Origin of the sequence: uncultured Algoriphagus sp. (assembly GCF_963974835.1) — a bacterium.
Taxonomy (GTDB): Bacteria; Bacteroidota; Bacteroidia; order Cytophagales; family Cyclobacteriaceae; genus Algoriphagus.
Genome location: NZ_CAXBET010000001.1, coordinates 286,735 through 344,405, shown reverse-complemented (window position 1 = coordinate 344,405; position 57,671 = coordinate 286,735). Strand labels below are relative to the sequence as shown.

Sequence of the window (57,671 nt, the reverse complement as noted above, 5' to 3'; positions counted from 1 at the left end):
CAGCCTGAATGTGCAGCATGAGAAAGATTTCTTTGCGATCAAGGGGCAATTTGAACTGGCAGAAGAAAAGAAGTTGGAAGTGAGATGCACGGTAGAATTGGGGAAGAAGAAGCAGATCTATCAAAATGGAAAGGCACTTGCCAAAACCTCCGAGCATGTTGGGCTGATTCCTTTAGTCTTAATAGCTCCCGACGATACGGAACTGATCAAAGGGGGAAGCGATGGGCGAAGAAAGTTTTTTGATGGATTGATTTCACAGCTTGATCATGCGTACCTCGATCAATTGATTCGATACCATCACTTTTTGAAACAGCGAAATGCATTGCTGAAGAAGTTCGCCGAAACTGGCAGACGTGATCTGACACTTTTGGATAATTACGATTCTGAGTTAATTGAACTGAGTAGTGTTCTTGCCGCTAGAAGAAATGAGCTGCTGGCTGAAATGGCTCCCTTATTACAGAGTCACTATTCAGAGATTTCTCAAGGACAGGAGCTGGTAAGCGTTATTTATGAAACTGAGGCGTTGCGACCCGACTTTGAAGAGTATTTCAAAAGCCTTCGGAAAAAGGATCTCATCACCAAAAATAGTAATGCAGGAATTCACAAAGATGATTTTGGCTTTATGATTGGTGAGCACCCTATTCGGAAGATCGGAAGTCAAGGACAGCAGAAATCATACATCATAGCCCTGAAGCTTGCTCAATTCCAGATTTTCGAAAAAGAGAAAGGAGAAAAGCCAATTTTATTATTGGATGACATCTTTGACAAACTTGATGATCTGCGGATTGCTCAAATGATGCAGCTAATATCTCAGCATACCTTTGGACAGATATTTTTGACGGATGCGCGGCCAGAAAGGTCAAAGAAGATTCTTTCAGAATTGGATTCTGAGGTCTCTTTCTTTTCTTTAAAAGAAGGACTTATTTCTATCGAGGCATAAAAAAAGGAGCCGAAGCTCCCGTAACTTATTTCCATAGCTCAGCTGGATATTCTCCAGCATCATGTAGTTTCTTTAGTGAATCGATCACCACAGGTTTATCTTCTGTATAGGTGACGCCAAACCAAGTCTTTCCACCTTCCAAGATATCAAAGGCTGCTTCATCAGCTTGTATTAGATTGTTGGCGACAGTAGGGATGTAGAATTCTGACTTGAGGTTATCTACGTTTGCTGCTAGAAACTCATTCCACATCTTCTCAATATCCATAAAAACATCCTGATGAAATCCCCAAAAGTTCATACTAACAGGAGTACCTTCAGCGATTTCTAAAATTTCTCCCTCTCCCTTACTTACTATTTTATCTCCTTCTCTTGCGATAGAAGTTCTTTCTACCATACCCGTGAGATGTCCCTTTTCATTCGTTTCACAAACTCCTCGACTTACAGTTCCATTTTCGGATAATACATTTTGAACGGCATAACCCACCATGGCATGGAGATCAGGTTTCACTTCTGTAGTGAGAAATTTACCGATGGCATTAAAAGCCTCTTTTCCATAAAAATCATCCGCGTTGATCACCGCAAAAGGTTCTTTGATTGCGTCTTTCGCACAGAGTACAGCGTGAGCTGTTCCAAAAGGCTTCTTTCTATCTTCTCGTTTTAACTCATTTGGTACAAAGCTATCAAGTGATTGTATCACAAAGTCAACTTCTATTTTACCGGAAAACTTAGGAAGAAATTTCTCTTTGGCTACTTCAAGAATTGCTTCCCGCACAATGAAGACAACTTTTCCGAAACCCGCATTGATGGCATCAAAAATAGAATATTCAAGAATAGTCTCTCCGTTAGGTCCAAATCCATCGATTTGCTTATTCCCGCCGTAGCGACTTCCCATTCCTGCAGCAAGTATTAATAAGGTAGGTTTCTGGTTCATATATAGGTTCTTAAAAACGTAGGCAAAATTAAGTTTTTATGTTAGCGACACAAGAGAATCCTGACCTTTCACAAATTGTCCCCAGTTTATAATTCAACCAGATTTCATTTGATTAAAGGTGAATATCTAGAAATAGACTTATCAATAATCTCTTTCCGCAACAATCCTTAATAAATAGTGATCATGCAGGGTAAATTTTTATCCCGAATATCAATAATTTTAATTTTCTGTTTAGTTTTATGCAATAATCTCAAAAAATCACTAGACCCATTAAATAAATGAAAAAAATTGAAGCGATTATCAGGACTTCCCGCTTTGACCAGATCCACACGTGTGTGGCTGCTCTTGGAGTGAAGTTTCTCACCTTCTACGAGGTGAAAGGGATGGGCTTGGAGCATGCCAGGCTAGAAATGTACCGAGGAGTTCCTTATGAGCCCGCCTACATTCCTAGAACCAAAATAGAAATTGTCACGGTAGAGGAATTGGTGGAGCCTGTGATAAACTGCATTCTCACAGAAGGCAAAACAGGACAGGTTGGAGATGGTAAAATCTTCGTCTACGATGTGCTTGAGGCTTATAGGATCAGAAACAGCGATACTGGAGAGCACGCCCTTTAATCTAACTCACTTAATTCACCGAACCTATTTTATCTAATGCAAGACTTATTTACCGTCAATAATTTATGGATGATGATCGCCACTACCATGGTGTTTCTCATGCATTTGGGCTTTGCCAGCTTGGAAGCTGGTCTGACTCGCTCAAAAAACACTGTCAATATCCTATTTAAAAACACCATTATTCCTGCAATTGGACTTTTGACATATGCCTTTGTTGGCTTTAACCTGATGTACCCAGGTGCAGAATATGCAGGCGCTTTCTTTGGATTTGCTGGTTTTGGCCTTACCCTTCCGGAAGGATGGGATACCAGTAACTATAATGCTGGCTACACCTATTTTACAGATTTCATTTTCCAAGCCATGTTTGCAGCTACCGCAGCTACCATTGTGTCTGGAGCTGTAGCTGAAAGAGTGAAACTTGGACCATTTATCTTTTTTTCCTTTCTATATGTAGGTATTTGCTATCCTATCGTAGGTATGTGGAAATGGGGTGGAGGCTTCCTTAATACACTGGAAACACCTTTTTATGATTTTGCCGGATCTACTATCGTACATTCTGTCGGTGGATGGGGAGCACTAATTGGAGCTGCTCTGCTAGGACCTAGAATAGGAAAATATACTTCTAGAGGTATGACTGCTATTCCAGGGCATAATATCCCCTTGGCTACCTTGGGAGTATTCCTATTATGGTTTGGTTGGTTTGGTTTCAATGGTGGATCAGTATTGAGTGCGGATCCGGGATTGGTATCAAAAGTTTTCGTAACAACTTCCCTTGCTGCTGCTGCAGGAGCTTTTGGAGCACTGATTGTTTCCTATATAATGTTTAAAACCTACGATATCACGATGGTATTGAATGGTATTTTGGCTGGTCTAGTGGGGATCACTGCTGGTGCTGATCAAATGGGTGTAAATTCTTCCATTATCATCGGATTGATTGGTGGCGGATTGATTGTGTTTGCAGTGGTGTTTTTTGACAAAATCAAAGTGGATGACCCTGTGGGAGCAATTTCTGTTCACCTCGTAGGAGGAATTTGGGGTACATTGGCCGTTGGGATATTTGGAGATTTGGCTAGTGTAAGTCAGTTTATCTCCCAGTTGATCGGTGTTGCTGCAGTAGGTATATTCTGTGTACTATTTGCAGGAATAATATTCTTTGTCATGAAGAAAACGGTGGGTATTCGCGTGGATGAAGCGGAAGAGACGGAAGGATTGGATATCAACGAACATAGCATGAGAGCCTATCCGGACTTTGCTACCAAAGATTAATTAAAGAAACCGACTACCATAGATGAAAAAAGCCCCGTTCCAGAATTTTGGTCGGGGCTTTGGTTTTTTAAAAGGAGGGTTCAAAATATCTATTTAAAATTACGTCATGCATTTTACCAAACATGAGGTAACACCAATCTTTGAATTCCTGAATCTCTGTCGGGGAAATTAACCGTAATCCTTTTCTAAGCTCACGTTCAAACAAATACTTGGAAAAGCTGACCTTTTGTAAGATAGTCTTCACATATTCGATCATAGTCTAAAGAGTTTAGGGTTTTAACTGATTTTAAGTTTCAATACGGAGGCATTTCTCTATATGTTGCGTTATTTTAGAAATCAAAGAATAGAATATTCCCTATTTTCGCAACCATGATTAAAACGCTTGCCCGATTCCTTTTCGTATGCTGCCTTTTCCTATTTACAGGAACGGCTATTGCTCAGGATGTTCAGATTGAGCTAGGACCTTCTGAGATCGGTTTGAATGAAACTTTCACTATCAAAGTAACGCTCAGTAACGAAAAAATCAAATCGTACGATCAATTTCCGGAAATCCCTAGTTTTCAAAAACAAGGAATCTCACAGTCCTCTTCAATGAATCTCATCAATGGACAGATGAGCAGCTCAAACAGTATTATCCAATATTATAAGCCAAGTAGAAAGGGGGATTTTACCTTACCATCTTTCGAGCTTTCAATCAATGGTCAGGCCTATTCTTCCAACGGTAAAAAAATTACTGTTGGAGATGCTGCAAATTCATCTGGTGGGCGTGGATCCGCAACAGATCCATTTGCCGATTTTTTCGGTCGGTCGGCCGTGGAAGATCCTGAGTATGTAGAGATGGAGGATGATGCTTTTTTCTCGGTGACTGTGGATAAAGAAGAAATTTATCAGGGAGAAGGGGTTAATATAAGTTTGGCATTTTACATGTCAGAAGCTAATCAGGCACCATTTAATTTTCATGAGCCGGGAAGGCAACTGGACGATATTCTAAAGAAAATAAAACCTTCTAATGCATGGGAAGAAAACTTCAATATTAGCAATATTGATCCTGAGCAGGTTACTATTAATGGGAAGAGATGGACAAAATTTAAAGTATACGAAGCTACTTTCTTCCCCTTTTCCGAAGGAGAAATTACGATCCCAAGAATACCCTGGGAGATGATAAAATATAAAATCGCTAAAAACCCTACCTTTTTTGGAGCAAATAGACAGGAGGATTTTAAGACTTTCTACTCCAATCCAAAAACAATTAAAGTGAAGCCATTACCTCCACATCCATTGAAGAATGAGGTAAGCGTGGGGCAATTTCAGGTAAGAGAGAATATCACAAATATTGAGGTGGAGACAGGTCAAGGTTTTGATTATAATTTCGGCATAAGCGGTGTAGGAAATATTAATGCTGTGTCAGCTCCGAAGCGATTACCTGTTGCTAACCTCAATACCTATGATCCTAACGTGCGTCAGCAGATTAACAGAGGGTATGGAAGAGTTTCTGGAATAAAGGAATTCAATTATTACATCACAATTAACGAGGCTGGTGAGGTAGATCTTGGGAAAAATTTCGAATGGGTTTATTTTGACCCGGAGCGTGCTGTCTATGATACATTAAGACCTCAGGCAAAAGTAACAGTGGTCGGTGAAAGTAAAGTAAACCAAGCAATTTCCAGTCAGCGCTTGGGAGGACTCTACGATCGTATTTCATCTGAAGACAACAGGTTTTTAAACGAGAAATATAAATACTATTTTACGGTCTCAATCAACGTATTGCTGCTAATTGCAGTGACATTACTGGCTGTATTGATAATCAGAAAGAGATAATGGGCAATTCATTTGGGAAGCTATTCAAGATCACCACTTTTGGTGAATCACACGGGGTAGCTTTGGGGGTAATCATCGAAGGGTGCCCAGCAGGACTGAAAATAGACGAAGCTAAACTTATTGCTGAGATGCAAAGAAGGAAGCCTGGTCAGTCCAAAATTACAACACAACGCAAAGAGGAGGACGAATTTGAGATCAAATCCGGGATTTTTGAAGGGGTTACTACTGGAACTCCTATTGGGATCGTGATCAATAATTCAGATCAAAAAAGTAAGGATTACTCTCATATATCAGATAAATTCCGTCCTTCCCACGCTGACTTCACCTACTTCGAGAAGTACGGATTGAGAGACTATAGAGGTGGAGGGAGAAGCTCTGCCAGAGAAACTGCCGCTCGTGTCGTAGCTGGAGCTATTGCAAAACAACTTTTGGAAACAAAAGGAGTTACTATCCAGGCTTATGTATCTCAGGTGGGTGATTTGAAGTTGGCAAAAAGCCATAGCGAGCTTGACTTAGCAAAAGCGGAGGAGAATATCGTGAGATGCCCAGATCCTGTAGTTGCTGAAGAAATGATTGAATTGATTGATTCGGTACGTAAAGATCGTGATACCATCGGCGGAGTGGTGAGTTGCGTGATCAAAAATACCCCTGTGGGAATTGGGGAACCTGTATTTGACAGACTCCATGCTGAACTGGGTAAAGCCATGCTGAGTATAAATGCTGTGAAAGGCTTTGAATACGGATCTGGCTTCGAGGGAGTGAAAATGCGTGGATCAGCTCATAATGATAAGTTCGTGCAGGATGGAGATAAAGTCAGGACACTCACCAACCATTCTGGTGGTATTCAAGGTGGAATTTCCAACGGAGAAGATATCTATTTCAATGTGGCATTTAAGCCAGTTGCTACCATAATGACAGATCAGGATTCGGTCAACGAAGCCGGTGAAGCAGTGGTAGTATCCGGAAAGGGCCGTCATGATCCTTGCGTAGTGCCTAGAGCTGTACCGATTGTGGAAGCAATGGCTGCTTTGGTCATAGCTGATTATATATTGTTAGCAAAAACCAATAAACTGCAAGACTTCTAAACCATATCATATGCTAAAAAAGATACCCTTACATACCCAAATTATCATCGGACTTGTTCTGGGGTTGATTTTTGGCCTAGTAGTCATTAAGACTTCCATTCCCAATTCTTTTACTATAGATTACATTAAACCATTTGGAACCATTTTTATCAATGGTCTAAAAATGATAGCGGTACCCTTGGTGTTAGCTTCGTTGATCGTTGGTGTTTCTAATCTTGGAGATGTTTCCAAACTGAGTAGAATTGGTGGAAAGACAATAGCAACGTATTTAATTACTACTGTTCTTGCTGTGACAATTGGCCTTGTGCTGGTAAATGTTTTTAAGCCAGGAAAAAGCCTACCTCCTGAGACGAGAGAGAACCTGATGAGTTTGTATGAGGGCGATGCTGGATCTAGGGTGGGTCAAGCAGCAGAATTGCAAAAACAAAGTCCTCTGCAACCTTTGGTTGACATAGTGCCGGATAACGTTTTCAGAGCGACCACGGATAACGCTGCTATGCTTCAGGTGGTTTTCTTTGCCATTTTAGTGGGAATAGCATTGTTGCAAATTCAAAAAAGTAAAGCAGCTCCGGTTATTGCATTTTTCGATGGGTTGAATGATGTGATCATCCAGATTGTGAACTACATCATGATGATTGCTCCTTTCGGCGTGTTTGCGCTGATGGCTTCCTTGATTGTGGAGATCGCAGGAGAAAATCCTGATTCAGCGGTACAATTACTAATGGCATTATTGAAATATAGCTTAGTAGTATTGGCGGGACTTTTCGCGATGATTTTAATTGTGTATCCATTGATTTTAATGGCATTCACAAAAGTGAAATACAAGGCTTTCTTCAGAGCTATCAGACCAGCTCAATTATTGGCTTTTTCCACAAGTTCAAGTTCTGCTACCCTTCCTGTCACCATGAAACAAGTGGAGGAGGAGTTAGGAGTCTCTGAAGAGATTTCCAGTTTTGTCCTACCATTGGGTGCTACGGTAAATATGGATGGAACCAGCCTTTACCAAGGTGTGGCTGCGGTATTTATCGCTCAGGCATTGGGCATGGAATTGAGCTTGACGCAGCAATTGATGATTGTATTAACCGCCACCCTGGCTTCTATAGGCTCTGCTGGAGTACCTGGCGCAGGATTGATTATGTTGATCATTGTACTGGAATCAATTGGAGTTCCAGCCGCTGGTATCGCACTGATTATTGCTCCCGACCGTATTTTGGATATGTTCCGAACAGTAGTTAACGTTACTGGGGATGCGACAGTTTGTACAATTGTAGCGAGTACAGAAGGTGAATTGCCAGATGGATTGATTAGAAAATCAAACCCATTGACTCCAAACGAATAGAAATCGATTTTTGGTTTTATACAAGAAATTGTTTGTTCAAACCAGAGAAGAATCATCAGCTAGCTAGGTTTGCACATTCCAAAGAACACATTTTAATAAAGCAGAAAAGGCTAGCCAATTTCTCGGCTAGCCTTTTCGTTTTTTGAGACAGATTCTTTTTTGTGGAGGGATTGTAGCAAAGTTGAGCTGCACATTCAGAATCCCAACTCCAATTGCTCAACGCGTGGTTTTTTTCCTTCAAAAGGAAATTCAGCAACTACATCATATTTTTTATATCCGTCTTTGCTGAAGGGTCTTTTTAGTAGAACCATTCCTTCTACTTTACAGAAAGCTTCAAACTCTTCGTTCCCATACTCACTCCAAGCCTGTTCAAATTGTTCGGGCTTCATATCTCTAGCTATAGTCAGATGAGCGGGACTTGGGAACTTTGCATCATTCTTCAGCAGGTAGTTAGTTGAATTCTTTAGTCCTTTTGAAATTTCGGAAAAGTATTCCCTGTTAAAAACATTCACAAATATGGTTTTTGGATCAAACTTGCCAAGTCCATCAAATTGAGCCAAGAATGGATGTACAGTTTTCGCAAAGCGGTCTATAGTGGAAATTATTTGAGTTTCTCGATCACCGTTGTGTAGCCAATTGCTCATTGTAATGTGTGGGATTAGACCGGCCGCTTTTTCACATCCATAGCGGTTTGCAAAAATTCTTTTCAGATTCATCACCATAAGTTTTATTTCCTCACTTGGTGAAATGATTAATAGGTATTCGAAAATATTCATGGCTTTCTATGTTTTTGTTATCTAGCTAATTTACAATGAAATGAGTGAATTGTAAAGCATTGGAGGTACCTCTTTCTTATCCTTCAGTCCCACTGTCCACATGCCATGTACATCCACGGCGAAGGTGCCGAATTCCTCTACCACTTTGCCGCGTATTTTATAAAAGCCTTTGCCTTGAAAAGGAAAGCGTTTCAATGAAGGCGGGAAATGTACCGTATCCAGCCAGTCGCCCTTGGGGTCGAGAAAAGTCCCAAAAGCCATGTGCTCCCGGTGTATCGTGCGCACGTCCTTGGTTACGACGAGTCGACCGAGGACTTCCACATTTTTCCCTAATAACTGAGGAAGCTGTTCTGCCAGCACTGTTCCTTTGCCATTGTGAGCACAAAGACGGAACATGTCCGTCAATGCAAAACCCAGCACATTAATCTCATCCAGCGCATCTTCCAGTGGGTAATCAGGAAAATCCGGTAGGGGAAAGTCCATGGGAGGTTCCTTGAAAAGCGCAGGAGAATCAGGAATAGACGTGAGATGTTTTTGGGCGAAATTGGCTTTCCAAAGCAGTTTCTTTTTCCCTAAACCTGTAAACTCAAACGCACCCACACTGATCAGAATATTCAGTTGCTCCGGTCCGGCATGCGTGCGCTCGATGAAATCCTCCAAACTCAGATAATCTCCATTGGTCTGCCTTTCTTCCAAGATCAAATCGCACAGCTTCTTTTCCAATTGCTGTACATGGATCAAGCCTACGAAGACCTCCTCTCGAATGATGTTGGTCAGGTACTCACTGCGGTTTACGCAGGGTGGGTTGACCTTTGCTCCAGTGCGCTTGAGTTCGTGGAAATAGAATTCGGTGCTGTAAAATCCTCCAAAGTTATTGATCACTGCGACCATAAATTCCATAGGGAAATAGGTCTTCAGGTAAAGACTCTGGTAGCTTTCCACTGCAAAAGATGCTGAGTGTGCCTTGGAAAAGGAATAGCCTCCGAAGGACTCCATCTGCCTCCAAACTTCCGCTGCCACGGTGTCATCATGCCCAAGTTCCTTGCAGTTTGCAAAGTACTTTTCCCGGATCTCATTGAAGCGATTGTGCGATCTGTACTTTCCCGACATGGCCCGACGCAGAATATCCGCCTCGCCCATATCCAGTCCTGCGAAGTGATGGGCAACCTTGATTACATCTTCCTGATACACCATCACGCCGAAGGTTTCCTCCAGCAATTCCTTCATTTTAGGATGCAGGTAGATGATTTTTTCGGGATCGTGAAATCGCTCTATGTATTGCTTCATCATCCCCGACTGCGACACGCCTGGTCGGATAATAGAGCTCGCGGCCACAAGTGTGAGGTAATCGTCACATTTGAGTTTGGTGAGGAGCTGGCGCATGGCCGGACTCTCGATGTAAAAGCAGCCGATGGTATCTGCTTTCCGGATTTGCTCAGCCACTTTCGGATCGCTCATAAATTCTTCTACTCGATGGATATCGATGTCGATTCCCCGGTTTTGCTTCACCAGTCGAATAGCTTCCTTGATATGTCCCAATCCGCGCTGACTGAGGATGTCAAGTTTGAACAGGCCGATTTTCTCTGCCAAAAACATGTCGATCTGCGCCGTACAAAAACCCTTCGGAGGCAGTTCATTCACGGTGTATTGATAGATAGGCTTCTCGGAAATCAGCATCCCGCCTGGGTGAATGGAAAGATGATTCGGGAAATTCTCCAGCAGCTGTCCGTATTTCAGAATCGTACGCTGGATTTTATCCTCATTCATCGGCTGATCCTTGCCTCGGACGAGTTGGTCGATTTCTTCTTTGGGCAGGCCAAAAACCTTCCCCAGCTCACGGATCACGGCTCTGCGCTGAAAAGTACTGTACATTCCCAGCAGGGAAACATGATCTTTGCCGTAGCGCTTGAAAATGTAATCGATGACTTCATCCCGATCTTTCCAAGAGAAATCTATGTCAAAATCCGGTGGGGAAGTCCGGTGTGGATTTAGGAATCGCTCGAAATATAGATCAAGTTTGATCGGATCCACATCGGTGATTTTCAGACAATAAGCGATGATGGAATTGGCGCCACTTCCTCGCCCTACGTAGTAAAAACCACGGTTTTGTGCATAGCGGATTACGTCCCAAACGATCAGGAAATAGGCGTTGAAATTTAGATCATTGATGATTTTCAGCTCTTTGATTACCCGTGCTTTGGCTACAGGATTATTGCCATAGCGATAGTGAAAGCCTTCCATGGCGAGCTTTTGCAATAAAATACGGTCGTCTTCTCCGCTGGCACTGTAGTGCTTTTTGTTTTTGTCGGTGCTCAGCTCTGTTTTGATTTCACAGGAATCGATCAGCTGTAGCGTGTTGCTGATCATGCCGGGAAAATTCCGAAAAGCACTCATCAGCGCTGCTTCCGAGACAAACATTTCATCCGGGGAGGCAAAGTCCTTTTCTCCCAGTTTACTGATCAGCGTATTTTTGCCGATGGCTCGAAGCAAACGATGAATATTGAAAGCCGTTTTGTCTTGAAAAGTCACCGGATGTCGGATGATATATTTCTTGGGAAAGGCTTCCACTTCCTGCTTTTTCAGGCGATTCAGCTCGCTCGCCAATACGCCGATGAATTCATGTTCTTTTAGATTTTGCGCAGCAAAGCTTCCAAAGGGATAAATAATCAGCACTTCTGAAAAGCAGTCAGGTTGCTCAGGGAAAGCTAATTCCTGCTGTAAATGATGAGACAAAAACCGATTGATCTCAAGCAGTCCCGCATCATTTTTAGCCAATAAGGTATAGCAGAAAACATCGGCGTTTCGGATTTCTGTTCCGACGATGGGTTTGATGTTTTTTACTCTACAGAAATCCACGAAATCCCAGCTGTCCGCCGTGCTATTGATATTGGTGAGGCCAAGAGAGGAAAGGCCGCGCTCGGCTGCGGCATCCACGAGCTTTTCGGTGCTGAAGGTACCGTATCGGTAGCTGAACCAGGTTTTACAAGTAATAAACATTTTAGGCGCGGGTTAGGGTGATGGCTCGGGTAAGGCTTTTTTCGCCGTAGCGGTTTTTGATCCAGTCGATGGCTTGGTACAGGTTTACCCCTTCTTCGGTGTCTTGGAAAAGGTCGATCTGCTGATTTCCCTGTACGAGATGACTGACTTTTACACCGACCAGCCGCACGAGCATTCTCCGGTCATAGAGCTTGGCAAAGAGTTCCTTGGCTCTTTCCAGCAGCACCTCATCCGAACTGGTGTAAGAGATAATGCATTGACGGCTGACCGTGTCGAAATTTGCATAGCGGAGCTTCACCGTGATGCAACCGCAAAGCTTTCGTTTTTGGCGAAGCTCAAAGCCAACTTTCTCCGTCATTCGCACGAGCTGGCTATTGAGAAAAGCCATGTCGATGGTGTCCGACTCAAAGGTATTTTCCGTGCCAATGCTCTTTTGCTCGGTGTATGGAATGACCGGCGATTCGTCAATTCCATTGGCTTTTCGGGATAGGTCGATTCCCCATTTTCCCAAGAGATTTTGCATCATTCGGGGTGGGATTTCGCTAAGTAAGCGGATATTTTCTACACCCATTCGCTCCAATAAGGTGGAGGTTTTTTCACCTATCCCCGGCATTCTTCGAATTGGAAGTGGTGCGAGATAAGGTTTCTCTTTGCCAAAAGGAATAGTCGTCTGTCCGTTCGGTTTGGCGTCATGGGTGGCAACTTTGGATACGAGTTTGTTCACTGCCAAAGCGCAGGAAATCGGTAAGCCAGACTCCTTGACGATCTTTTCGCGTAGTTCTTTGGTGAATTTTTCGCAGCCAAAAAAGCGATCCATCCCCGTCATATCTATATAAAATTCATCGATGGAAGCTTTTTCCATCAGAGGAACCTGCTCCTGAATGACTTCCGTGACCAAGCGCGACTGCTGGCTGTAGCTGTCGTAATCACCTTTAACATAAAATGCCGAGGGACAAAGTCTCCGCGCCAATTTCATCGGCATGGCAGAATGCACCCCAAACTTTCTAGCCTCATAACTACAGGAAGCCACCACGCCACGGTCGGAACTGCCGCCGATGATGACGGGTTTTCCCTTTAGCGCTTCGTTTTTCAACCGCTCCACAGACACAAAAAACGTGTCCAGATCCAAATGCACGATATGCCTTTCCATTTCTCAGATTACTTGCTATATTTGATAGTATTAGTATCAATTTATTGTCATTAATTGTATCGAATAAAAATGGAAAGTCAAAGCTTTTTTTGGGCGGGCAATCTGAAATTTCTTAGAAAGCGACGCAAATTGAGTCAGGACATGCTGGCTGAAAATCTTGGCATGACTCGAGCCAAACTGAATGCGCATGAAAATGGACATAGCAAGTCACCGGCAATCGAGGATTTGCTGCTATGTGCGGATTATTTCAGGATGAGCGTGGATACGCTGCTTCGGGTGGATTTGTCCAAACTGAGTGAATTGAAAATCCGTGATCTGGAAGCTGGAAATGATGTGTTTTTGAGCGGTTCAAAAGTTCGGATTCTCGCCACCACAGTGAATTCAAGTAATGAGGATAACATAGAGCTTGTGCCGATTAAAGCCAAAGCTGGCTATTTGGGAGGTTTTGGAGATCCGGAGTATTTGAGCACACTGCCAGTTTTCAATTTGCCAAATCTTTCAAAGGACAAAAAATACCGCATGTTCCAAACCGAGGGCGATAGCATGCTGCCGATCGCGGATGGAGCTTATGTGATAGGTTCCTATTTATCCGAGTGGCGGCTAGCCAAAGAAACTCCCTGCGTGGTGGTGACGGCAAGTGAGGGAGTCAGTTTTAAGATGTTAAGTTTTCAGGCGGAGGAGAGAAGCTTTTTGCTTCGTTCTCTAAATCCAATTTACACGCCTTATAAGGTTCCAGCTGAGGAAATCCGTGAGATCTGGAAATTTGAATATTATATGAGTGATGAGTTTCCGCAGGAGCCGCTGACGTTGCAACAAGTCGGGATTGAAATTTCGGAGATTAATAGGAAGTTGGGATTGATGCAGGCAGGTAACCTTTGAGGTTTTTTCGAACCTCGAAGGCTTTGGGGAAAAATATCCCGCAAAGGCGCAGGGGTGTAAATTTTATTGATACTGGTAAGTTAGATTGGATTAAAAGAATCTTACGCTTTTGGAGAATGTTATCTTTTGAGATAACTTTGTGAGAATGGTAAGGAAGATAATTTTTTATGAAAACTACTTTATTGAGTTTTACCAAAACCAGAATGAAAAGGTTAAGAGTAAGATTCAATATGTTTTTGAACTGATTAAGCAAGTGGAAAGGGTGCCTGAAAAGTTTCTCAAACATCTTGAAGGAACTGATGGGCTATTTGAAGTTAGAGTGGAATACCAATCAAACATTTACAGGATTTTCTGTTGCTTTGATGAAGGAAGATTAGTCGTCCTTTTTAACGGTTTTCAAAAGAAGACTCAAAAGACCCCAAAGAATGAAATAGAGAAAGCAGAAAGGTTAATGAATGAATATTTTCAATCAAAGAAATAAGATCATGAGGGATTATAGCAAAGTAAAAACATTCGATGAACTGATTGAACTGGAGCACGGTAAAGTCGGAAGTGAGAGCAGAAGCAAGTATGAAGAAAATGCCCAGATGTTCATTATTAGCGAAATGCTGAAAGATGCTAGAAAGGAAGCAAACCTAACCCAGGAGCAATTGGCAGAAAAGGCAGGGACAAAGAAGAGTTATATTTCTAAACTTGAAAATGGAAAAGGGAATATCCAGTTATCAACTTTGATCCGGATTTTCGAACAAGGTTTGAATAAGAGAATAGGGTTAACCTTCCTATAAAGGTGTGAAGAAAATAACCCACTCTAATATTATCTTGGATACAGGGGGTGGTTCGGAGTAAATATGAAAATCAGCGTCCTTCAGTAGTAAACTGGAGGGAATGTCTCCGACTGTCTGCCGTTTTCAACCTCAGGGAGATATGAGAAATCATGGCTTGTTAAAGCGTTCTTATTCGCTCGTCATCGGTATAAGTTAGGAACTACATATCCCGCAGCCTAAGCATTCTCATTTTAAACAGTGACTTTGGGTAGACAGGTTATTCATTTTAATTTTCCCTAGTTTTGGCAGGCTATCCAGAACCAAATTAACATATGTTCGGATTAAAACTTGTAGATATTTTGGTTCTGTGAGGTTTGTTCGCTTGGATTAGTCGTTATTATATCACCAATACCACCCCTAATATTTAATTTTTACTTTGCTGTTTTGACTAAACCACTTTCCTCTCAATCACTCCTTATCACCGGGATTATTTTGGTTTCGATCAATTTGCGCACCTCGATAGCATCGGTTGGTCCACTGATTCCGTTTATCCGGGAGGACTTGGGCTTATCCAATGGCTTGGCGGGATTTCTCACCACGCTTCCTCTGTTGACGTTTGCGACATTTTCACTTTTTGCCCCAGGGATAGGAAAGAGACTTGGGATGGGAAGAGCAGTCTTTTTGGGAGTTGCTATTCTTACTGCCGGAGTGATCCTGCGTGTGTTGGGAGGAATTGAGTTAATGCTCTTTGGCACAGCGCTGACTGGGATCGGGATAGTGATTGCCAATGTGCTGCTGATTCCTCTGATCAAAGTCAGATTGCCGGAGAAGTTAGGCTTGATGACAGCTTTGTTGGCTACGATGATGTCGCTTTTTGCGGGAATCGCTGTAGGCATGAGTGTGCCGATTGCGGTGGACTGGAATTTCGGGTGGCGGGGATCTTTGGCATTTTGGGCGATATTCATGGTACTCGCAATGATCCTATGGATTCCACAGCTTCAACGTCCCAAGGCAAGTCTTCACGAAGTCACTGATCCTGCAAAAAATGTATGGAGATCTAAGCTGGCTTGGCAGATTACGATTTTTATGGGTTGCCAATCTGTGATGTACTTTACCATGGTGACCTGGTTGCCGGATATGTTGATTTCCCGGGGTTGGACTCCTGCTCAGGCAGGTTTTGTGTCTTCGATGATGCAGGTGATTTCTCTACTTGGATCTTATTTCGCTCCGAATTTCCTGATCAAACTCAGGGAGCAAAGTGGAGTTGTATTGACTGTTGGGGTAGCCTATGTGCTAGGATATGCGGGTCTGTTTATAGAAAACGAGTTGGTGACTTATGCTTCACTGGGAATCGTAGGAATTTGTATGGGATCGAGTTTGAGCATCGCTTATACGTTGATTGCTTTGCGTACCGCTGAGGATCAGACCACTGCCAAACTTTCAGCAATGGTGCAGTCTTCTGGGTATTATTTGGCAGCGTTGGGACCTTTTCTTTTTGGGGTGTCGCTGGATCTTTTTGACAACTGGAATGTGCTGATTTTCTTTTTGTTATTCTTTGCTCTTGCATTTACCATTTTTGGTATGTCGGCAGGGAGAGATCGTAAAATCTAATCCAAATATTATTTCGTCCTTGATGGAATAGGGTGTAATTTTGCGCTCAAATTAAGACCCTGTTTGCTATGCAAGAATTCCTTCAATCCCTAGGCGTGTCAGAACAATTGTTTGATTACCTGATCATGCCTTTGCTTATCTTCTGTGCAAGAGTAGGTGATGTCTCTATCAACACCCTGAGAATCATGTTTATGATGAATGGGAAAAAGAATATTGCGCCATTTTTGGGTTTTTTTGAGGCTCTGATCTGGCTTTTGGCGATTGGTCAGATTTTTCAAAACATAGATAATCCGCTGTCTTATCTGGCTTATGCGGGTGGATTTGGTACTGGAACGTACGTGGGGATGTATTTTGAGGAAAAATTGGCACTGGGAAGAGTACTTGTGAGAGTGATCACGCCGAAGCCGCTTCCGCAATTGATAGAGTACATGAAAGAGCGTGATTTTCGCTTTACCAATGTGGGTGGCGAAGGTCGCTTTGGAAAGGTTAACCTACTTTTTACTGTAATGAAACGTGATTCTTTGAAGGAGTTTGTGGACAAAGTGCAGAGCATAGATGAGAAAGCATTCTATACTATCGAGAGCGTGAAGCGGGTATCTGAGGATGATTTAAATGTGATGGATGACAAGCCACGATTTAATATGAGTTTCTTCAGCAAAGCCCGTACTTAATGGCCAATTCCTGGTTTCAGTTTCAGCAGTTTCGTGTCAATCAGGATCGCTGTGCAATGAAAATAAGCACCGATGCTTTGATGCTTGGAGCTTTGGCAGAAGCCGAATCGCCAGTAGAAATATTGGACGTAGGAACTGGCACCGGAGTGATTGCCTTGATGCTTGCGCAGCGATTTCCAGAGGCAAAAATCCAGGCTGTAGAGATAGATTCTCAGGCGGCATCTCAGGCTTTGGAGAATTTTCAGATGAATACTTTTTCGGATCGTATGCAGCTTTGGGAAGGAAGATTTCAGGACTTTGAGCCTAATCAGAAATACGATCTGATTGTCAGCAACCCGCCTTATTTCCCAGATCATCTCAAATCGTCCGATGCACAGCGAAATATGGCTTTGCATACAGATGAGCTTTCCTTTGAGGATTTATTGCGAAAAGTAGCAGAACTTCTTGCTGAAGATGGGCGATTCTGGGTTATTCTTCCTCCACGACAAATGCAGGATTTTCAGAAGGAAGCAGAGGTGAAAGTATTATTTCCTGCAAGGAAATTCACACTCCAAGACAAGCCCGGAAAGCGAATACAACGGGAAATTTGTGCTTTTTCCAGAAGTCAGAATGAGTTTGAGATATCAGCCATTTTCATCAAAAATGAAGATGAAACTCCACATGAAACTTATGCTAGCTTAGTTTCAGAATTCCTGCTTAGCTTCAAGGCTTAACCTCCCGAACTTCTTCCCGGAAGCGAATTCCATGACTTTTCAGCTCAGCCAAAATCGGATTATAAATTTCCGGAAGTACTGGGACGTGGAGGCCTGTTAAGTTGATTTTTCCATCCAAAAATAAATCAACAGCAATCGCCAGTGGAAGTCCCACTGTCTTTGCCATAGCGGTGTAGGTTGCATCTTCTCCAATGCACACCAGACTTGATCTGATCTCTTTGGTGCCTTCCCCAGTTTTGATTTCGAAAAGGTGCTGCATCACAATCATGTCCTTGTCTTCCGGGTAAAGCTTCCAATTCTTTTCGAGAATAGCCTGCAAAATAGCTGCCGGAGAACCGCTTATCTTTGGTAGCAAATCATTCCCGAAAAAGCCTAGCCACTGAATTTTTTCCCAGGTAGGAAAATCAAAATCAGGGATCAGATTGCCTAACTTTTCTTCCACCGAAAGCGCTGGATCGTAAGGCAGAAATGAATTTAGGAACTGTCTCAGCGTAGTATCTTCCGGCAAATTCATCTGAAAACTATCATCACACATTCCCAATTGCACGAATACATTCCAGGCTTTGCAGTAGCCATCTCTTCGTAATGTCCCTCTGAGCATGGTTCCTATATTTTCCAATTCATAGACCTTTCTGTAGCTGAGTGAATCCCTGTTTGGGTAGCCATCAAAATCCCCTAATCCCGCAAACTGAATAGTTTCGAGCCGGTTGAAAAGCTGATGGTAAGGAACAAACTTCAAATCGCCTTTTTCTATGTATCGTGAAGTGCCCTGACCTGCCAGCACCACATTCCGTGGATTCCAAGTGAACTTGTATTTCCAAGGATTATCCTCAGACTCCGGCGCAAGAAGTCCACCGCAATAGGATTTGAAAGAGATGATTTCATCGCCTTTTGATTTCACATAGTCAATGATCTGCATGGCTGACATGTGGTCAATTCCTGGGTCAAGGCCACATTCGTTGAGGAAAAATAATCCCTTTGCCTCGATTTCTGATTTCAATTCACGCATTTCTTCCGACTCGTACGAAGCCGAGAAGAAGTGTTTTCCAAATTCCAGACAGTCTTTTGCCACTTTAGGATGCATAAAAGCGGGAAGCATGGAAATCACCAGATCTGCTTCTTTGATCAAAGACTGCCGAGCATGCGAATCTTCAATATCTAGCTGACTGGCCTCTGTATTTGGCTGATTTTTAAGCTTTTCCTGAGCAGAAGCTAGGTGGAGATCTGCCAAAATCAACTTGCGGTCTTTGGCTTGGCAGCTTTTGGCTAAGAAATCGATCAGAAAAATGGCGGATTTTCCACCTCCTAAAATCAGAATGGTATGCATTGCATGTGGGGTTATTGGGGCTAAAATGGAGAATATATTTTAGGGTAAAAAATTGTGGAGAGAATATAAAAAGGAACATTTCCCTACCTTAATCGTTAGGAAAACTCCAATTTAGTCAACGATGAGCAAGAAAATAAAAATAGAAGCTGAGTTTGAAGAACTTGCCTGGGATGAACTGACTATCGAAGAGCAACAGCTGATGATGCGGGCGAGAAAAGTGTCTGAAAAGGCTTATGCGCCTTATTCTGATTTTCATGTAGGTGCGGCAGTTCGGCTGGAGTCTGGAGAAATACTTCAATCCAGCAATCAGGAAAATGTGAGTTTCCCTGTAGGAGTTTGTGCCGAGCGATTAGTGCTTGGGTATGCTGGAGCCAATTTCCCTGATCTGGCAGTGAAGGAAATCGCCATTGTAGCGAGAAGAAAAGGCGACGAGATTTGGGCTGGAGTGTCCCCTTGTGGGCTTTGCCGGCAGACTATCAATGAAATGGAAATGCGATTTAATCGGCCAATCTCCATTTTAATCCAGAATCCTGATGGAAGTGTACTTCGCTTTCCCGGAATTCAGACGCTTTTGCCTTTTAAGTTTGACGATTTGAAAGCGTAGTATTTTGAAGAAAAGTATCAATTTTCAGTATCAAGCACAGTACTCGGTCACGCATGAACCTTCTTTCGAAGAGAAGGAAATCTGGCTGGTGCTGCACGGCTATGGGCAATTAGCAGAATTTTTTATCCGAAAATTCCAAGGTTTCGATTCTTCAGACCGGCTTTTTGTTGCACCTGAAGCCACCAATTATGGATATCTCTCTGGCTTTGCCGGAAGAGTTGGAGCAAATTGGATGACAAGGCATGAGCGGGAAATAGCCATTCAAAACAACCATAATTACCTTGACCTTTTGATGGAGAACTTGCTTTCGCAGTATAAAGAAACTCCCAAAATAAACGTGCTGGGATTCTCCCAAGGGGCTGCTACCGCTACGCGCTGGGCAAGCAGATGGGCAGGTAATTTAGAGCAATTAGTGCTGTGGGCTGGGGGATTTGCTGAGGATATGATTTTGGAGGATGCCCATGAGAAATTTTCCAAGACTAGACTGACTATGGTTCTTGGGGATCAGGATGAATTTATCACCTCCGAAAGCATTGATAAACAGCAGGATTTGATTAAAAGTCTGGGTAAAGAAGTGAAAAAGCTGACTTTTTCCGGAGGTCACGAGATTGATATTGAAATGCTTTCAATAATTCTTGATTCAAGTGATTAAATCACACTATATTGGCGCTTCAATTGCTTAATTAATAATAGAATTTGATCAGAATTCGACTTTAACTATTTTTCTGAAAATTTTGTAAACCATCAATGCTTTCGCTTACTGAAAAGGAGATAGACCATATCTCAACACAATTACTTAAAGGAATGATCTGTTTCTATCAGATCGACAAGAAAAGAATTCATCAGATGCCTGATGACGAGGATTATTACAATTATGATCTGACTGAGGCAGAAGAGGATGTACTGGATGAGATTGAGGAAAACCCGGACAATTATGCCGAATTTACCCAGATGGAGCCAGCTCAGGAGCATCAGATGATGCAGGATTTCATTGACCGCCGAGTGAAGGAAAAGAATCTTGCGGATGATCTGGTGAGCTCACTGACCAAACCAAAGGCAAATACCGCTTTCAAGTTTTTGATCGATGATTCCAAGTACAAATCCGAATGGATAGAATTCCGAAAGGAAAAATACCACGACTGGATCAAAGAGCAAGTTGATAGTTTCAACTACACCGAAGATTAAGACATTCATAGCCGTTCAATTTTTGACGGCTATTTTTTTATTTCTCCCCTGAGTGAGATTTCACCAATATTTCATATTTTAATTGGATGCAAAAGCCCCCTGATTTTTTAATACGAAATACCCTTGAGCCAGGAGACCTTGGACAGGTGGCGGCATTACACGGTAAAGTCTATTCAGAAGAGCATGATCTAGGGCTAGGTTTCGAAGCTTATGTCATGGAAAGCTTGCTTGAATTCTATCGCGCCTACAATCTAAAAAGGGATAAAGTCTGGGTAGTTGAAAGTGAAGGCAGATTAGTCGGCTTTATATTACTGATGCACCGCCCTGCAAATAGAGCTCAGTTGAGGTATTTTATACTGGCAAAAGAATTCCGTGGTTTTGGAATCGGAAGTAGATTAATAAAAGAATGGATGGAATTCTATCATGACCGAAACTATGATGCTGCCTATTTGTACACTACTGCAGGACTGGATGCGGCGGCTAGCCTGTATGAGCGAATGGGTTTCCGTAAAATTAGTGAAATGAAATCAAGGGATTATGGTTTGCCCTTGCTGGAGCAATATTATGAGTTAGTCAATCATCCCAAAAAGTAAAGAATCAAAAGTGGTATGAAATACCTTGACATCTTACCACTTTTAATTCTTACCGAATACTCTTAATCACATGCAGCGTATCTGCTATTTTATTTTCCAAGAGATCGTATTGCTGATTTTTAATCCAGTCTTTTTTGAAAAGCTGAGACCCAATACCTACACAATACACACCTGCATCAAACCATTCTTTTAAGTTTTCTTCAGTCGGTTCTACTCCTCCAGTTGGCATAATGTGTAGCTCAGGATACACTGACTTGGCAGCAGCTACAAATGCTGATCCTACCACATTTCCAGGAAATGCTTTTACTAAGGTGGCCCCAAGCTTTTTCGCCTGAAAGATCTCAGACATGGTAGCACATCCAGGAATCCAAAGGACATCTTTTGAATTGCAGAAAACCGCCAATTCTGGGATTAAAGCGGGAGAAACGATAAAATCTGCACCAGCTTCAATAAATGCATTTGCATCTTCGGTAGTAAAAATGGTACCAATCCCCATGACCATATCCGGATATTTGCCTGCATATCTATAAAGTGCCTTGAACACCTCCAGCGAGTTAGTTGCCCGATTGGTGAATTCAAAAACCCGAATCCCTGCTTTATAGGAAGCGTCAAGAACGCCTTTTGCTACTTCAATATCCACATGGTTGAATACAGGAATCATCCCTGTTTCGCTCATGGCTTTTAACATGTCACTGTTTGAAAATCTCATATTTACTTTTATCGTAAAAGTTTACCTACATTTTTTCCTTCCACCAGCTGATTCACCTCATCCACAGAGACGAAATTAGCATCTCCTGGGATAGAGTGCTTCAGTACTGATGCAGCTACCGCAAAGTCTAAAGCATTCTGATCATCTGAGCTAAGCAAACCATAAATCAGCCCCGCCATATAAGCATCACCGCCTCCAATTCTATCCACGATATGTGTCATTTCATAGGTTTTGGATTCTAGCATGCCTTCTCCATTCCAAAGAATTCCGCTTAGATTATTTTCTGATGCACTGATGGAGTCACGATGGGTAGTCGATACATATTTTAGTGAAGGGCACATGGTCTTTGCTTTTTCACAGGCTTGCAAATAGTCCGTTTCAGTGATCCCCATGCAGTTTTCGAAGTCTGTAAGACCTGCTATAATCAAGTGTGATGGTTTGATCAATTCCGGCATAATATCCATCGGGCCTTTGCCATATTGCCAAAGATTACGGCGATAATTGATGTCGGCACTGATTTTCACCCCAAGTTTTGCAGCTGCTTCCACGGCAGCTTTGCAAAGATCCGCCGCAGACTGGGATATTGCAGGAGTTATTCCAGTCCAGTGAAACCAATCAGCTCCTTCAAATATTTTTTCCCAATCAAAATCGGTCACATTCACTTTTGCAAAAGCAGAATCAAATCGGTCGTAAATGATTTTGGAAGAGCGTTGCATGGCACCATTTTCTACAAAGTAAACACCCATTCTGCCTTCGTTGTATCGGATAAAAGAAGTGTCCACTCCCGAAAATCTTAGGGTATTTACCGCTGCTTTTCCAATATCATGATCCGGAAATGAAGTGACGTGAGCAGCTGATAATCCCCAGTATGCTAGAGAAACAGCAACGTTTGCTTCGGCTCCGCCATAATTCACCTCATAGGATTGAGAGTTGATGAAACGTTCGTGTCCAGGGGTAGACAGACGGAGCATGATTTCTCCAAGAGTGATAATTCTTTTGGCCATCTATATTCTGGGTTTTTAAGGTTTATTGAAAAATAAGGAATGACAAATATAATTTCTTTTGACCTGAATGCTTAGACAATAATAGACGCCATTTGTTTGTTTACCAATAAATCCAGTCCAATTTTTTGCCAAAAACGAAATAAATCTGGGTGAATTTTGCAGAGAACTCAAAGGAGTACTTTCATTTCTTTACGATTTAACCGTGCCCCTTCAGAATATTTTTTTAATTTTGCCCCAATTTGGACTTAAGCAAAACTTTCTCTTCAATCTCCCTCTCTAATGCCTAAAGATAGCAGTATCAAGCACGTTCTCATCATTGGTTCAGGTCCTATCGTAATTGGTCAAGCTTGCGAATTTGATTATGCAGGCTCCCAAGCGTCCAGATCTCTTCGTGAAGAAGGTATCACTGTGACGCTGATCAATTCCAATCCTGCAACGATCATGACTGATCCGGTCACGGCCGATAATGTGTATTTGCTTCCTTTGGAAAAGAAATCCATCGTACAAATCCTCAAAGACCATCCAGATATTGATGCTGTCCTTCCTACCATGGGCGGACAGACCGCACTGAATCTCGCTATAGACTGCGAAAAAGGTGGTGTCTGGGCTAAGTATAATGTAAAAATGATCGGGGTAGATATCGACGCGATCGATACTGCCGAAAACCGTGAGAAATTTAAGGCACTGATGGAAAAAATCGGTGTTGGCGTATGTAAAGGTGCTACAGCTACTTCTTTTCTACAGGGGAAAGAAATCGCACAGGAAATTGGTTTCCCATTAATCATCAGAGCTTCTTATACACTAGGCGGGGCAGGTGGTGCTTTTGTGGAAACTGCAGAAGAATTTGAAAAAGCGCTTTCTACTGGACTTCAAGCCTCTCCGGTACATGAAGTATTGATCGAGCAGAGTATTCTTGGATGGAAGGAATACGAACTTGAAGTGATGCGTGACAATATCGGTAACATGATCGTGATCTGTTCTATTGAGAACTTCGATCCAATGGGTGTACATACCGGCGATTCTATCACTGTGGCACCGGCAATGACTTTACCTGATACCACGTATCAGCGGATGAGAAATTACGCGATCACGATGATGAATAGTATTGGGAATTTCGCTGGAGGCTGTAATGTGCAGTTCTCAGTAAGCCCTGATAATTCTGAAATCATCGGTATCGAAATTAACCCACGAGTTTCCCGTTCTTCGGCTTTGGCATCAAAAGCGACTGGATATCCAATTGCAAAAGTAGCAGCCAAACTAGCAATAGGATATAATCTGGATGAGTTGAAAAACTCAATTACCGGCACAACTTCCGCATTTTTTGAGCCTTCCATAGATTATGTAATCGTAAAAGTACCTCGTTGGAACTTTGATAAATTCAAAGGTGCCGACAGAAAACTAGGTCTTTCGATGAAGTCTGTAGGTGAAGTAATGGGAATCGGAAGAAACTTCCAGGAAGCCCTACAGAAAGCATGTCAGTCACTAGAGATCAAGAGAAATGGTCTAGGTGCTGATGGCAAAGAACTTCGTAACCAAGACGAAATTCTTTATTCCCTCACTAATCCTAGTTGGAATAGACTTTTCCATATCTATGACGCTTTCAAACTTGGAATCTCTTTTAGAACTATACAGGATTTGACAAAAATTGATAAGTGGTTCCTAAAGCAAATCGAAGAATTGATCCACTTAGAAAGAGAGATAGAAAAATTCAAAATAGGTACTATTCCTGTGGAGTTGATGGATTTGGCTAAGCGAAAAGGCTACGCTGATCGTCAAATCGCACACTTGCTTGATTGCTTGGAAAGCGAAGTTTTTGACAAGCGCTACACAGAAATGGGTATCAAGCGGGTCTACAAATTAGTAGATACCTGCTCTGCCGAATTTGAAGCGAAGACTCCATATTATTATTCTTCTTTCGGTTCTGAGAATGAGTCAGTAAAATCCGACCGCAGAAAAGTAGTGGTTCTTGGATCCGGTCCAAACCGGGTTGGTCAAGGAATCGAATTTGATTATTCCTGTGTTCACGGGGTTTTAGCTGCGAAAGAATGCGGTTTTGAGACCATTATGATTAACTGTAATCCAGAGACAGTATCCACTGATTTTGATATTGCAGATAAACTATATTTCGAGCCAGTCTTCTGGGAGCATATCTACGAGATCATCCTACACGAGCAGCCTGAAGGTGTGATCGTTCAGTTAGGTGGTCAGACAGCCTTAAAGCTTGCAGAGAAACTTGATAAATATGGCATTAAGATCATCGGTACAAGCTTTGAAGCGTTGGATCTGGCAGAGGATAGAGGTCGTTTCTCGTCTCTTTTGAAAGATTTGGATGTTCCTTATCCTGAGTTTGGTACGATTCACAATACTGACGAGGCGCTTGAGCTTTGTAAGACGATTGGTTTTCCTCTTTTGGTTCGTCCAAGTTACGTACTTGGTGGCCAAGGGATGAAAATTGTGATTAACGAGAAAGAGCTGGAGCAACATGTAGTGGATGTCTTAAGAGACATTCCTAATAATGAAATATTGCTCGATCACTTCTTGGAAGGAGCTATTGAAGCAGAAGCTGATGCGATCTGCGATGGTGAAAATGTTTATATCATCGGAATCATGCAGCACATCGAGCCTGCAGGAATCCACTCTGGTGATTCATATGCGGTACTTCCTCCTTACAACTTGGGAGATTTGGTGATCCGTCAGATCGAGACTTACACGGAGAAAATTGCTCTTGCACTTAGAACTGTAGGTTTGATCAACATACAGTTTGCGATCAAAAATGATAAAGTTTACATTATCGAAGCGAACCCAAGAGCTTCCCGTACGGTGCCGTTTATTTGCAAAGCTTACAGAGAACCTTATGTAAACTATGCCGTAAAGGTCATGTTAGGAGAGAAAAAAGTGACTGACTTTGAATTCAAACCTTACAAAAAGGGTTATGCTATCAAGGAACCAGTTTTCTCTTTCCATAAATTCCCGAAAGTAAATAAAGAATTGGGTCCTGAAATGAAATCTACCGGTGAAGCGATTTACTTTATTGATGACCTGATGGATGATTATTTCTTGAAAATCTATGCTGAGAGAAATCTCTATTTGAGTAGATAATTAAAGCTGAATTCTTAATTCTAAAAGCTGAATAGGGAAACATTAAATTGAATAAAGAACAAAATATTAACCTATTGTGTGGAAATTTCTTGTAATAGTGCTCGGAGTTGGTTGGCTACTCGGCCAACTAATCCGATATTTTCTTCGAAGTAAATTGGCGAAATTTGCGCAGCATGTGAATCAAGTAGCTAAAGAGGCAGAACGGGAACAAAGAAAAAGTACTCAGACTTCCAAGGATGGGATTCATGTGGATGTTATTCCGAAAAAATATGCGGAAAAAAGGCAAAAAGATATCAGGGGCGGAGAATACGTCGATTATGAAGAAGTGAAGGAGTAATCCTTCACTTTTTTGTTTTTAGATTTTTAGTATAAGAAGATTTTTAAAAAGGCACAGGTGGCGTTTTTAATCCGACTTTGCCAAAATACACCAAAATATCTTAAAGCCACTTTGGGTCTTAGTCCCAATTAAAAAGTCTTCTCCGCCGTCCTTCAAACCGAGTTTTTTCTTAAGCACTTCTGATCCACTTGCATAATTACGGGTGATCACATTCACTTTTCCCGAAGGAAATAGCTTTTTGATTTCAGCTTTTTTGGGCTGCACTTCCTGAATTACTTTAAATACTCTAGCTGGAATTTCGGAAGGAGCCTTCGATGAAGTGTACAAATGACTATTTGGATCAAGTTTGCTCAATCCAAATCGCTCTCCGAAAGTCTTAAATGCCCCAGCCTTTAAAATTCCTGAAAATGGCTCAATCAGGTAGTTCTCCGCGTCTCCAAATACGGAATTGATGCTTTCTTCTTTACTTGGTTCAAATGAAAAACTTGTTTCTTTAGCTCCTAAATCAATTGATTCTATTGTAAAAGCAGATTCTACGCCTTCCTTACTCCAGTGTAAAAGCAATTCTTTCACTTCATTCTTTACACAGATCACCTGAACCTTTTGTATTTCTGGAATCTCTGAGATTGCTTGTGAAATATCAAGCATAGGAGATACTTTCAGGAGGATAGCATCCGCTTTACTTTTCATCATTTCCCAGGAACTGACTACATCTGGCTCGCAATCCTGAAGTTTATATAGCTTCTGGTTGCCTTTTCCTCTGCGAGCTGGATCAGCGTATATCAAATCAAACTGCTTTTCTGCCTGAGCTAAAAATCCTAAGCCATCACCCTTAACAATTTCGAATTTTCTTGGGGCTAACACTTCGAGGTTGTGTGCAGCTATCTCAGCTAATTCTACTTGCTGTTCGCAGTAAATGGCTTTCTCGAAGTTTTTTCCCAGAAAAAAACTATCTACTCCGAAGCCTCCAGTGAGGTCAATCATGAGTTTTCCTACTCGGTTTCTAGCTTTGAATTCGGCAGTTAGCTCAGATGAGCTTTGCTCCAAAGAAATGGAAGCAGGAAAAATCACCTGAGGATTTGTAGCCCATGAAGGAAGTTTCTTGGCTGCTTTTTGTCGCGCAGAGATCTGTTGCACTGCAGCTTTTAAATCGAAATCAGTTTTGCCCTGATATCTAAAAAGTAAAAGTGCAGGATCTTCCGTAAGATGATCCTGCACAAATTGTTGGAAGTCTGCCCGATGATATTGGGTCAAATCCATTAAATCAGGCCGTTTGCGAGCGCGTATTCTGCGATTTGAACGGCGTTGGTTGCAGCTCCTTTTCTAAGGTTGTCAGCTACAATCCACATATTTAGAGTATTAGCCTGAGACTCATCTCTTCTCAAGCGGCCTACGAATACCTCGTCCTTTTTATGCGCTGTGATCGGCATTGGATAGATGAAGTTTGCTGGATCGTCCTGTACGATTACGCCAGGAGCTGCAGCTAGCAATTCACGAACTTCCGCCAAATCAAAGTCTTCTTTGAATTCCACGTTTACTGCTTCAGAGTGGCCACCCATAGTTGGGATTCTCACAGTAGTTGCAGTCACTTGGATTGTGTCGTCGCTGAATATTTTCTTAGTTTCCTTGATCATTTTCATTTCTTCCTTCGTGTAGCCATTTTCTTGGAACACATCGATGTGAGGAAGAACATTCATGTCAATTTTGTGAGGATAGACCATGTCTGCCTTTTCTCCTGCACGCTCTGCCATCATCTGATCAACCGCTGCTTTGCCCGTGCCGGTCACCGACTGGTAAGTAGACACTACGATTCTTTTGATGCCGTAGCGGTTACGCAAAGGCTCCAGAGCTAATACCATTTGAATGGTAGAGCAGTTAGGATTTGCGATGATCTTATCTTCTTTGGTCAATTCCTTTGCATTGATCTCAGGAACAATCAGTTTTTTGGTTGGATCCATTCTCCAAGCTGAAGAATTATCGATGACAATAGTACCTACCTCAGCGAATTTTGGAGCCCACTCCGTAGAAGTGCTTCCTCCTGCTGAAAATATTGCAACTTCAGGTTTCAATGAAACAGCTTCCGCAAGCCCGATTACAGTGTAAGGTTTACCCTTATAGTCGATCTGTTTACCTACTGATCGCTCGCTGGCGACTAATAGAAGTTCGTCAAAAGGGAAGTTGTGCTCTGCTAGCACCTCAAGGATTTCTGAGCCTACCAAGCCGGTAGCTCCTACCACTGCTAATTTCATATGATTAAAATAGTTTTTAAAGGCCAGATGGAATCTCGCTGAATTTATAACATCTCGGAGTGTGAGAAATAATCCATGCTCGATTTCATCAGTTTGTAATTTTACTTTCAGAGGTATGATGGAATCTCGTAAAGTTTAGGCTCATCATAGTAATTGACCCAATCATACTCGATTTCATCAGCTTAAAAGTAGTTGTTGAAAATTTTTGAAGCACAAAAGTAAGGGCTATAGATTCATTTTCAGGCCTGTGATTCAAATATTTTAAGCAAAACCGTCTAAATACCAACAAAAAGTATAGTTCGACATCATTCTGATATGTATATTTAGTATAGATTTTTTAACTGACATGCTTGTGGTTGGCTTATTTTTTATTTGGCAATTGGTCTTTTTTTCTGTTTTCGTGGAATCGGAAGCAAGATTGGCTGAGATTAATAATCAGGTTCAGGATTTTGAAGGTGAATTTTCCATCAATAATTATCCAAATGAATTTCTTCCCGGATGGTATGGCAATGAAATAAGAAGTACTTCTTCGCGAATCTATCAAGCAAATGATTTAGGGCAAAGTGGTAGTATGGCATTGGCTGTTCAGCCTATTTCAACCTTTAATGGGGAAGTTTTCATTCGACTTTCTCCTCAAGGATTCAATGATCCTAAAGTACGATTTTGGTCCAAGTCATTGAAAAATGGCTCTGGAGTCAGAGCAGCAGAAGTTAATTATAGTTGGGGAAGAAAATTGGACGGTGAATACTCCGATTTTGAAATTTTGGGAGGAGCAAATGAATTTGGGAACGAAGACCAGGAATTCAGATTGTTTGAGTTGGAATTACCTGATGAGTATAGTAGTGAAGTTGAAGTTTTCCTTCGGTTGGAAATCCGCTATGGAGCAGGATCTGGTACTTGCGCAAAATGGGTGATGGATGATTTTGAGTTTGGAGAATTTGTGGAAGATAAAAGTGCTCCAAGCGTTATTGGAGTTCGAGGTTATGATGAAAATAAAGTTGAGATTTGGTTTGATGAAGCTCTGGATCCAATCTTCTCTGAGTTCTTGATTAGTTATAAATTGGATGGTTTAGAGCCGTCCGAAGTTAAACTAGAAGCTGATTCACTGGTTTATTTAACTTTTAAGGAGAAGATGGAGCCAGGGAAAATTTATGAGTTGGAGATCTTTCAAATACCTGATATTGCTGGGAATTTCTTGCAGGATACCTTGATTTCCTTTCAATTTTTTGATCCAACATTCATTCCTCCTAAAACACTTGTGATCAATGAAATCATGCCAGCACCGAAAGCTGATCTAGATCTTCCAAATGTGGAATACGTTGAGATTTTCCACGCTGGAGATAATACTGTTCGATTGGAGGGAGTTAATTGGTCAAATTCTAGATCTTCCAATAGCCTTCCTAATGCCTGGATCAATCCAGGAGAATTCCTGCTTTTGGCATCTGAAAATCAAGCTTCACTTCTTGCGGAATATGGGAAAGTGATTCCAGTGAAAAGTTGGCCTGCCTTATTGAATTCAGGTGATCAGCTCAGTCTAAAAGATGATAAAGGAAGTTTGATTGACTTGGTTTCTTATTCTAATGCAAGTTGGGGAGGAAGTGATTTTGCAAGTGGGGGCTTTAGCTTGGAAGTGGTAAATCCATATTATGCTTGCGAACAATCTGATTTGCTGCAGCCATCTGTTGATCCGCTTAGAGGTACACCTGGAAGAGAAAATTCGATTTTCGATTTGTCTCCTGATACTAGTACACCTGTGCTAAATTCTATTGAATTCACATCTTCTCAAAGTCTGCTGCTGACCTTTTCTAAGCCAATTCTAGCTGATTTCAGCTTAGCCAATTTTGTCTTTGAACCAACTTTGCAAATCGATACAATCACTCAGCCGACTTCCAAACAGATTCAAATTCTCCTTTCAGAAGAAGTGGTTGTCAATAAAATTTATAGTCTTCGAATTAATGGTTTGACCGATTGCTCAGGAAATGAATATCTGCAAACTGAACCTTTACAACTGGTACTGCCAAAGCAAGCCGTGGTTGGGGATGTGTTGATAAATGAGCTTTTGTTTAATCCGAGAACTGGATCACCAAAGTTTATTGAACTGATTAATGTAACTGATAATTACCTCGAGATTGGAAATTGGAAACTGGCGAATCTTAATGAATCTGGGGAAGTTGATCAAATGAAGGGACTCAGTGAAACGTCTATTATTATTCCTCCGGGAGGTTTTTTAGCTGTTACTACCAATTCGAATATGCTAAAGCTGGATTATCCTAAGTCTGCATTTGGAGAGTTTTTGGGAATTACCAGTCTTCCTAGCTATCCTATTGGTGGAGGTACAGTGGTTTTACTGGATTCTGGCAATCTTGTCGCTGACTCATTTAGGTATTCGGAAGATCTTCATCATCCACTTCTGAGAGATCCAAAGGGAGTTTCTTTGGAGCGTCTTTCGACGAAGTCGCCAGCATCTACATCTGCAAATTGGCATTCGGCATCTGCCATCGAGGAGTATGCAACACCAGGCCGGCAGAATTCTCAGGTGATTTCGGGAGAGTTCGAAGGAGAATTGATTCAAATCGAACCTGAAGTTTTTGATCCAGAGGGAAGTAACGGTAACACCTTTACGACTATTAAATATGAGCTTGATCAAGCTGGATGGATAGGGAGTTTTAGGGTTTACTCTACAGCGGGGCAGCTGATTCAATCGCTAGCCCAAAACGAACTATTGGGCGTATCTGGATTATTCACTTGGACTGGTACAGATAGTCAGGGAAAGATTGTCAGACCGGGATATTATGTTTTGCTGGTAGAATTATATGACCTGTCTGGTAGGGTGATGACGATTAGGAAAACTATAGTAATAGCTACGAAGCTTTAATTATTATTTGGTGCGAATTATATCTTCAAAATATTTTAAATCCACCTGTATTAATTTAAAAATTAGTCGAGAGGGAATTTTTTTTCACCAGTGAAATCATGAGAATTTTCCATTAATTCTATCGGTTTGATTATCAGGTTTTTTGAAAGATTATAGGCTGTGTTTTGTAAAAATATAACCGTTTTGAAAAGTACGTTAACTTTTATAAATCCCATCAAGTAGTCAACTGGACATAATTTTAAGCCAAAAGGGAAGCATAGAATTCTTGGAAATCCAACGTGTACATGTATTTTAGAGAACTAATTACAAAAAGAACCGTCCCAATACTATTACCTAATTTTAGCTGGCTATGAGCAAGGAAGAAAAGACCGCATATTCTCAGGTTGAATTGAAAGAATTTGAAGTAATCATTCAAAAAAAGCTTGATAGTGCCAAGGAAGAGTTGGTATCCTTGAAAGAATCATTGAGTAAAAAGAATGATAGTGGTACGGATTTTACGGCATCCACTTCAAAATTACTTGAAGATGGCGCAGATACATTGGAACGTGAGAGTCAAAATCAATTGGCGGCGAGACAACAGAAGTTTATCTACAATTTGGAGAATGCATTGATCCGGATTAAAAACGGTACTTACGGTATTTGTGTAGACACAGGAAAACTTATTTCTAAGGAGAGACTGATGGCTGTACCGCATACCATGCATTCTATTGAAGCAAAACTTGCTAAGAAGTAAATTTTGGATTTTCTCCACAGGCATATTGAAGCATTAATTTTTTGTGCACCTACACCTTTACCAAAGGTGGAGATCATCAAGTGTTTGAGTGAGATGTTTGAAGCTGAGATTCCCGTCGATCATGTAGATCAAGCTATAGATGAGCTCAGTGAAAAATACCAAGCTGAAGATTTTTCTTTTCAGCTTGAGCATACTGGTGGTGGCTATCAATTCTTGACCAAACCAGCTTATCAAACTTCCATTGGAATACTTTTGCGTCAGCAATCCCAAAAAAGACTCTCTACAGCTCAGCTGGAAACGTTGTCTATCATTGCGTATAAACAGCCTGTAACTAAAGGAGATATAGAGCAGATCAGAGGAGTCAATAGTGATTACTCTGTGCAAAAGTTGTTGGAAAAAGAGTTGGTGGATATAAAAGGAAAATCTGAAGGACTTGGAAGGCCACTATTGTATGGCACCTCAACTAAGTTTATGGAGTATTTTGGTATAAATTCACTTTCTGATTTGCCACAGCCAAAGGATTTTTCCCAGACAGATAACCAGATAGGAGAGCAGCGGGATTAATCAGATATTGGTTTTACCTTAGCTAACTGTGCGATTAAATATTTCTTTCCAGAATTTACCTCTTGACACAAAACCCGGGTTCTTCGGGTTTCTCCCTTTTCAAATTCTCTTCCAGAGAGCAAAAACCGATTTCCTGGTTTCACATCAGATAGGAATATTATTTGTGAATTGATGCTTTTTTCATCGTATTTGCTCATTTCCTTCATCAGGAAAAGATCTCTTGCCGAACTGGCTTTAGGATTTTTCATATGCTTACGCAAAGGGATGAGTATATCAATAGGAAAAAAATCGGTGGAAAGCAGAGGAATCAGAAGTTGTTGAAAGGTTGATTTCCACTCTGGTCCATGTGGGGCAATAGTAATCCCGAACCTTACAAAAGCATGAAGATGTGCTATTTCATGAATATATGTTAAAAGAAATTGGTAAGGATTAAGATCAGCATTGATAGTAATCGTCTGGATTTTGCGATCACGTCTATATCTGAAGTCTCCAAGCTTGGTTTTGCGAGAGGCGGTAGCTTTAAATGAGAAAGGCTCTTTTTCCCAGAGTTCAACAGCATAATTAACGGCAGACTTAGGAATTTTCTTGGAAAGTAATTGTCTTAATTGATCTGACCCACTCATGCAGAAAAGTACAAAAAAAAGAGCCCCGACTGGCGGGGCTCAATAAATTTAGGGAAGGAAGAATTATTGAGCTGGCTCAATAACTGCAGTAGTGTCAACTACAGCAGTAGTATCAGCTTCTTCGATGATGATTTCTTCCTCTACAACTGGTTCTTCAACTACCTCGATAGTCTCAGTCTCTTCTTTTACTTCTTTGTTACCGCATGAAGCTACAGCGAACATGCTAGCGATTGCGAAAATTGCAAATACCTTTTTCATTTTTTGTGGTTTTCTTAATTACATAGCAAAGGTATTACACTTTTGATCAATAAAACAATAGACCGTTTAAATATATTTTATTTGTTTTTATAAATAATTTTCACGGGAACCCCCTCAAAATCAAAGTTTTCACGTAGCCTATTTTCCAAATATCTTGTATATGGCGATTTGATGTACTGAGGTAGGTTACAGAAGAATGCAAAGACCGGGTTTTTGGTAGGAAGCTGTGTTGAATATTTGATTTTTATATATTTTCCTTTCCACGCTGGTGGAGGATATCTTTCGATTTCTGCCAGCATTACATCATTTAGTTTGGAAGTGGAAATGCGACGGGTTTTGTTTTCATACACCTTTACTGCCAATTCAATTGCCTGGAAAATTCTTTGTTTTTCAAGCACTGAAGTAAAGATGATAGGGATCCATTTGTTTTCTCCCAATTTCTCCAACATATCATCCTTGATCTTGCCCATGGTTTTATGATCTTTCTCGATCAAATCCCACTTGTTAACCATGATCATTACCCCTTTATTATTTTTGATAGCTAGGGAAATCAGGTTCATATCTTGAGCTTCCATTCCTCTGGTAGCATCCACCATTACCATTACTACATCGGATTCTTCCAATGTTCTTAATGAACGCATGACAGAGTAGAACTCCACATCCTCTGTGACCTTGGATTTCTTCCTTATTCCGGCAGTATCTGTAATGATGAAATCCTGTCCATAAAGTTGGTAACGAGTATGAATGGAATCTCTCGTAGTTCCAGCTTCGTCAGTAACAATTGATCTATCCTTGCCGATCAAGGCATTCAGGAAGGAAGATTTTCCGGCGTTTGGCCTTCCTAGAATTGAAATCTTTGGAGTGTCAGCATCTGGATCTTCTATTCCTTCATCTTCAAAGTGGGTGATGACCGCATCCAAAAGCTCTCCAGTGCCACTTCCACTTGCAGAAGCAACCGGATACACTTCAAAGTCACTAACCCCTAATGCGTAAAATTCGTGAGCAGCAAAGCTTTTCTCTTGATTGTCAGCTTTATTCGCGACTACGTAAATAGGTTTCTTGCTGGAACGAAGTTCTTTGGCAAATTCACTATCCAGATCAGTAAGTCCTGTGTGACAGTCTACAACGAATAAAATAACATCAGCCTCCTCGATAGCAAGTTTTACCTGCTTACGGATCTCTGCCTCATACATATCATCTGAGCTAGTCACGTATCCTCCTGTATCAATCACAGAAAAGAACTTTCCCGCCCATTGCGCATGCCCGTAGTGACGGTCACGGGTTACCCCACTCATATTATCTTCAATCGCCTTTCTTTCTTCTACCAGACGGTTGAAAAGAGTGGATTTACCTACGTTAGGTCTTCCTACTATCGCTACTATATTTGCCATGATTAGGTTGGGTCGTACCCAAATTTTTTCAGTTTCAATTTATTTTTTCTCCAGTCTTGCTCCACCTTTACGAAGGTTTCAAGGAAAACTTTCTTGCCAAAGAATTTCTCCAATTCTTCCCGGGCTTGTATCCCTACTTTTTTCAAAGCAGCTCCTTTGTCGCCAATGATGATGCCTTTTTGGCTGTCTCTCTCGACATATATGATCGCTCGGACGCTGATTATATTTTTCTTCACTTTGAAGTCCTCGATAGAGACTTCAGAACTGTATGGGATCTCTTTTTTATAGTTTTCGAAAATTTTCTCACGAATAATCTCAGAGGCGAAGAACCGTTCAGATCTATCAGAAAGTTCCGCCTTGTCGTAAAAAGCGGGATGCTCTGGAAGTCTGTCCAAAATTTCCTGCATGATTTTCTCTGTGTTGAATTTTTCTCCTGCGGAAATAGGGATTACTAATTCAGATTTAATTCTTGAAGTCCAGTAGCTAGTAATTTCTTCCAGCTGTCCCGGCTTGGCGAGATCAATTTTATTGATTACCAATAACACAGGAACTCCTGACTGGTTGATTTTCTCTAGTACATGCTCGATGTCCGCATCTGTTTCGTATAGATCTGTAACGAAAAGAATGATATCTGCATCTTCCAAAGAGATATTTACGAAGCTCATCATATTTTTCTGAAGCTCGTATTGGGGCTTGAGCATTCCTGGAGTATCTGAGAAAACGATCTGGTAATTATCGGAATTGGTCAATCCAATAATCCTGTGTCTAGTGGTTTGAGCTTTGGAAGTTATGATGGAAAGTCGCTCACCTACAAGGATATTCATCAATGTAGACTTGCCCACATTTGGTTTTCCTATTATGTTGACGAAGCCTGCCTGATGTTTCTGTAAATCCATGTGTCGAAATTTTTTACAAAGGTACTTGATTTTTAGACACTCCTGACGTTTTTGGTAGTTTGGCGAAATAAAATTTGGCTAAGGTAAATCTTATTATTACTCATCTTACAGGACATTTGTAATCAGTTGATAGACACATATCTGTAATTCTATTGGAGATTTTTGGTGAAGTACTGAGTAGACTGAATTGTTAATGCTTACAAGGAGATTGAAAATATTTTTTCTACGCGCATGTTTGTATTACAAAAATAAACACCTACTTTTGTATCACAATTAGCCACAAGATTAGCCACAAGGGCAGATTTAGATAAGAAAAAAGAAGCATTTAGCTTTAAGAATATATCGCGGGATGGAGCAGTTGGTAGCTCGTCGGGCTCATAACCCGAAGGTCACAGGTTCGAGTCCTGTTCCCGCTACTTGGTAACTCCGGACAATGTAAAAATTGTTCGGAGTTTTTTGTTTTTCAGGATGTAGTCAAATATTGAAATTTCCAGAGGATAGATTGATCCGCAATTGAATCGAGACGGAAGGATTAAGAGCTGATAAAAGCTTTTTTATAAATTCATTTAAAACACTGAGATATTACACTATAAAAAATTGTGTCATATCTATCTGGATAAAACAAAGGCTGCCCCTAATTTAGCGACAGCCTCTGTTTAAGAATAGTTAAGAATTATTTTACATCCCAGAAAAGTCTCACGTCTAGATCATCTCTGCCAATGGCAGCCGCCGCAGCAGTATAGCTTTCTCCATTTGATGTTTGTTCTGCAACTGGGTATGAATATCGCAAAGGAAAGGGACCTCCAGGATTTGGTGGTGTATTGAATATCGGATAGTCAAATCTTCTATAATCCCCCCAAGCTTCAAAGCCTCGATTGAACATTGCAATATATTTTTGACGAGCTATTTTTTGAATAGCTGTTCCTCCGATAGCAGTGGAGTAAGCGACATCTGAATCAGCTATATAGAGATTAGCGGCTGCCGAGGCAACTCCCCAATAATCCATGGAAGCACGAATTCCCTTTTCGTAATGCTCGGCAACAGTTCCGCTAACTGAAAATCCTTTTGCAAGTGCCTCAGCCAAAAGAAACTCAACTTCAGCATAATCAATAATAATTCCTGGCCATGTTGGTGAAGTTACTTTACTTCCCGCTTTGGAAAAATTCACATAAGCGTTACTGGTACCATATGTTCCTCCCGAATATCCACCGTAGTTATCAAGGGTGTAATATTCTGGAATTCGAGGGTCATCCACTGCAGGAGCTTCCATAATATCCATCATAGTATTTGACGCAACGTAATCCTCACGACCACTTTGAATCAATCCTACCCAAATTGGATTAGTGTTTGGAGTTGTTTCCAAATACTGTAACTGAGCTACTTCACTGTTTGAAGTGATAAGGTCTGCCATGTCAATACTTTCTACCACACTCTTAGCTAAGCTAGGATTGGAATCGGATATTATCATTCCCATTCTTAATTTCAGTGAATTCGCAAATTTTACCCAGAGAGTAATATCATCTCCAAATAGCAAATCCGATTCTCCAAAACCCAAGTCTCCTCCATTGTCAGCATTTGGATCTAGATTAGCTATGGCGGCATCCAGTCTATTCAACAAATCAGAATACACCTCTTCGCCATCATCGTACTCCGGTGTAAGGTTCTCAGGATCCAATGCTTCAGATTTCAAACCGGTATTAAGTGCTCCAGAATACGGAATGTCTCCAAATGTTGTCACCAACAACGAATAGGTATATATTTCCATGATCTCCACTTGTGCCAATTTATTTTTATCAACTCCTTCATAAAAGGAAGGGTTTTCAAGCAAAATCTTCTTTGATTCCTTTAAGTCATTCAATACCGATTGGTACAAAGTTGACCAAAACCCACTTCCTACATCAGTCAAAGTATAATTACTAGTTGTGAAGTAGGTCGTCTCGGCATATTGCTGTGCCCATATTTTAAAACTCATCCCGTAGGTCACCGCGTCAACTACATTTCTCGAGGCGTTTGCAAAAAATGGACCTTCCGGAACTAACCCAGATTGATAAGCTTTCGGATTTACGTTTAATGATGTAATATCATCGACACATGCTGTTGCCAAAATAACGGACGCAGCAAGTATTGTCCTTGAAATATATTTTTTCATTTTGATTGTCTTTAGAAAGTTGCTTTGATATTGAAACCGATATTTCTCACAGCTGGTAAACTTCCAACTTGGTAACCCTGATTGTTTCCTGCCCCTAAGTTATCTTCAGGATCTGCGTAAGGTAGATTCTTATGAATAATCCATAGGTTTCTTCCTACCGCGGAGAATTTCAAAGTTTTAATGGCCTTCCAGTTTTCAATAATGCGAGGTGGTATTGAATAAGAAATTAGTAATTCTCTCAGTTTGATATAGCTTGCATCATACACATAGGCAGCTGTAGGGTTAACCGTACCACCGTCCATAGGATAAGCATCCATTGCCAGTCTTACAGTATTTGGTGATCCATCAGCTTGCACTCCTTCCTTTAAAATACCGCCTCCTTCAGAAATTGGAAGTCTTATTGGGTTGCCCAACTCATTGGTTCCAACAGTCTCTGCATATAAACCTGTTGCTAGGCCATAGTACATATCTGCCGAATACACATCACCGCCCTGCTTCATGTCCAATAAGAAACTAAGCGCTATAGACTTGTAAGAGAATGTATTTTGAATACCTCCCGTCCAATCAGGATTGATGTTTCCTATTGGGTTGGAGGCTGTAGTTGATCTTTGATATCTGCCGTTTGGCAAAACAGTTTTCTGTCCGTTGGTATACACATAATCGTACCCATAGATAGTGCCGTAAACGCCGCCTAATGGTGCATTAAGTGATCCGCCCCCAGCCCTGAAGTTACCGAGAGGAAGGTTAGTGACATCTCCATAAAGTTCAGTGACCTCATTACGAATGCGTGTCCAGTTCAAATTAATATCCCACTTAAAGTTGGTGGCATCAATGGCTCTGGCACCTACAGTTACTTCCCATCCCTTGTTCTCTACCGAACCGGCATTTACATATTTAGATGAGTAGCCTGTAGCTGTAGATACAGTTACCGGAAGAATTTGGTTGATGGTAGATGAATGGAAATAATTAACATCCAAACTTAGTCTTGCATCAAAGAAGGTCAGCTCAGTCCCAATTTCATAACTCTTGGTTCGCTCAGGTTTCAGATTGCTGTTATTCTTAGTGCTAGGCATGGAGAAAAGAGGAACAGATCCAAAGCCTGTAGGCTTGTCGTAAAGATCAGCTAATGAGTTAAATGGAGCGTCGTTACCTACTTCTCCATAGTTAATTCTTAATTTTCCATAGGTGAAAAAGTCATTCTGTGGAATAAATTTAGAGAATACAAATCCACTGGAAACTCTAAAATAGTTGTAAGCATTTTCTCCGTCTGGAAGAGTAGATGAGACATCTCTTCTGAAAGCACCTGTCAAGAAAAGGTAATCCTGGTAACCCAATTCAACATCTGCAAAATAGCCATTAACCTGCTTGTCCGAGTAGGACTCTAACGGAGCCTCAATCATGCTTAAAGAATTAGATAGTGCATAGATGCCTGGTACTGTCAAGCCACCGTTGGTAACTGCACTGATACCAGAAATAGATGTCTTGCGGACATTTGATCCTAAAGCACCGGTGAGTTTAAAATCATCAGACAATTCTTTGTTGACCGTAGCGAGAAGGTCATAGTTGTATTCACTAAAGGAAATATTTCTGCGAAGATATTCCCCCGGTTGGTAATTAATACTTCCTACCGCTGTTCGCTCTTCCTGAAGCTGGCTGTATGAATCCAAAGACACCCTACCCATTACATTTAGCCAATCTGTAATCTTATAATCAAGCTTTACATAGCCTAAATATCGAAGTCGATTATCGCTAACGAAATTCTGGTTTGCTGCAAAAAAGGGGTTGTCCCAATAGATCAATCCTGTTTCATTGGGCAATCCACTTGACCAGTTCCACGTAATGTTTTCTCCCGTTCTTTCGTAAGCTTCTCTCAATTCGTTGATATCTACGTTTACCTGATACCATTGTCTAAAACTGGAAAGGTTGTTATTTCCACCATAACCGGTAGCATATCTGCCTATAGCATCCTGTTCGGTGAAATTGATTGCAGCGGAAGCGGTCAAGTTTTTAGCCACTTCATAGGAAGCGCTGAAGTTCAGAAAGTTTTTATTCAGTGAGCTATTCGGCTGAACCCCAGTTTCATCTGTTCTGGTGTAGCCCAGTTTGAATTGTCCTTTATCGGAACCTCCATCGATCACTATGCTGTTGCTATATACATATCCAGTCTTGAAATAATCTGATGGATCTGAGGGTGCTGCGACCCATGGAGTTTTTTTCAAATAATTAGGGCTGGTAGGATCACCAAAAGCATTCCACTGGTAAACCAAAAGATTTGGGTCAAATGGTCCTCCGACAGATGCATCTTCATAAGTAGGAACAATAGGGTCCAAAATTCCATCACCATCCACGTCGGCCATATCAAAGTAGCCATCTTCCGTAGGTCCATAGTATTTTCCATAGCCTCCACCGTATTGATTCTGGTATTTAGGCATAGTGGATTTATCGATAGTCGACATGGTAACCCCAGTATTAATGGTCACGCCTATTCCATTTCTTCTGCCTTTTTTAGTGGTGATCATTACCACACCATTAGCCGCTCTCGAACCATAAAGTGCAGTTGCCGCTGGACCTTTCAAAATAGTAGTTGACTCGATATCATCGGGGTTAATATCTGCTCCCACGTTTCCGTAGTCAACTCCCGCATAGCCATTATTAACACCTCCTGCATTGTGAGTGGTGTTGTCGATTGGAACACCATCGATCACAAATAAAGCTTGGTTGTTTCCAGTGAGTGATTTAAAACCTCGAATAATCACGTTCGTGGATCCACCCATACTGTTATTCTTCTGTATTTGGACCCCAGATACTTTTCCGGACAAGGAGTTCATCAAGTTGTTATCTCTCGCCTCACTAAGAGATTCACCACTTACTGATTGGGCAGCATACGAAAGTTCATTCTTGGTCTTTTCGATGCCCTGCGCTGTTACAATGATCTCAGATAAGCTGGTGACATCTTCGCCTAATGAGACGTTTACCACAGCTTGTTCACCTATGAGTTCTTCTATAGTCTCAAAACCGATAAAAGAAAACACGAGTGTCCCTCCGGAGGAGGGTACTGTTATATTGTATTCGCCATCCACGTCGGAGACAACACCGACTCCTGTGCCCTTTAGCACAACAGTCACACCAGGTATAGGACTTCCATCTTCGGTGGATGTGATCTTACCTGTTACGGTTCGATCTTGCGCTAACAATTGTGTGGCTACAAGAACGAACGAGAAAATGAGTAAAATTTTTCTCATTAGAATAAGGTTAAGGTTTGGAAATAGGATTTGGTTTTTTTTAAAACTTGGATAAAATTTAAACAAATTCGATTAAAAAAAATGTAACAATTGAATAAATTGGTTGAAAAATTTACACTGATCCGGTAAAAATTTTAAAAAATCAGAATTTATGGTTCTTTAATGCCTTAATGAAATAAATATATTTCATTAAGGCAGAATTATGTTTTCTTGATATAGGCACTACAGATGAAGTAGAGAACATTATCTGACCAGCTATTAAACTTTAAGAGGTGTATGACTTAAAATCTCGCTCCCATTTACAAAAGACTTTTCTAATTTTAGGCACGTAAATCTTGAACCTTACGTAAAGTGCAAAGCTTGATGAAATGAGAATCTTCGAGATAAAATGAATAAGCGTTTGCTTACCCTGAAACTGTATAGCAACTTTCTTGGATAGTCATTATTTGTTGCTTAAATAAAAAATTGCCAACTGGTGACTAGCGAGTATAACTTTCTGCTTTAATTTTTAAGCTATTTTGTTTCACTTATTTCAGTAATACAAATAACAAAAGTGAAAATAGTAATAGTACTCCTCCTATCAGATAGTTTATAATTGGATCCATTACTCTCATCTCTTTAGCGGAGATGGATTTTGAGCGTTCCGATATTATCAAAAACAAAGCAACGGAACATAAAATAAATAGTACAAAAATGATTATCGTGGCAACTGGATAATTTATGCCTCCTTCCTTTAATAGTCTTATCATATAGAGCCTTTAGCCAAAATGCAGGATTCGAATAAGCCTACTTTTGAGTACAGGTGATATACGAATGTTAGGTTCTATGTGGATTGACCTGTTTTTTTAATCAAAAAATCTTTAAATAAACGTGTTGACCTCTCAGTTCATCCTTGCCCACTTATTGTATTTATTCCGATATTCAATCGGAGTCAGGCCGGTGATTTTTTTGAAAGTGGTGCGAAATGCTTTGGTGTCTGAGTAGCCTACATCGAACATTACTTCAGTGATATTTTTCATTGTTGTTTCAAAGCTCCGTTTTGCTGCTTCCACTTTCACACGTTGAATGTATTCCAATACGGAGTTATTTGTCACTCGCTTAAATCTTCGCTCAAAACTTCTTCTTCCCACTGCTACCTCATCTGCAAGTACATCCACCGTGATTCTTTCTTCCAGTTTTTTTTCTATATACTCCTGAGCCTTTCTCACCGCCTCGTCCTGATGTGATTTTTGCCCTTTAAACATAGAAAAGGCGGTCTGACTATCCCTATCTATGTCTATAGCAAAATACTTCGCAATCAAAATTGCTATTTCCCGATCTGCATATTTCTCCACCAGATGCAATAATAAATTCCAATAAGAATTAGCCCCGCCACTGGAGTATAATCCATTTTCCTCTGTTACAATGGTGCCGTCCTGTACTTCCACATCAGGATAGAGGTCGCGGAATTGATTTGTAAATCCCCAGTGAGTTGAGCATTTTTTACCATCAAGAAGACCAGTGGCAGCCAAAAGAAATGCTCCAACGCAAAGCGAAGCAATCTCGGTTCCGGATTCATATTGAGCCTTAATCCATGGGATATAAGCCTCATTGGCCTGTACAGCAGCTTTCATATCTCCAAATAGTGCAGGAATCACCACCAAATCGGGTGGGCTGGCAGTAGCCAAAAGCCTGTCTGGAAATACAGAGTAACGTTTATCGTTTAATTTAACCTCTGGGCTCAGTCCTACTAGTTCTACATGAAAAAGTGGATCTCCTCCGGATTTGACCATAAATTCATTGACCGCTGAGAAACAATATTGCGGATCAGCTATCGCTTGCATAACAGATCGTTCCGGGACAATAATAGAGATGTTTTTCATGTGCTTACAGTTTATTTATTTTGCTACAGATACTGTCCCAAACTCACTTTGGGGATATCTCACATGGCAAATAATTAACTTAGTGTTGGACGTTAGAGTTATGCTCAATTTTATAACTTGAAGTTAATATTTCTTGTCGCATTCTGCCCATCATTTGTCAGAATTGAACAGGATGCATCAGGGCTGTACTTGGTAAATTTGTTAAGAAAATTTTTAATTATAAATCAAACAACCATGACAACTACTCAAAAAACCAAAATTACTGTTCAGACTATAGTAGATTCCCCGATAGAAGCAGTCTGGGATTATTTTACTCAGCCAAAGCACATCATGCATTGGAACAATGCTTCGCCAGATTGGCATACTCCAAGAGCTGAAAATGACCTACAGCCAGGCGGTAATTTTACTTCCAGAATGGAAGCCAAAGACGGAAGCATGGGATTTGACTTCGGTGGTGTGTATCAGGAAGTGGAAATGCACTCATTTTATTCCTACATATTGGATGATGGAAGATATGTGAAAGTATCTTTTAAGGAAGTTTCAGGCGGAGTAGAGGTGTCCGAAACTTTTGATGCTGAGATGGAAAATCCGGTAGAAATGCAAAAGGAGGGATGGCAGGCTATTTTGGATAATTTCAAAACCTATGCTGAGTCAGAAGCAAAATTGGTGAGATTGCATTTTGAAATACTTATCAAAAATACACCTGCTGAAGTATATCGCACCATGTTGGAAAAGCCGACTTATGAAGAATGGACAGAGGCTTTTTCACCAGGATCAACTTACCTTGGTTCTTGGGAAGTAGGAAGTAAGATCTTCTTTGTAGCGCAAGGGGAGGAAGGGAGTCAAAATGGCATTGTAAGTAAAATTTTTAAAAATGAGCCCAATGTACATGTTGATGTTGAGCATCTTGGAGTATTGGAAAATGGAGTTGAAATCCTGGAAGGTAAAGAAGTAGAAATGTGGAAAGGAGCCCATGAGAAATATACTTTTGAGGAAAAAGGGGCAGATACCTTACTATTGGTTGACCTGGATTCCACAATGGAATTCGACGAATATTTTACCGATGCTTGGCCAAAAGCTTTGGATAAGCTTAAAAAGATCTGTGAAAATTGAGTAAGAGTAATACCACTAGCCAAAAGTTAAATGTGAGTGATTCAGCACACATTTCAATTGAGTTTAAGATAGGCTAACTTTATATAAATTTGAATTTGTGAAATATAGCTTTCCTGAGGCAGACAGGCATGTTAGAAACCACATAAAAGTGCGGTAATCCATTTTGCGAGATTCCGTATGACGAATAAATTAAAACTAATAAAACATGGATGTGAAAAATGTAGACATAACAACTAATCCAATCTACCCATGCTTGTGGTTTGATGGGAACGCCAAAGAAGCAGCAACGTTTTACTGCTCCGTGTTTTCAGATTCATCTATACAAGATGAAAATCCGATGGTTGTGACCTTTAAGTCTGCTGACCAAAAATTCATGTGTCTTAATGGTGGACCGGAATTCAAATTCACTCCTGCAATTTCCTTTTATACTATTATTCCCGATGAAGGCAAAATACAGGAAACATGGGATAAGCTTATTGAAAATGGACGAGCCTTGATGCCAATGGACTCATATCCCTGGAGCCAAAAATATGGATGGCTGCAGGATAAGTTTGGGGTGACATGGCAACTCACTATTGACCAGCCGGAATATTCAAATCAAAAATTTATTCCGGCATTGATGTTTTCCGGTACTAATTTTGGAAAAGCTGAAGAGGCAATTGACTTTTACTCCGACATTTTTGGTAATTCCGAAACCAAGCTCATCTCAAAGTATCCTGAAGATGATCCCAATGGTCAAGATGGGACGATCAATCATGCGCAGTTTGCTTTGAATGGAAAATTATTTGCCGCAATGGACAGCGCAATCGTTCACAATTTTGATTTTAACGAAGCACTTTCATTTGTTGTAGAATGCAGAGATCAAGAACAGATTGATTATTTCTGGGAAAAGCTATTGGAAGATGGCGGGAAAGAAAGTCAGTGTGGCTGGCTAAAGGATAAATTTGGTGTCTCCTGGCAAATTGTGCCAGAAATTCTCCCAAAATTAATGTCTGATCCTGAGCGCTCCCAGAGAGTGGTAAAGGCTTTTATGAAAATGAAAAAGTTTGATATAGAAGAACTTAAAAATGCATGATTTATCTTAGGTCAATAACTTCTATCCCTGGATATTGCTTTGCGTCAAAGACAAAGTAGGAAGATGGAAGATCGGCGTCTAATTTTAAATTCTTAAAGGTATAGGAAAACACTCCCCCTTGGCCATCAAACATTTCCCAGCCCAATAAATTTGAGGTGCTCTTATCGATCATCAACTTAACTTGTTCGAATGGAGCATTGCTTTTCTCAGCGATCAATTCTACTACTTGAGCAGTTTTGCCTTGAAATTGCTTTTCTTCTATCAGTTTGTAGCTGTACCCGGATTCATACAATCTGTATATGTTTGAAGGTGTCAGCTCACCTTCCATCTGATCAGCATCATTGATAGTTACTTCTTTGTAATTATCAGATTGAATATAAGTCCAGACAGTTTTTCCATCATTGTAGATTTCCTGATCAGGAAGCTTGAGACGATATTGGTCTCCTTTTACTGCAATTTCACCTGTTTGACGGTCACCTGGCCCGGAAGCATCCTGAAAAGTGAAGTCAAAGTTTGCTGTAAAACCATTCATTGCCTGAAATTTCTGGCTCATAGCATCCAAAACAGTTTTTGCTTTTGGATCCTTTTGGGCAGAGGCTTCGAATGAGAATAAGAATGAAAGTAAAAGGGTATAAAGTAAGGCGATTTTTTTCATGTAATAGAGCTGTTTGAACTGGGTGAACAGCTTTTACAAACTGTTCAATAACCGTTCCAAACTAGCTTCATCCTGAATGAGTACTTCACGGGCTTTTGAGCCTTCAAATGCACCAACGATGCCCGCAGCTTCCAATTGATCGATGATTCTTCCTGCCCGGTTGTATCCGAGTTTAAGTTTCCTTTGAATTAAAGAAGTACTTCCTTGCTGATGCATTACCAGCAGTCTAGCGGCATCATTGAAAAGTGGATCCAGGTCAGAAAAATCCACATCACCTATCGAGTTATCGGAATCTTCACCTTCGAATTCCGGTAATAAATAGGCATCCGAATAGCCTTTTTGCTCACCAATCCAATCACAAATGGAATCCACCTCAGGCGTATCCAAAAATGCACATTGAATCCTTGTCATTTCTGAGCCATGGGAAAGCAGCATATCGCCCATTCCGATCAGTTGATCAGCGCCACCTGCATCAAGAATGGTTCTACTATCGATTTTGGAAGTTACCCGGAAAGAAAGCCTTGCTGGGAAGTTTGCTTTAATGATACCTGTGATCACATTTACCGATGGTCTTTGGGTAGCGACCACCAAGTGAATTCCAATAGCTCTTGCAAGCTGTGCAAGTCTTGCAATTGGGCCTTCGATTTCTTTGCCAGCGGTCATCATCAAGTCAGCCAACTCGTCAATCACCAGCACAATATAAGGCATGAACCTATGACCTTTATCGGGATTTAACTTACGGGCTATAAACTTAGCGTTGTATTCCTTTAAGTTTCTAGTACCCGCATCTTTTAATAAATTGTATCGATTGTCCATTTCGATACAGAGAGAGTTAAGGGTATAAATCACCTTTTTAGTATCAGTAATAATTGCTTCTTCAGCACCAGGAAGTTTTGCCAAAAAGTGTCTTTCTATCTTATTGAAAAGTGTTAATTCCACTTTTTTGGGATCGACTAGAACAAACTTCAATTGGGAAGGATGTTTTTTATAGATCAAGGAAGCCAGGATCATGTTCAGTCCTACGGACTTACCTTGACCAGTGGCACCAGCCATAAGTAAGTGAGGCATTTTCGCTAAATCTGCCACGAAGACTTCATTGGAAATAGTCTTACCCAGAGCGATCGGAAGATCCTTATCTGAGCGCATAAATTTTTCTGTACCTAAAACTGCTCGAGCCGGAACTAATTCCCTGTTCTTGTTAGGTACTTCAATACCTATGGTGCCTTTGCCTGGGATCGGAGCAATAATTCTAATACCAAGAGCAGCCAAACTCAATGCTATATCATCTTCCAAATTTTTGATTTTGGAAATTTTCACGCCAGGCTCAGGTACGATTTCATATAAAGTGACGGTCGGTCCAATCGTTGCTTTGATCTCCTGAATTCCGATTTTAAAGTTTTCAAGAGTTTCTACAATCTTGTTTTTATTATCCTCAAGTTCCTGTCTACTTACCGTTACTTTTTGAACATCGTATTCATTCAGCAAGTCTAGCGTTGGATATTTGTAATGTGGAAGATCTAATGTAGGGTCGTATGCATCCAGGTTCTCAACTTCCTCTGCTGTCTTTTCCTCGCCTGCTGGTTTTACTACTGAGAAGTTGTTTTCCTCAAGTAATTTCTCATGTTCACGTTCTACTACCGGATCCAAGATGTTCAGTTGAGGTACGTCAAAGACTATTTCATCTTTTTTCGACTTTGGATTTGACTCGGGCAAGAGCTCAATTGGGCCACCAGGTCTTTCATCCTTGATAGTCCACGAGCTACCATCATCATCTATTTCAATCTCATCATCATCTTCTTCGGGTTCCTCATCTTCTTTGAAAGGATTTTTCACAGTAATTGCGGATTCAGGATCTAATCCTTCTTCCTCCAAATCAGTAGATTTATTGCTAAACCAATCTAATTTGTCAATATCAAAGAAGAAAATCACAAAAATAAGCATGGATCCACCAAGTAAAATAAAGGTACCCCAGCTCAGGAAGTCTGCTGAAAGCTTAGCCAATTCATACCCAAAACCTCCCGATAGGAAACTCCAGTAAGAATAGCCTTGGATCAGGATAACTACATAGCCAGTAAGAAGACCTATCCAAAAGGTGAAGAAAAGTGCAAAGGTCGTATAGCGTGTGAGCGATACGAGCGAAACTTTGAAAGCCCACCTAAAACCCAACAAAAATAGAAATGGAGGGAATAAGAATGCGGCAACGCCAAACCAGCGATAAATCATCCAATTGCCGGCTTGAGCTCCTAGATACCCTAACCAATTAGTAGACTCGCGGGCTGTTTCACGAATCACGTCATTTGGATTATTCATCACCAAACTCTGATCTGCAGGGCCATTCAGAAGATAGCTGATAAAAGCTATCATAAGAAAGATAGCAACTGACATCAGCAAAATCCCGAATGTCAGGACTAGCTTCGCAGAATTAAACTTGCCAAAAGAAAAGCTTGGAGCCTTTATTCCTGCTCCTTTCTTTTTTTGGGGGTCTGCTTTTTTTCTGAAAGTATTGGTCCTAGGTGAATTGGTGGCCATGTATTCGATTCAAATCCGATTTAAGTTAAGATTAATGGAATTAGATTGACAAATTACTGGGAAAAATGAGCCAATAATCCTTTTTTAATCCTTTTGATCAAGCCAGGTCCCTCATAAATCATGCCCGAGTAGACCTGGATCAAGCTGGCGCCAGCTTCGAGTTTTTCTATCGCATCTTCTGCGGAAAATATTCCGCCGACCCCTATGATTGGAAAGGCCTTGTTAGACTTTTCCGCAAGGTAGCGAATGACTTCTGTACTTCTTTTTGCTAAAACTTTTCCACTTACTCCTCCAGCACCTATGGCTCGGACTTCAGCTTCTGAGGTGCTCAATTGTGAACGATCAATTGTAGTATTGGTCGCTATTACACCATCTATTTTGGTCTCCTGCACAATCTCAATAATATCATCCAACTGGCCATCAGTGAGATCGGGGGCTATTTTGAGCAGAATAGGCTTTGGCTTCGCTTTAAGATCATTTGCATTTTTTACTGCTTGCAGCAAAGCTTTTAGTGGTTCTTTTTCCTGAAGGTCTCGAAGGTTGGGTGTATTTGGCGAGCTTACATTTACTACGAAATAATCCACATGGTCATGTAAAGCTTCCAGACAAATCAAGTAATCGTCAACCGCATTTTCGTTTGGAGTGACTTTGTTTTTGCCAATATTTCCGCCCACCAGCACAGTCGACATGCGCTTTTTCAATCGTTTAACTGCCTCCTCAACACCTCCATTGTTGAAGCCCATGCGATTGATCAGCGATTCGTCCTGCGGAAGTCTGAAAAGTCGCGGTTGTGGGTTTCCTTCTTGAGGTTTGGGGGTTAATGTTCCGATTTCAATAAATCCAAAACCAAGCATTGCCATTTCATCGATGACCTTAGCGTCCTTGTCAAAACCAGCGGCTAGCCCCACTGGATTTTTGAATTTCAAACCAAAAACCTCACGTTCTAATTTCTTGTCTTCCAGATGAAATGTCGATCCAATTATCGATCCTAATACTGGAAGATTAAAAGTGAGACGGGTCAGATCAACAGTGAAATGATGGGCATCTTCAGGTTTTTTAAGGAAAAATAGCGGCTTGAGTAGGGATTTATACACGGGTACTTGGATTGCGTTGGTGGGGCAAAGATATCGTTTTATAAAATTTGACGATTGGAAATGTAGAATCAATTTATTGTCGATACAAAGTTCGGAGAGATTGAGGCAGTTAAGTTTCGGCGATGATCGTTCGGTTGAAACGAACGGTGGCGGAATCGTAGTCACTTTGAGCATTTGACAAGCGAGGGTCTCGAAATCTAAAGAACCTCAACTTCGCTACCAATGAATGATTTTGATTTTCACCACAATTAGTGTTTAAAGGAACTTTGAAAGCGCCTTTGACTTCGCTCAGGCTGAAACCGTAATCTTTGTTTTATAAATTCTAAATTTTTCTTGCCCGAACTGAACAAATTACGTTTTCTCAAATCAATTTTTCATTTTATCAAAAACGTAAAAGCTCGGATTTGCCTTTTTGATATTTTCCTTAAATGAAAAAAGGCTACTGGAATATTCCAATAGCCTTTTCAATGGTAAAACTTTAATTAATTATCTCTCAGTTCTTGTGTTAGTACCATCAACACGAATCTTATTTTCTCTATTCGCAACATCCCAAGCAGTATAGAAAATCAATCTCGCTCTCTTTTCCATAAGAGGAAATTCGATTTTGTCTACGGTATCTGTCACTTGGTGATAATCGTCATGAACACCATTGAAGAAAAATGCTACAGGAATATTATGCTTCGCAAAGTTGTAATGATCTGATCTGTAGTAGAATCTGTTAGGATCGTCCTCAGCATCATATCTATAATCAAGGATCAAATCAGAATAAGTAATGTTATTGTATTCCAGAATTTTTTTCAAATCTGTTGAAAGCATTTCAGAACCGATCACATAGACGAAATCTGTGTTCTCAGCATCTTGGTACTCATAGTCAATCCTACCTACCATATCAATGTTGAAGTCTACGACTGTATTTTCCAAAGGAAAGATGGGGTTTTCAGAATAATACTCAGATCCCAAAAGTCCTTTTTCTTCGCCTGTTACATTTAGGAAAAGTATTGATCTTCTTGGTTTGATGCCGTCTTTCGCTGCTGTAGCAAATGCTTCAGCAATTTCTGTCACAGATACTGTACCTGATCCATCGTCATCAGCTCCGTTGAATACTTCTCCAGTGCTGCTTACACCTACGTGATCATAGTGAGAAGAAATTACTACCAATTCGTCTTTCTTGTCAGTTCCTTCCAGGTAGCCCATTATGTTAGAGCTTTCTACTTCTTCCACTTTCTTCTCGATTTGGTAAGAAGCTTTTTGGGATTTGATAGACTCAGGATTTGCTTTTGCAGCTTCTTTCAGTTCCTCTACCGGAGTGCCGAACAATTCTGCCATTTTATCAGAGCTTACCATGAATACAGGATTTTGCTCAACGGGCTTTGCAAAGCCAATTCTTCCTTTACCTGCCAAGCTTTGGTAACGACCCGCAATTCTATCAAAATTTGCCTGACCTTCCATACTGACAATCACGATACCAGCAGCTCCAGCGTCCATTACTTTAGTCAAAAGATCATTTGATCTCACTCCCACTGCCCAAATACCTACTAATTTGCCTTTGACATCAACTTTAGCTAGGTTTTCGTCAGACACCAATCCTAGGAAAACAAGATCAGTTTTAGCTGCTTTCTTCATGTCTCCATCACCGATGAATACAAAATCTTTATTATTCTCCAGCTTGGTCTTTCCTACTTTCAGGGTGACGTCTCCAAAAGTAGCACTAACTAATTCTACTGGCTGGAGGTAACTTCCGCTTACTGGACCGGCTAATCCAATTTTTTTGTAGAAATCTGCAAGGTAATTGGCGGCTACTTTTTGTTCCTCAGACCCTGTGTCTCTACCTTTCATTTCGTCAGAGGCAAGGTAGGTAAGACGTTCTTTCAGATCTCCGGCGGTAATTGTGTTGGCATATTTTACCGGGGCAGGCTGCTGTGCCAACGACGGAAGTACTATACCTAAGGCAATAGCACCCGTCAATAACAGACTTTTATTCATGTGTTTATAAGTTGGATTTTTTGATTTCAAATAGAAATTTCCTTGAATTCACTTCGATCAAACGCCAAGTAATTAAAGGTCTGATTTCAATCTATTTGCATTTCTGGCGCTAAACTAGAGAAATTTTCTACCCTTCAATAAACCATTTATATATTTTGACATAACTCAAGGGAAATAATAGGAGGCATGAAAGCATTATCTTTCAATAAATTGTACCTTTGCACCTTGAAAAATCAGCAGATTTCAAACCCAAATAGAGTTAATCGTCTTAACGTTCTTATATGAAGATCAATCTTTCTAATGCTGTCAAGTTTGAGAGCAGACACAATGGCCCGACAGATGCAGAGATCTCAGCGATGCTGGAGAAAATCGGAGCTTCAACTTTAGAGGAATTAATCAACCAAACCGTACCTAAGTCTATCCAACTGGAGCGCCCACTGGATCTTCCGGCTGCGAAGTTGGAATCGGAGTTTTTGAAGGATTTCAAAAAACTTGCTTCTAAAAACAAAGTATTTAAGTCATTCATAGGCTTGGGATACTACGACACTTTAGTACCTGGAGTGATTTTGAGAAACGTACTCGAAAATCCAGGATGGTACACTGCTTACACTCCTTATCAGGCAGAAATCGCGCAAGGCCGATTAGAAGCTTTGATCAATTTCCAGACTGTAATCATGGAATTGACAGGAATGGAGCTTGCCAATGCATCGCTACTAGACGAAGGAACTGCTGCAGCTGAAGCGATGAATTTGCTTTTTGCGGTGAAACCAAGAGAGAAAAAGAATGCTGTAAAATTCTTCGTTGACGAGAAAGTTTTCCCTCAGACCAAGGCTGTTCTTGAAACTAGAGCTGAGCCGGTAGGAATTGAGTTGGTTTTCGGATCAATTGATTCTTTGGACTTGACGGATGAGAATTTGTTTGGAGTATTGTTCCAATATCCAGATGCTGACGGTGAAGTGCGTGATTACTCAGCCATCGTCGCTGCTGCCAAAGAAAATAATGTGACTACAGCATTTGCTGCTGACCTTTTAGCTTTAACCCTTTTGACTGCTCCTGGTGAAATGGGTGCTGATGTAGTTGTTGGATCTTCCCAAAGATTCGGCGTTCCTATGGGTTATGGCGGACCACATGCCGGTTTCTTCGCTACGAAAGAAGCTTACAAGCGTCAGATTCCTGGTAGAATCATCGGTGTTTCTCAGGATCGTGAAGGAAACAAGGCTTACAGAATGGCTTTGCAAACACGTGAGCAACATATTAAGAGAGAAAAAGCAACTTCAAATATTTGTACAGCACAGGTTCTTTTGGCTGTAATGGCTAGCTTTTATGCAGTCTACCACGGACCAAAAGGTCTTAAAAATATTGCGCTTAGAACGCATGGACTTGCTAAACTTACTGCAAAAGCGCTAGAACAACTAAGTTACGAGGTTTCTTCCAAGAGTTATTTTGATACGATCAAGATTTCTATCGAGACTAAGGCACTTAATGCAATTCAATCTTTAGCACTTTCTGCGGAAATGAATTTCCGTTACGATTACGATACTGTGTTCTTGACTTTTGATGAGGCTAAGACATTGGAAGATATCGCTGCAGTTGTTGAGGTTTTTGCGAAAGCAAAAGGAGTAGAGGCTCCAGATCTTTCTGCTCTTGCATCTGATATTCAATTTGAATTGCCAGAAGGATTGGTTAGGACTTCAGAGTACTTGACTCATCCAGCTTTCAATAATTTCCAAAGTGAGCATGAGATGCTTCGCTATATCAAGCGTCTTGAGAACAAAGATTTGTCATTGGTACACTCCATGATTTCTTTGGGTTCATGTACGATGAAGCTGAATGCGACAGCAGAAATGATTCCTGTGACTTGGCCTGAGTTCGGTCAAATGCACCCATTTGCTCCAACCGATCAGACAGCAGGATACCAAGAGCTATTTGCAAACTTGAGACACTGGCTAAATGAAATCACAGGTTTTGCAGATACTTCACTTCAGCCAAATTCTGGTGCGCAAGGTGAGTTTGCTGGCCTTATGGTGATTCGTGCATATCACTTGAGCAGAGGCGACAATCATAGAAATGTGGCATTGATCCCAACATCTGCTCACGGTACAAACCCTGCTTCCGCTGTAATGGCAGGAATGAAAGTGGTTTTGGTGAAATGCGATGAGAAAGGAAATATAGATATCGATGACCTAAGAACTAAAGCAACAGCTCACTCAAATGAATTGTCTGCTCTTTTGGTTACTTACCCATCTACACACGGAGTATTCGAAGTAGCTATCCAGGAAATCTGCCAGATCATCCACGAAAATGGTGGACAGGTTTACATGGATGGAGCAAATATGAACGCTCAGGTTGGTTTGACTAGCCCAGGTAGAATTGGTGCTGACGTTTGTCACCTTAACCTTCACAAAACCTTCTGTATCCCTCACGGTGGTGGTGGACCTGGCATGGGCCCGATTTGCGTAGCAAGTCATTTGGCGCCATTCCTTCCAGGTAATCCTATCGTAAAAGCAGGTGGTGAGCAAGCTGTTTCTTCTATTTCAGCAGCACCTTATGGTAGTGCTAGTATCTTACCAATCTCTTACGCTTACATCGCAATGATGGGCGGAGATGGCTTGAAAAATGCTACCACAATGGCAATCCTAAATGCGAACTACATCAAAGAAAGATTGAAAGATCATTTCCCTATTCTTTACACAGGTACTCAGGGAAGAGCTGCTCACGAGATGATCGTGGATTGCAGATCTTTCAAAGAAGTAGGTGTAGAAGTAGAAGATATTGCGAAGCGTTTGATGGATTATGGCTACCATGCACCAACGGTTTCCTTCCCGGTTGCTGGTACCTTGATGATCGAGCCTACGGAATCTGAGACTAAAGCTGAGCTTGATAAATTCTGTGATGCTTTGCTTTCTATCCGTGCTGAGATTCAAGAGATCGAAGATGGAAAAGCTGATAAAGTAGAGAACGTATTGAAAAATGCACCGCACACAGCGACTATGGTATTGTCAGATGACTGGAACTTACCTTATACTAGAGAGAAAGCAGTTTATCCTCTGGAATATGTGAAAGCGAATAAATTCTGGCCAAGTGTGCGTAGAATTGATTCTGCATTTGGTGACAGAAACTTGATCTGTAGCTGTATTCCAGTAGAAGATTATGCAAGCGAAGAAGCTTAATCTAGCTTGTAGATAGATATAAAAAAGGCTGCCAATTGGCAGCCTTTTTTGGTTTTAACGCTGAGTATAAGTTACAGTTATTAACTGTCAGGCTGAGTGAAGTCGAAACCTATTTTAAATTCTTTATGCAGTTGGTTCAAGTCTTCAGACTTGGACCTTTTAAACTATTATTATAAAGGAATCTCATCCTCTTTAGAAAGCTGGATTTCCAAACCTCCAATTTTAGAAGCTACAAAATTGTAAATAACTGCGCCTAATGCTCCAACCACAAAACCTATGATTCCATACATTATTGGAAAAACTATGGGCATAATAAGTCCAATTGCACCCAAATTCATTGAGGATCCAAGTATGCCAGAAAATGCAGATAGGAATATTGCGTAAAAAATACCGATAACAAATCCTAAAGCGCCTAAGGTCAGTCCATAGATTTTTGCTGCCGAAGAAACTCCAATTTTTTTAATTTTCACCATTTGGCTAAAAGTTAAGTGTTGATTATACTCCTCAAAATATTAAAAAATTAGGCATAAAAAAAGCACTTTAAAAAGAGTGCACCCTTACTTTTTTGAACTGTGACTTTATTAAGTATCAGTCATTACCGCTATTCACCATATCAAAAGTCTCCCTTATCTTCGGTTGGAAGTTCCACTTCAATGCTATAGTGGGTCCATAGTACACATCAAACTGGCTTCCATTGCTCCGTAGTTGCATCTGTGCTATGATCCCTGTCAGCACTGTTAAGTTGTCTGTAAGTCCAGCCGAATAATAGACCGATTGCCGTAGAATATCGAAGCGGTCTGGTGCATAATCCTTCGAAGCAAATTTGAACATGATCTCCGTATAATAGGAGATGTTATGTGATAGGAATATTGGATTATCGCCTTGATTCAAATAATGATTGACTCCAAATCGTCCTCTCAACCGTGGAATAATTCGCTTTATGCCGTTTTTGTCGTCAAAGAATTTAGTCTCAAAACGTACTTGCTCAAAGAGACTTCCTTTTGGCATTTTTTGCATGTAGGTTCCCATCAGGATCAATCGACGCTCTAGAATTTCCGGATTTCCAGCTTCTTCTATTTCGTACTTTTTATTGCGGGCATACCCCACGTAAAATTTCATATGTTTAAAACCCGAGTAAATTAACCAAGGGCGCACCACAAAACGCTGAACATAAGCATAGGGGTTTGAATTGGAATAGGCCCCTTGAGTCACCAGCTGCACATCTACCTGTCCAGAAATCTTCCATTTCTCCATCAGAGGAAAGGCTACATCTATTTCTGAAATGGATGCAGGTATAAACCCTATTTCATACCCTGGTTCAGATTGAGAAATAGCGTCTGTTGGATTCAACCCCCAAAATATTATAAAGAAGCAAGCTATTTTGGATATAATTTTCTTTCCAAATCTTATGTTGATTGATCTCATTTGTTTTTTCAATAGACCAGTCTAAATCTACTTAAATTGGAAATTTATATGTGCTATTAAGCATGATTTAAATTAATGCTTAGGGGTTGTGCAAAAGCTGGATATTTTAATTGCAAATACCTTAAGCTTAAAAGTCAACCCTTTATCCATTACCTTAGAGCTAAGTACATTAGCTTCTGAATCCATCTCATTTTAAGGTAGGCTGTAGGATGTGGGATCTTATCCCCATTACTATCATCAACTGAGCGATGGCATATGTGCCCATGATAATAATTCCTGCATCATCAAATGGTTGATAGAATTTGTTCATTGCGATACACGCATCTGAAAAATAAAAGAGCGAGGCGCCGATAAATACCTGCCAAAAGGAAGCTGGATTACATTTGCCATAACGATCTCGCGCAGTGGTGACCATACTTACAATTATAATGATGTACACAATCACTGGAAATTTCAATGCTCCTAAGTTTGGATTGATCATATAGAAAAGAAAAGCTGCAAAGAAATAAATCGGGAGATTGATGAAAAATGTCTTGATGAAGTTCACATTCATAATTGATTCGGGCGCTTTTTGAGCGACCTTGAATCCTATGATGAAGCAAATTTGAGCTAGGAAAAAGGCTCCTATTCCGTATATAAAAAGGTGATCCCATAAAAGTAAAATATCCCCAACTAGGGAGAAAATTAAAGCTGCTAATATGGATTTTGCTAGTAAAGTTGAGGAAATAGGTTTAGTTATAGAGTAGAAATACAGTGCTAAGCCTGAAATTATCAGAGGTTTGGAAAAAAATCTTAGCTCATTTTTTTGTTCAAGGATAAATGCCATATCCGCTAAAGTTGCAAATAAGAACAGGTAAAGCCATAGAATGCTTTTCTTTTTCAATGGGATTATTATTTTGTTGAAATGTGTATAGTTGGAAGTATCATTTGCCTATTCTTCTAAATCAGAATTAAATGCTGTAAATAGACGATTTATCAAAACCTGGATTTTTCCTTAGTTTCCAATTTTTATTCTAAAATACATATAGTTTTACCAGTTAAAGGATAGATAAAATTTTTTTAAAGGATATAAAACAGAATTTTATTCACCTTTCTATGTTAACAAATAGTTAAAATTTGTGAAATTTGAAGGACAAAACTTAACGGTAGCTACCCGTACTTGACTCTGGGTGAATTTACCTTTGCAAGGAATATTTTCAAACCAACTTATATCAAAACGTACAAATTATGAGGCAAAATTTACTTAAAAGTTTGATGGCTCTCGTATTGGTGATTATGGCCAGTATCGGGGTATCTCAAGCACAAGTCACCACGAGTTCGGTGGTTGGGCAAGTGGTAGACGCGCAAGGCGAAGCACTTCCTGGAGCGAA

Annotated in this window: 48 protein-coding genes and 1 tRNA gene (2 of these 49 only partly in view); 26 read left to right on the top strand and 23 right to left on the bottom strand. The window is 40.7% G+C overall.

The window, feature by feature from the left end:
* On the top strand, positions 1 to 940 hold the 3' portion of the coding sequence (gene recF, locus AACZ73_RS01540; RefSeq protein WP_339874784.1) for a DNA replication and repair protein RecF. 170 nt of this gene lie to the left of the window's left edge; 940 of the gene's 1,110 nt are visible here — the last part of the coding sequence; the start codon falls outside the window, past its left edge; the stop codon is at positions 938 to 940.
* A gap of 25 nt (positions 941 to 965) precedes the next feature.
* On the opposite strand, the gene AACZ73_RS01535 is transcribed toward recF, so the two are convergent.
* The gene (locus AACZ73_RS01535; RefSeq protein ID WP_339874783.1) at positions 966 to 1,871 is read right to left on the bottom strand and encodes a sugar phosphate nucleotidyltransferase; all 906 of its coding nucleotides are present in this window, start codon (positions 1,869 to 1,871) and stop codon (positions 966 to 968) included.
* A 278-nt stretch (positions 1,872 to 2,149) separates the two neighbouring features.
* On the opposite strand from AACZ73_RS01535, the gene AACZ73_RS01530 reads away from it, so the two are divergent.
* From AACZ73_RS01530 to AACZ73_RS01510, 5 genes are all read left to right on the top strand, one after another.
* Positions 2,150 to 2,488: a P-II family nitrogen regulator gene (locus AACZ73_RS01530; RefSeq protein WP_339874781.1), complete on the top strand. Its 339-nt coding sequence runs from the start codon at positions 2,150 to 2,152 to the stop codon at positions 2,486 to 2,488.
* Between the two features lie 36 nt (positions 2,489 to 2,524).
* The gene (gene amt, locus AACZ73_RS01525) at positions 2,525 to 3,754 is read left to right on the top strand and encodes an ammonium transporter (RefSeq protein ID WP_339874779.1); all 1,230 of its coding nucleotides are present in this window, start codon (positions 2,525 to 2,527) and stop codon (positions 3,752 to 3,754) included.
* 369 nt (positions 3,755 to 4,123) lie between these two features.
* Positions 4,124 to 5,572: a BatD family protein gene (locus tag AACZ73_RS01520; protein WP_339874778.1), complete on the top strand. Its 1,449-nt coding sequence runs from the start codon at positions 4,124 to 4,126 to the stop codon at positions 5,570 to 5,572.
* Positions 5,572 to 6,657 carry a chorismate synthase gene (gene aroC, locus AACZ73_RS01515; RefSeq protein ID WP_339874777.1) on the top strand — a complete coding sequence of 362 codons (1,086 nt, stop codon included), beginning with the start codon at positions 5,572 to 5,574 and terminating at the stop codon, positions 6,655 to 6,657. The genes AACZ73_RS01520 and aroC overlap by 1 nt, the downstream gene beginning before the upstream one ends.
* Positions 6,658 to 6,667: 10 nt before the next feature.
* Complete coding sequence (locus tag AACZ73_RS01510) at positions 6,668 to 7,996, top strand: dicarboxylate/amino acid:cation symporter (protein ID WP_339874776.1); 1,329 nt, start codon at positions 6,668 to 6,670, stop codon at positions 7,994 to 7,996.
* Between the two features lie 194 nt (positions 7,997 to 8,190).
* Here the strand turns inward: AACZ73_RS01510 and AACZ73_RS01505 are convergent, their stop codons facing one another.
* Genes AACZ73_RS01505 through dinB form a run of 3 tightly spaced genes read right to left on the bottom strand, consistent with a single transcriptional unit; the run spans position 8,191 to position 12,919 of the window.
* The gene (locus tag AACZ73_RS01505) at positions 8,191 to 8,772 is read right to left on the bottom strand and encodes a 2'-5' RNA ligase family protein (RefSeq protein WP_339874775.1); all 582 of its coding nucleotides are present in this window, start codon (positions 8,770 to 8,772) and stop codon (positions 8,191 to 8,193) included.
* A 30-nt stretch (positions 8,773 to 8,802) separates the two neighbouring features.
* Positions 8,803 to 11,769, bottom strand: coding sequence for a DNA polymerase III subunit alpha (gene dnaE, locus AACZ73_RS01500; RefSeq protein WP_339874773.1), 2,967 nt, complete (start codon positions 11,767 to 11,769; stop codon positions 8,803 to 8,805).
* 1 nt (position 11,770) lies between these two features.
* Complete coding sequence (gene dinB / locus AACZ73_RS01495; RefSeq protein WP_339874772.1) at positions 11,771 to 12,919, bottom strand: DNA polymerase IV; 1,149 nt, start codon at positions 12,917 to 12,919, stop codon at positions 11,771 to 11,773.
* A gap of 69 nt (positions 12,920 to 12,988) precedes the next feature.
* Here dinB and AACZ73_RS01490 point away from each other — a divergent pair, with 69 nt between their 5' ends.
* From AACZ73_RS01490 to AACZ73_RS01465, 6 genes are all read left to right on the top strand, one after another.
* Positions 12,989 to 13,798, top strand: a complete 810-nt coding sequence (locus tag AACZ73_RS01490) for a LexA family transcriptional regulator (protein ID WP_339874771.1) — start codon at positions 12,989 to 12,991, stop codon at positions 13,796 to 13,798.
* A gap of 145 nt (positions 13,799 to 13,943) precedes the next feature.
* Positions 13,944 to 14,279, top strand: coding sequence for a type II toxin-antitoxin system RelE/ParE family toxin (locus AACZ73_RS01485; protein WP_339874769.1), 336 nt, complete (start codon positions 13,944 to 13,946; stop codon positions 14,277 to 14,279).
* Positions 14,280 to 14,283: 4 nt separating this feature from the next.
* Complete coding sequence (locus AACZ73_RS01480; protein WP_339874768.1) at positions 14,284 to 14,583, top strand: helix-turn-helix transcriptional regulator; 300 nt, start codon at positions 14,284 to 14,286, stop codon at positions 14,581 to 14,583.
* 423 nt (positions 14,584 to 15,006) lie between these two features.
* Positions 15,007 to 16,173 carry an MFS transporter gene (locus AACZ73_RS01475; protein ID WP_339874766.1) on the top strand — a complete coding sequence of 389 codons (1,167 nt, stop codon included), beginning with the start codon at positions 15,007 to 15,009 and terminating at the stop codon, positions 16,171 to 16,173.
* 68 nt (positions 16,174 to 16,241) lie between these two features.
* Positions 16,242 to 16,844 (top strand): DUF2179 domain-containing protein, encoded by a 603-nt coding sequence (locus AACZ73_RS01470; protein WP_339868452.1) that lies wholly within the window; start codon positions 16,242 to 16,244, stop codon positions 16,842 to 16,844.
* Positions 16,844 to 17,557, top strand: coding sequence for a methyltransferase (locus AACZ73_RS01465; RefSeq protein ID WP_339874765.1), 714 nt, complete (start codon positions 16,844 to 16,846; stop codon positions 17,555 to 17,557). Before AACZ73_RS01470 ends, AACZ73_RS01465 begins: the two co-directional genes overlap by 1 nt.
* Here the strand turns inward: AACZ73_RS01465 and AACZ73_RS01460 are convergent.
* A complete protein-coding gene (locus tag AACZ73_RS01460) occupies positions 17,547 to 18,884 on the bottom strand; it encodes a saccharopine dehydrogenase C-terminal domain-containing protein (protein WP_339874763.1) in 1,338 nt (445 codons plus the stop codon). The genes AACZ73_RS01465 and AACZ73_RS01460 overlap by 11 nt on opposite strands.
* A 121-nt stretch (positions 18,885 to 19,005) precedes the next feature.
* Between AACZ73_RS01460 and AACZ73_RS01455 the strand changes: the two genes are divergently transcribed.
* The 4 genes from AACZ73_RS01455 to AACZ73_RS01440 all read left to right on the top strand — a co-directional run bounded on the left by AACZ73_RS01455 (position 19,006) and on the right by AACZ73_RS01440 (position 21,266).
* Complete coding sequence (locus tag AACZ73_RS01455; RefSeq protein WP_339874761.1) at positions 19,006 to 19,488, top strand: cytidine deaminase; 483 nt, start codon at positions 19,006 to 19,008, stop codon at positions 19,486 to 19,488.
* Between the two features lie 4 nt (positions 19,489 to 19,492).
* Positions 19,493 to 20,140, top strand: coding sequence for an alpha/beta hydrolase (locus tag AACZ73_RS01450; protein ID WP_339874759.1), 648 nt, complete (start codon positions 19,493 to 19,495; stop codon positions 20,138 to 20,140).
* 95 nt (positions 20,141 to 20,235) lie between these two features.
* The gene (locus AACZ73_RS01445; RefSeq protein ID WP_339874757.1) at positions 20,236 to 20,673 is read left to right on the top strand and encodes a UPF0158 family protein; all 438 of its coding nucleotides are present in this window, start codon (positions 20,236 to 20,238) and stop codon (positions 20,671 to 20,673) included.
* Between the two features lie 86 nt (positions 20,674 to 20,759).
* Positions 20,760 to 21,266 (top strand): GNAT family N-acetyltransferase, encoded by a 507-nt coding sequence (locus tag AACZ73_RS01440; protein ID WP_339874756.1) that lies wholly within the window; start codon positions 20,760 to 20,762, stop codon positions 21,264 to 21,266.
* A 49-nt stretch (positions 21,267 to 21,315) separates the two neighbouring features.
* Here the strand turns inward: AACZ73_RS01440 and AACZ73_RS01435 are convergent, their stop codons facing one another.
* Both AACZ73_RS01435 and AACZ73_RS01430 read right to left on the bottom strand, forming a co-directional pair.
* Entirely contained in the window at positions 21,316 to 21,975 is a 660-nt protein-coding gene (locus tag AACZ73_RS01435) for a bifunctional 4-hydroxy-2-oxoglutarate aldolase/2-dehydro-3-deoxy-phosphogluconate aldolase (protein ID WP_339874754.1), read from the bottom strand.
* 8 nt (positions 21,976 to 21,983) lie between these two features.
* Positions 21,984 to 22,979 carry a sugar kinase gene (locus AACZ73_RS01430; RefSeq protein WP_339874752.1) on the bottom strand — a complete coding sequence of 332 codons (996 nt, stop codon included), beginning with the start codon at positions 22,977 to 22,979 and terminating at the stop codon, positions 21,984 to 21,986.
* Between the two features lie 279 nt (positions 22,980 to 23,258).
* Here AACZ73_RS01430 and carB point away from each other — a divergent pair, with 279 nt between their 5' ends.
* Both carB and AACZ73_RS01420 read left to right on the top strand, forming a co-directional pair.
* Positions 23,259 to 26,078, top strand: coding sequence for a carbamoyl-phosphate synthase large subunit (gene carB / locus AACZ73_RS01425; RefSeq protein WP_339874750.1), 2,820 nt, complete (start codon positions 23,259 to 23,261; stop codon positions 26,076 to 26,078).
* A gap of 76 nt (positions 26,079 to 26,154) precedes the next feature.
* Positions 26,155 to 26,415, top strand: coding sequence for a DUF4834 family protein (locus AACZ73_RS01420; protein WP_339874749.1), 261 nt, complete (start codon positions 26,155 to 26,157; stop codon positions 26,413 to 26,415).
* Positions 26,416 to 26,481: 66 nt separating this feature from the next.
* On the opposite strand, the gene AACZ73_RS01415 is transcribed toward AACZ73_RS01420, so the two are convergent.
* Entirely contained in the window at positions 26,482 to 27,675 is a 1,194-nt protein-coding gene (locus tag AACZ73_RS01415; protein WP_339874748.1) for a class I SAM-dependent methyltransferase, read from the bottom strand.
* Positions 27,675 to 28,664, bottom strand: a complete 990-nt coding sequence (locus tag AACZ73_RS01410) for an aspartate-semialdehyde dehydrogenase (protein ID WP_339874745.1) — start codon at positions 28,662 to 28,664, stop codon at positions 27,675 to 27,677. Before AACZ73_RS01410 ends, AACZ73_RS01415 begins: the two co-directional genes overlap by 1 nt.
* Before the next feature lie 352 nt (positions 28,665 to 29,016).
* Between AACZ73_RS01410 and AACZ73_RS01405 the strand changes: the two genes are divergently transcribed.
* The 3 genes from AACZ73_RS01405 to scpB all read left to right on the top strand — a co-directional run bounded on the left by AACZ73_RS01405 (position 29,017) and on the right by scpB (position 32,836).
* Positions 29,017 to 31,539 (top strand): lamin tail domain-containing protein, encoded by a 2,523-nt coding sequence (locus AACZ73_RS01405; RefSeq protein ID WP_339874744.1) that lies wholly within the window; start codon positions 29,017 to 29,019, stop codon positions 31,537 to 31,539.
* A gap of 349 nt (positions 31,540 to 31,888) precedes the next feature.
* Complete coding sequence (locus AACZ73_RS01400; protein WP_339874742.1) at positions 31,889 to 32,272, top strand: TraR/DksA C4-type zinc finger protein; 384 nt, start codon at positions 31,889 to 31,891, stop codon at positions 32,270 to 32,272.
* A 3-nt stretch (positions 32,273 to 32,275) separates the two neighbouring features.
* Positions 32,276 to 32,836, top strand: coding sequence for an SMC-Scp complex subunit ScpB (scpB, locus tag AACZ73_RS01395; protein WP_339874741.1), 561 nt, complete (start codon positions 32,276 to 32,278; stop codon positions 32,834 to 32,836).
* Here the strand turns inward: scpB and AACZ73_RS01390 are convergent.
* From AACZ73_RS01390 to era, 4 genes are all read right to left on the bottom strand, one after another.
* Entirely contained in the window at positions 32,833 to 33,459 is a 627-nt protein-coding gene (locus tag AACZ73_RS01390) for a SprT-like domain-containing protein (protein WP_339874740.1), read from the bottom strand. The two genes, scpB and AACZ73_RS01390, sit on opposite strands and share 4 nt — an antisense overlap.
* A 63-nt stretch (positions 33,460 to 33,522) precedes the next feature.
* Positions 33,523 to 33,717: a hypothetical protein gene (locus AACZ73_RS01385; protein ID WP_339874739.1), complete on the bottom strand. Its 195-nt coding sequence runs from the start codon at positions 33,715 to 33,717 to the stop codon at positions 33,523 to 33,525.
* A 77-nt stretch (positions 33,718 to 33,794) separates the two neighbouring features.
* On the bottom strand, positions 33,795 to 35,108 hold the full coding sequence (gene der / locus AACZ73_RS01380; protein ID WP_339874738.1) for a ribosome biogenesis GTPase Der: 1,314 nt from the start codon (positions 35,106 to 35,108) through the stop codon (positions 33,795 to 33,797).
* Between the two features lie 2 nt (positions 35,109 to 35,110).
* Entirely contained in the window at positions 35,111 to 36,004 is an 894-nt protein-coding gene (gene era, locus AACZ73_RS01375; RefSeq protein ID WP_339874736.1) for a GTPase Era, read from the bottom strand.
* Between the two features lie 343 nt (positions 36,005 to 36,347).
* Here era and AACZ73_RS01370 point away from each other — a divergent pair.
* A tRNA-Met gene (locus tag AACZ73_RS01370) sits at positions 36,348 to 36,420 on the top strand.
* A gap of 257 nt (positions 36,421 to 36,677) precedes the next feature.
* Here the strand turns inward: AACZ73_RS01370 and AACZ73_RS01365 are convergent.
* The 3 genes from AACZ73_RS01365 to AACZ73_RS01355 all read right to left on the bottom strand — a co-directional run bounded on the left by AACZ73_RS01365 (position 36,678) and on the right by AACZ73_RS01355 (position 43,257).
* Entirely contained in the window at positions 36,678 to 38,153 is a 1,476-nt protein-coding gene (locus tag AACZ73_RS01365) for a SusD/RagB family nutrient-binding outer membrane lipoprotein (protein WP_339874734.1), read from the bottom strand.
* A gap of 11 nt (positions 38,154 to 38,164) precedes the next feature.
* Positions 38,165 to 41,395 carry a SusC/RagA family TonB-linked outer membrane protein gene (locus AACZ73_RS01360; protein WP_339874732.1) on the bottom strand — a complete coding sequence of 1,077 codons (3,231 nt, stop codon included), beginning with the start codon at positions 41,393 to 41,395 and terminating at the stop codon, positions 38,165 to 38,167.
* 881 nt (positions 41,396 to 42,276) lie between these two features.
* Positions 42,277 to 43,257: a helix-turn-helix domain-containing protein gene (locus tag AACZ73_RS01355; protein ID WP_339874730.1), complete on the bottom strand. Its 981-nt coding sequence runs from the start codon at positions 43,255 to 43,257 to the stop codon at positions 42,277 to 42,279.
* A gap of 234 nt (positions 43,258 to 43,491) precedes the next feature.
* On the opposite strand from AACZ73_RS01355, the gene AACZ73_RS01350 reads away from it, so the two are divergent.
* Positions 43,492 to 44,370, top strand: coding sequence for an SRPBCC domain-containing protein (locus tag AACZ73_RS01350; RefSeq protein WP_339874728.1), 879 nt, complete (start codon positions 43,492 to 43,494; stop codon positions 44,368 to 44,370).
* 205 nt (positions 44,371 to 44,575) lie between these two features.
* Complete coding sequence (locus AACZ73_RS01345; protein ID WP_339874726.1) at positions 44,576 to 45,445, top strand: VOC family protein; 870 nt, start codon at positions 44,576 to 44,578, stop codon at positions 45,443 to 45,445.
* A 1-nt stretch (position 45,446) separates the two neighbouring features.
* On the opposite strand, the gene AACZ73_RS01340 is transcribed toward AACZ73_RS01345, so the two are convergent.
* From AACZ73_RS01340 to AACZ73_RS01325, 4 genes are all read right to left on the bottom strand, one after another.
* The gene (locus tag AACZ73_RS01340) at positions 45,447 to 46,100 is read right to left on the bottom strand and encodes an outer membrane lipoprotein carrier protein LolA (protein WP_339874724.1); all 654 of its coding nucleotides are present in this window, start codon (positions 46,098 to 46,100) and stop codon (positions 45,447 to 45,449) included.
* A 33-nt stretch (positions 46,101 to 46,133) separates the two neighbouring features.
* A complete protein-coding gene (locus tag AACZ73_RS01335; RefSeq protein WP_339874722.1) occupies positions 46,134 to 48,629 on the bottom strand; it encodes a DNA translocase FtsK 4TM domain-containing protein in 2,496 nt (831 codons plus the stop codon).
* Between the two features lie 53 nt (positions 48,630 to 48,682).
* On the bottom strand, positions 48,683 to 49,723 hold the full coding sequence (locus tag AACZ73_RS01330; protein ID WP_339874720.1) for a quinone-dependent dihydroorotate dehydrogenase: 1,041 nt from the start codon (positions 49,721 to 49,723) through the stop codon (positions 48,683 to 48,685).
* Positions 49,724 to 50,209: 486 nt separating this feature from the next.
* Positions 50,210 to 51,706: a M28 family peptidase gene (locus tag AACZ73_RS01325; protein WP_339874718.1), complete on the bottom strand. Its 1,497-nt coding sequence runs from the start codon at positions 51,704 to 51,706 to the stop codon at positions 50,210 to 50,212.
* A 281-nt stretch (positions 51,707 to 51,987) separates the two neighbouring features.
* Here AACZ73_RS01325 and gcvP point away from each other — a divergent pair, with 281 nt between their 5' ends.
* Positions 51,988 to 54,876 carry an aminomethyl-transferring glycine dehydrogenase gene (gcvP, locus tag AACZ73_RS01320; RefSeq protein WP_339874716.1) on the top strand — a complete coding sequence of 963 codons (2,889 nt, stop codon included), beginning with the start codon at positions 51,988 to 51,990 and terminating at the stop codon, positions 54,874 to 54,876.
* A gap of 170 nt (positions 54,877 to 55,046) precedes the next feature.
* Here the strand turns inward: gcvP and AACZ73_RS01315 are convergent, their stop codons facing one another.
* The 3 genes from AACZ73_RS01315 to AACZ73_RS01305 all read right to left on the bottom strand — a co-directional run bounded on the left by AACZ73_RS01315 (position 55,047) and on the right by AACZ73_RS01305 (position 57,184).
* On the bottom strand, positions 55,047 to 55,349 hold the full coding sequence (locus tag AACZ73_RS01315) for a hypothetical protein (RefSeq protein WP_339874714.1): 303 nt from the start codon (positions 55,347 to 55,349) through the stop codon (positions 55,047 to 55,049).
* A 115-nt stretch (positions 55,350 to 55,464) separates the two neighbouring features.
* On the bottom strand, positions 55,465 to 56,301 hold the full coding sequence (locus tag AACZ73_RS01310; protein ID WP_339874712.1) for a DUF2490 domain-containing protein: 837 nt from the start codon (positions 56,299 to 56,301) through the stop codon (positions 55,465 to 55,467).
* Between the two features lie 187 nt (positions 56,302 to 56,488).
* The gene (locus tag AACZ73_RS01305; RefSeq protein WP_339874711.1) at positions 56,489 to 57,184 is read right to left on the bottom strand and encodes a lysoplasmalogenase; all 696 of its coding nucleotides are present in this window, start codon (positions 57,182 to 57,184) and stop codon (positions 56,489 to 56,491) included.
* A gap of 344 nt (positions 57,185 to 57,528) precedes the next feature.
* Here AACZ73_RS01305 and AACZ73_RS01300 point away from each other — a divergent pair, with 344 nt between their 5' ends.
* Positions 57,529 to 57,671: the 5' portion of a carboxypeptidase regulatory-like domain-containing protein gene (locus AACZ73_RS01300; protein WP_339874709.1), read on the top strand. It continues 3,220 nt past the right edge of the window; the window shows 143 of its 3,363 coding nt (coding positions 1–143); it begins with the start codon at positions 57,529 to 57,531; the stop codon falls past the right edge of the window.

Excerpts from the sequence above, each read along its gene's own strand:
- AACZ73_RS01440 (WP_339874756.1), top strand. The coding sequence starts at position 20,760 with ATGCAAAAGCCCCCTGATTTTTTAATACGAAATACCCTTGAGCCAGGA.
- carB (WP_339874750.1), top strand. The coding sequence starts at position 23,259 with ATGCCTAAAGATAGCAGTATCAAGCACGTTCTCATCATTGGTTCAGGT.
- AACZ73_RS01340 (WP_339874724.1), bottom strand. The coding sequence starts at position 46,100 with ATGAAAAAAATCGCCTTACTTTATACCCTTTTACTTTCATTCTTATTC.
- AACZ73_RS01485 (WP_339874769.1), top strand. The coding sequence starts at position 13,944 with ATGGTAAGGAAGATAATTTTTTATGAAAACTACTTTATTGAGTTTTAC.
- AACZ73_RS01460 (WP_339874763.1), bottom strand. The coding sequence starts at position 18,884 with ATGCATACCATTCTGATTTTAGGAGGTGGAAAATCCGCCATTTTTCTG.
- AACZ73_RS01435 (WP_339874754.1), bottom strand. The coding sequence starts at position 21,975 with ATGAGATTTTCAAACAGTGACATGTTAAAAGCCATGAGCGAAACAGGG.
- AACZ73_RS01455 (WP_339874761.1), top strand. The coding sequence starts at position 19,006 with ATGAGCAAGAAAATAAAAATAGAAGCTGAGTTTGAAGAACTTGCCTGG.
- AACZ73_RS01430 (WP_339874752.1), bottom strand. The coding sequence starts at position 22,979 with ATGGCCAAAAGAATTATCACTCTTGGAGAAATCATGCTCCGTCTGTCT.
- AACZ73_RS01350 (WP_339874728.1), top strand. The coding sequence starts at position 43,492 with ATGACAACTACTCAAAAAACCAAAATTACTGTTCAGACTATAGTAGAT.
- AACZ73_RS01365 (WP_339874734.1), bottom strand. The coding sequence starts at position 38,153 with ATGAAAAAATATATTTCAAGGACAATACTTGCTGCGTCCGTTATTTTG.
- AACZ73_RS01535 (WP_339874783.1), bottom strand. The coding sequence starts at position 1,871 with ATGAACCAGAAACCTACCTTATTAATACTTGCTGCAGGAATGGGAAGT.
- AACZ73_RS01310 (WP_339874712.1), bottom strand. The coding sequence starts at position 56,301 with ATGAGATCAATCAACATAAGATTTGGAAAGAAAATTATATCCAAAATA.
- AACZ73_RS01490 (WP_339874771.1), top strand. The coding sequence starts at position 12,989 with ATGGAAAGTCAAAGCTTTTTTTGGGCGGGCAATCTGAAATTTCTTAGA.
- AACZ73_RS01355 (WP_339874730.1), bottom strand. The coding sequence starts at position 43,257 with ATGAAAAACATCTCTATTATTGTCCCGGAACGATCTGTTATGCAAGCG.
- AACZ73_RS01390 (WP_339874740.1), bottom strand. The coding sequence starts at position 33,459 with ATGAGTGGGTCAGATCAATTAAGACAATTACTTTCCAAGAAAATTCCT.
- AACZ73_RS01325 (WP_339874718.1), bottom strand. The coding sequence starts at position 51,706 with ATGAATAAAAGTCTGTTATTGACGGGTGCTATTGCCTTAGGTATAGTA.
- era (WP_339874736.1), bottom strand. The coding sequence starts at position 36,004 with ATGGATTTACAGAAACATCAGGCAGGCTTCGTCAACATAATAGGAAAA.
- aroC (WP_339874777.1), top strand. The coding sequence starts at position 5,572 with ATGGGCAATTCATTTGGGAAGCTATTCAAGATCACCACTTTTGGTGAA.
- AACZ73_RS01315 (WP_339874714.1), bottom strand. The coding sequence starts at position 55,349 with ATGGTGAAAATTAAAAAAATTGGAGTTTCTTCGGCAGCAAAAATCTAT.
- AACZ73_RS01335 (WP_339874722.1), bottom strand. The coding sequence starts at position 48,629 with ATGGCCACCAATTCACCTAGGACCAATACTTTCAGAAAAAAAGCAGAC.
- dnaE (WP_339874773.1), bottom strand. The coding sequence starts at position 11,769 with ATGTTTATTACTTGTAAAACCTGGTTCAGCTACCGATACGGTACCTTC.
- der (WP_339874738.1), bottom strand. The coding sequence starts at position 35,108 with ATGGCAAATATAGTAGCGATAGTAGGAAGACCTAACGTAGGTAAATCC.
- AACZ73_RS01530 (WP_339874781.1), top strand. The coding sequence starts at position 2,150 with ATGAAAAAAATTGAAGCGATTATCAGGACTTCCCGCTTTGACCAGATC.
- AACZ73_RS01345 (WP_339874726.1), top strand. The coding sequence starts at position 44,576 with ATGGATGTGAAAAATGTAGACATAACAACTAATCCAATCTACCCATGC.
- AACZ73_RS01445 (WP_339874757.1), top strand. The coding sequence starts at position 20,236 with ATGCTTTCGCTTACTGAAAAGGAGATAGACCATATCTCAACACAATTA.
- gcvP (WP_339874716.1), top strand. The coding sequence starts at position 51,988 with ATGAAGATCAATCTTTCTAATGCTGTCAAGTTTGAGAGCAGACACAAT.
- AACZ73_RS01400 (WP_339874742.1), top strand. The coding sequence starts at position 31,889 with ATGAGCAAGGAAGAAAAGACCGCATATTCTCAGGTTGAATTGAAAGAA.
- AACZ73_RS01360 (WP_339874732.1), bottom strand. The coding sequence starts at position 41,395 with ATGAGAAAAATTTTACTCATTTTCTCGTTCGTTCTTGTAGCCACACAA.
- AACZ73_RS01385 (WP_339874739.1), bottom strand. The coding sequence starts at position 33,717 with ATGAAAAAGGTATTTGCAATTTTCGCAATCGCTAGCATGTTCGCTGTA.
- AACZ73_RS01505 (WP_339874775.1), bottom strand. The coding sequence starts at position 8,772 with ATGAATATTTTCGAATACCTATTAATCATTTCACCAAGTGAGGAAATA.
- AACZ73_RS01415 (WP_339874748.1), bottom strand. The coding sequence starts at position 27,675 with ATGGATTTGACCCAATATCATCGGGCAGACTTCCAACAATTTGTGCAG.
- AACZ73_RS01470 (WP_339868452.1), top strand. The coding sequence starts at position 16,242 with ATGCAAGAATTCCTTCAATCCCTAGGCGTGTCAGAACAATTGTTTGAT.
- AACZ73_RS01410 (WP_339874745.1), bottom strand. The coding sequence starts at position 28,664 with ATGAAATTAGCAGTGGTAGGAGCTACCGGCTTGGTAGGCTCAGAAATC.
- AACZ73_RS01510 (WP_339874776.1), top strand. The coding sequence starts at position 6,668 with ATGCTAAAAAAGATACCCTTACATACCCAAATTATCATCGGACTTGTT.
- dinB (WP_339874772.1), bottom strand. The coding sequence starts at position 12,919 with ATGGAAAGGCATATCGTGCATTTGGATCTGGACACGTTTTTTGTGTCT.
- amt (WP_339874779.1), top strand. The coding sequence starts at position 2,525 with ATGCAAGACTTATTTACCGTCAATAATTTATGGATGATGATCGCCACT.
- AACZ73_RS01465 (WP_339874765.1), top strand. The coding sequence starts at position 16,844 with ATGGCCAATTCCTGGTTTCAGTTTCAGCAGTTTCGTGTCAATCAGGAT.
- AACZ73_RS01480 (WP_339874768.1), top strand. The coding sequence starts at position 14,284 with ATGAGGGATTATAGCAAAGTAAAAACATTCGATGAACTGATTGAACTG.
- AACZ73_RS01520 (WP_339874778.1), top strand. The coding sequence starts at position 4,124 with ATGATTAAAACGCTTGCCCGATTCCTTTTCGTATGCTGCCTTTTCCTA.